Below are 57,671 nucleotides of genomic sequence, written 5' to 3' on the forward strand. Positions count from 1 at the left end.
GCGAAAATGGGAGCGCAGCGACCAGCGCAAGACGTGCATAAAGTAAGCCGTCCCTTTGCTGCGCTTTGTTAAGCACTTGGCGCTGGACAAGAGGGTTCCTTTCCCACTACCGGCGACAGAAACTTAGTCAACTTTCCTGCGCAGATTAAGTAGAAATTTGGGTCTGAGTCAGCATTTTTCGATTGGACGGCAGAGTGAATGACTTTGCCTTTAGAATACAAAGTTGATTCAAAATTCTTCGTGTTTTGGGGATTTACTATAACAGAGAGACGAAGCTCATCCGAAAGAACAAGCTCTTGAGATCCATATGAGCCGGTCTCTACAACAAATTCTTGGATAGGGTTCTGATCCACTACAACTTGTAGCTTAAATTGATTGTTCTCGCTAGCTGATGCGACCCCGGAAAATAGTACAAGTAATACTGATGCAACTATAATTTTCATTTTTTATTTCCTTATTGTGACTCTCAGTGCTTAACAGTTATATCGTGGGCGAGGTGCGCAATTTTATCTGCCCACTATCCGCCGCGGTGTTTTACGGCAAGAATGCGCCCCAAGCCCCATGACGTCAAGGTTTCCGGCAATCCCTCAACCATACTCCACACAGCATAATGAGTCACTTTGCCCACTATCACGCCCTGGCTCAACTCATCTAAGCCATTGATTACATTAATATTTCCAAGGTATAGCTCCTTCGCCTGAAGATAGCGGGCACTGTAATCGCTTGTAATGGGATATGCCTAGCAATTAGGCAGAATACTGTATATAAAATCAGTGTTAGTTCCTTGATGATGGTGCCCCCATGGAAGATGTACCTCACCCACTACCGCCCCACCCAGTTAGGTTCATGGATCGCCTGCGCGCCTTTATGCGAGCTAAACGACTGGCATACAGGACGGAGGAAACCTATTGCCGGTGGATTCGTGACTATATCCGCTTCCACAATATGGAGAGACCGGAGAACCTCGGGGCTGAGCAGATTGATAACTGGCTTTGCCACCTCGCCTGCAACCGTTCTGTATCCATCAACACCCAGAAAACGGCCCTCAATGCCGTGGTGTTCCTGTACAGACAATTCTTGCGCCGTGAAATTGGTCAATTGAGTTTTACCCGCGCCAATAAGGGCCGAAAGTTGCCCGTCGTATTTAGTCACGATGAAGCAATGCGTGTACTGTCCCTCCTTACGGGTCAAAGTTGGCTGGCGGCGTCGCTAATGTATGGCGCGGGATTGCGGATTATGGAAGCCGTGCGCCTGCGTGTAGGTGATTTGGACTTTGACGAATCTTCCTTGACTGTCAATGAAGCCAAAGGCAGTAAGGCACGTCGAGTACTATTACCCCGATCACTCGTTAACCCCTTGCAAAACCAGATTGATATGGTCTTGGCTCTAAACCGCCAGGATCGGATAAAGGGTTTCGGTTCTATCTACATGCCGGGTGTAAAGTCTTCTAATTCGACGCACAGTAGCCCGGGATTACTGTATCTATTCCCCGCGGATAGGCCTGCCTTTTGTCCACAGTTGCAAGTGACTCGCCGTCATCATATCCGTGAACAACAGGTACGACGCGCTGTGGCACGCGCAATTATTAAGGCCAATGTAAAAAAGGCTGCCAGCTGCCATACCTTTCGCCATTCATTTGCCACTCAGCTACTCGCAGCAGGTACAGACATTCGAAAGATACAGGAGCTGCTAGGGCACAGTAACGTAAAGACAACGATGATCTATACCCATGTTATCGGTACGCATACAGAGGAAACCCACAGCCCGCTGGATAACGACATCCAGTGACAGGGGTTGTGTGGACAAATTCAGGTCAGAAAGCAAAGAGGGCATTACAAAAGCCTCTGGCCAATTTTATCGAGGCAAAAAAAACGGGCCCACTAGGGCCCGTTTTTTGGGGAAGCAAGTAGCCGATTACCAGCCAGTTACTTCCTTCAGTGCGTTACCGATTTCCGCCAGGGAGCGGACGGTTTTAACACCGGCGTCTTCCAGTGCCGCAAACTTCTCGTCTGCAGTACCTTTACCACCGGAGATGATCGCACCAGCGTGGCCCATGCGCTTTCCGGGAGGAGCGGTTACACCAGCGATGTAGGAAACGACCGGCTTGGTGACGTTTTCCTTGATGTAAGCAGCCGCTTCTTCTTCAGCAGAACCGCCGATCTCGCCGATCATAACGATCGCTTCGGTCTGCGGGTCGTTCTGGAACATTTCCAGAATGTCGATGAAGTTGGAGCCCGGGATGGGGTCGCCGCCGATGCCCACACAGGTGGACTGGCCGAAGCCGTGGTCGGTAGTCTGCTTTACGGCTTCGTAAGTCAGAGTACCAGAGCGGGATACGATGCCCACTTTGCCCGGCTTGTGGATGTGGCCCGGCATGATGCCGATTTTGCACTCACCCGGAGTGATCACACCCGGGCAGTTCGGGCCGATCAGGCGTACGCCCAGCTCGTCGCACTTAACCTTGGCATCCAGCATGTCCATGGTAGGAATGCCTTCGGTGATGCACACGATCAGCTTGATGCCGCCGTTGGCTGCTTCCAGGATGGAATCCTTACAGAAAGGCGCCGGTACGTAGATAACGGATGCTTCTGCACCGGTGGCTTCTACGGCTTCTTTCACGGTGTTGAATACCGGCAGGCCCAGGTGAGTCTGGCCGCCTTTGCCCGGGGTTACACCGCCGACCATTTTTGTACCGTACTCGATAGCCTGTTCGGAGTGGAAAGTACCCTGGGAGCCGGTGAAGCCCTGACAGATTACTTTAGTGTCTTTGTTAATCAGTACTGACATGATTATTTACCCTCCGCAGCTTTAACCACTTGCTCTGCCGCGTCGGTCAGGCTGGTGGCAGCGATGATGTTCAGGCCGCTGTCGCTCAGAACCTTGGCACCCAGGTCTGCGTTGTTACCTTCGAGGCGAACAACAACCGGGATTTTAACGCCGACTTCTTTCACAGCGCCGATTACGCCTTCTGCGATCATGTCGCAGCGTACGATGCCGCCGAAGATGTTGATCAGAACGGCTTTTACGTTCTCGTCGGACAGGATGATCTTGAACGCTTCAACAACGCGCTCTTTGGTCGCGCCGCCACCAACGTCCAGGAAGTTAGCCGGCTTGCCACCGTGCAGGTTGACGATGTCCATGGTACCCATGGCCAGGCCAGCACCGTTTACCATGCAGCCGATGTTGCCATCGAGCGCTACGTAGTTCAGGTCCCACTTGGCTGCGTGTGCTTCGCGCTCGTCTTCCTGAGACGGGTCGTGCATTTCACGCAGGTCCGGGTGACGGTACAGTGCGTTGCTATCGATGACGATTTTCGCATCGAGGCAGTGCAGGTTTTTCTCTGGGGTGATTACCAGCGGGTTGATTTCCAGCAGGGCCAGATCTTTCTCTTCGAACATCTTGGCGAGGCCTAGGAAGATCTTGGTGAACTGCTTGATCTGGTCGCCTTCCAGGCCCAGCTGGAATGCCAGCTCGCGGCCCTGGTAAGGCTGAGCGCCTACCAGCGGGTCGATGGTGGCTTTCAGGATTTTTTCCGGGGTCTCTTCCGCAACTTTCTCGATCTCAACACCGCCTTCGGTGGAGGCCATGAATACGATGCGACGGGTAGCACGGTCCATCACTGCGCCCAGGTAAAGTTCCTGGTCGATGTCGGTGCAGCTTTCCACGAGGATGCGGGAAACCGGCTGGCCGTTTTCGTCTGTCTGATAAGTTACCAGGTTGTTACCCAGCCACTTTTTGGCGAATTCTTCAATTTCCGCTTTGGAGTCTACCAGCTTAACGCCGCCCGCTTTACCGCGGCCGCCGGCGTGTACCTGGGCTTTAACAACCCACTTGTCTCCGCCGATTTCGTCTGCTGCCGCTGCTGCTGCTGCCGGGGTTTCCGCTGCGATGCCTTTGGAAACCGGCAATCCGTATGCTGCAAACAGTTGTTTGCCCTGATACTCATGCAAGTTCATAGTCAATACCAATTCACATTTGAAATGTGTTTACCAATTGCAGATTGCTCTGCACCTTTAGACAAGATTCTGAGCCTGCTTCGTTACAAAACCAGAACCCTGAAATGAATCCGGGGCGAAAACCGTGTTCCGGTTCCGCCCCGACTTTACCCGTCGCTTACTTGCGCTTTTTACGGTTGGCGATGTGGATCGCGTGACCGTTGGCTGCCAGAGCAGCTTCCTTCACTGCTTCAGACAGGGTCGGGTGACCGAAGACGGTCATGCCGATGTCTTCAGCGCTGGAGCCGAATTCCATGGCGATCGCCACTTGCTGAACCAGGTCGGCAGCGGACGGGCCAACAATGTGGGCGCCCAATACACGATCGGTTTCTGCGTGTGCGATGATCTTCACCATGCCGCCAGTTTCGTTGGCAGCTACGGCGCGACCGGAAGCTACGAACGGGAAAACACCTACGTTGTAGGGTTCGCCGTCGGCTTTTACCTGCTCTTCGGTACGACCGACAGCGGCAATTTCCGGGTGAGTGTAGATCACGTTCGGGATCACGTCGTAGTTCATCATCGGCTTCTGGCCGGCGATGCGCTCGGCAACGACCACACCTTCTTCAGAGGCCTTGTGCGCCAGCATCGGGCCGCGAACAACGTCACCTACCGCCCAAACGCCCGGTGCAGAAGTCATGCACAGGTCGTTGACGTAGATAAAGCCGCGCTCGTCCAGCTTAACGCCGGCATCTTCAGACAGCAGGCCTTCGGTGTAAGGACGACGGCCCACACTCACGATCAGCTTGTCGAAGGTTTCCTGGTGCTCTTTGCCATCTTTGTCTTCGTAAGTGACGACAACTTCTTTGCCCTTCACTTCGCTGCCGGTTACACGGCAGGACAGACGGATATCCAGGCCCTGCTTCTTCAGGATTTTCTGGGATTCTTTGGCGATCTGCTGGTCCATGATGGACAGGAAGCTGTCCATGGCTTCGAGTACTACGACGTCGGAGCCCAGGCGGTTCCATACGGAGCCCAGTTCCAGACCGATCACACCAGCACCGATCACGCCCAGGCGCTTCGGTACGGAGGTGAACTCCAGTGCGCCAGTGGAATCAACGATGATCTTGTCATCAATCGGAGCCGGCGGAATGTTTACCGGAACGGAACCGGAAGCCAGGATGACGTTTTCGGCTTCGTAGGTGGTGGTCTTGCCGTCGTGATCGGTGACTTCCACTTTCTTGCCCGCGAGCAGCTTGCCAGTGCCTTCGATGGAGGTCACTTTGTTAGCCATGAACAGGCCGGCGATACCGCCAGACATCTGCTTAACAACGCCGTCTTTGCGCTCGATCATTTTCTTGACGTCGATCTTTACCTTGCCGGTATCAATGCCGTGTACGTCGAGAGAATCTTTGGCTTCGTGGTATTTCCAGGAGCTGTCCAGCAGCGCCTTGGACGGGATACAACCCACGTTCAGACAGGTACCGCCGTTAACGACCTTGCCGTCTTTGTTGGTCCATTTTTCAACACAGGCAGTTTTCAGACCCAGCTGCGCTGCGCGGATTGCGGCTACATAACCACCGGGGCCGGAGCCAATTACGATTACGTCAAATTTTTCTGACATGGTCTGTTCCAAATTTGAGTGGATTCAACGAATGCGGTGTTTCCGCATCGCCGGGGATCTGCCCGGCTTTCCTGAGGCGGTCTTGCTGCCGCTGATGCCTGAAGCTATTCACAGGCTCATATGCTTCGGGCGGTTACCGGGTAAACCGGAAACCGCCCTTTCTCCAAAAATCGAACGACTTAGACTTCGAGCAGGATGCGCGCCGGGTCTTCGATCATTTCCTTGATCGCTACCAGGAAGCCAACCGCTTCCTTGCCGTCGATCAGGCGGTGGTCGTAAGAAAGCGCCAGGTACATCATCGGCAGGATTTCTACCTTGCCGTCTACTGCCATCGGACGCTCCTGGATCTTGTGCATACCGAGAATCGCGGTCTGTGGCGGATTCAGGATCGGAGTGGACAGCAGGGAACCGAACACACCACCGTTGGTGATGGTGAAGGTACCGCCGGTCATCTCTTCGATAGACAGCTTGCCGTCGCGCGCACGCAGGCCCAGGTCACGGATATTGTTTTCCATGTCCGCCAGGCCCATGTTTTCTGCGTTACGCAGAATCGGAACAACCAGACCTTTCGGAGAAGAAACGGCAACACCGATGTCCTGGTAGCCGTGGTAAACAATGTCGTTACCGTCGATGGAAGCGTTCACCGCGGAGTAACGCTTGAGCGCTTCAACCGCTGCTTTTACGAAGAAGCCCATAAAGCCCAGACGAGTGCCGTTGTGGGTCTTCTCGAACAGGTCTTTGTAGTTCTTACGCAGATCCATGATCGGCTTCATGTTCACTTCGTTGAAGGTAGTGAGCATGGCGGTGGACTGGGAAGCATCCAGCAGTCGCTCGGCGATGCGCTTGCGCATACGGGTCATGGGTACGCGCTTCTCAACACGCTCACCCGGCGCAACTTCTACCTGCGCAGCAGCAGCCGGAGCTGCCGCGGCAGCCGGCGCGGAGCCCGCTTTCATCACGTCTTCTTTGAGTACGCGACCGCCTTTGCCGGTGCCTTCTACGCCACCCAGGTCCACGCCTTTTTCAGCCGCCATTTTCTTGGCAGAAGGCATGGCGATTTTCTCGCCGCCAGCGGCCGGGGCCGGAGCTTCTTCAGCCGGAGCCGGAGCTGCTTCGGAGGATGCACCAGCGCTGCCGCCAGCACCCTCTTCAAACTTGGCAATTACTTCGTTGGAGAGAACGGTATCGCCCTCGCCTTTGATAATTTCGCTGAGGGCGCCGTCTGCCGGAGCAACAACTTCCAGCACGACTTTGTCAGTTTCAATATCCACGATCAGTTCATCGCGGGACACGGCTTCACCCGGTTGTTTGTGCCAGGTGGCAACGGTGCCATCCTGAACGGATTCCGGGAAAGTTGGCGCTTTAATCTCGATGGTCATTGTTCCTGTTTCCTGAGATTGCTCTTCGTTGTACTGCTGCCTTATTTGACAGTCAGCGCCTCATTGATGAACGTATTCTGTTCTTCCAGGTGAGTGGACATATAGCCCGCCGCCGGTGCAGCAGAAGCTGCGCGGCCGACATATTCCAGCTCCAACTTGGGATGTGCTTCATTCAGCAGACGACGCAGGTGGTGCTGGCTGGAGTACCAGGCGCCCTGGTTCATCGGCTCTTCCTGACACCAGGCGACGCTCTCGATGTTCTTGAATGCGGAAACCGCAGCCAGGAACTCGTCGTCCGGGAAGGGGTACAGCTGTTCAATACGAACAAATGCCACATCTTCCTGTTCACGCTCCATACGCGCTTCCAGCAGATGGTAGTAAACCTTGCCGGAGCAGAGGATCAAACGCTTCACCTTGGCGGGGTCTACACCCGGATCCTGGATCACGTTGTGGAACGTGCCGTTGGCCAGCTCTTCCAGGCTGGAAGTAGCAAGCTTGTGACGCAGGATCCACTTCGGGCTCATGATTACCAGCGGGCGGCGCATCGGGCGGATGGCCTGACGACGCAGCAGGTGGAAAATCTGTGCCGGGGTAGTGGCGTTACACACCTGGATGTTGTGCTCAGCACACAGCTGCATAAAACGCTCGAGTCGCGCGGAGGAGTGCTCCGGACCCTGGCCTTCGTAGCCGTGCGGCAGCAGCATCACCAGACCGCACATACGGCCCCATTTGTGCTCACCGGAAGTGATGAACTGGTCGATAACTACCTGTGCACCGTTGGCGAAGTCACCGAACTGCGCTTCCCAGACCACCAGGGATTTCGGGGTGGTGGTGGCGTAACCGTATTCGAAGGCCAGTACCGCTTCCTCGGACAGCAGCGAGTCGTACATATCGAAACGCGGCTGGTCTTCGGACATGTGCTGCAGGGGCACATAGCTCTGGCCGTCTTTCTGGCTGTGGATAACTGCGTGACGGTGGGAGAAGGTACCGCGACCCACGTCTTCACCGGTGAAACGGACCATATAGCCCTGCTCCAGCAGCGTACCGTAGGCGAGGGTTTCGGCCATGCCCCAGTTCAGCGGCAGTGCACCACCGGCCATCTTGCGACGGTCTTCGTAAATCTTGGAAACCTGGCGCTGCATCACGATGCCATCGGGCACGGTGGTCATGCGGTTGGCCACGTCTTTCAGCTTGGACAGCTCGTAGCTGGTATCGCCTTCCACAGTCCACTCGTGGTTCAGGTACGGGCGCCAGTCGACAAACATGGACTCGTCCGGCTTGTTCACCAGGCCGGTCGCCACGTCTTCACCGCGATCCAGTTTGTCGCGGTACTCGTTGGCCAGCTTGTCCGCTTCCGCCTTGCTCACCACACCTTCGGCGATCAGCTTGTCCGCGTACAGGGTGCGGGTGGTCTTGTGCTTGCGGATGGTCTGGTACATCAGCGGCTGGGTGCCAGACGGGTCATCGGTCTCGTTGTGACCGCGACGGCGGTAGCACACCAGGTCGATAACGATGTCTTTCTTGAACTCGTAGCGGTAATCCACTGCCAGCAGGCCTGCCAGTACCACGGCTTCGGGGTCGTCGCCGTTCACGTGCAGTACCGGGGCGTCGATCATTTTCGCCACATCGGTACAGTACTCGGTGGAGCGGGCGTCTTCGCGCTTGCTGGTGGTGAAGCCTACCTGGTTGTTCAGCACCAGGTGGATGGAGCCACCGGTGTAGTACCCGCGGGTCTGGGACATCTGCAGGGTTTCCTGCACCACGCCCTGACCGGCAAATGCCGCATCGCCGTGGATGTTGATCGGCATTACTTTCTCGCCAGTGCTGTCGCCGCGGCGATCCTGACGGGCACGTACGGAACCGACCACCACCGGCGCACAGATTTCCAGGTGCGAGGGGTTGAAGGCCAGCGCCAGGTGCACTTCGCCACCGGGGGTCATCACGTTGGAGGAGAAACCCTGGTGGTACTTCACGTCACCGGAGGTATCGAGGGTTTTCTTGCCTTCGAACTCTTCGAACAGGTCCGCTGGGTTTTTACCCAGGATATTGACCAGCGTGTTCAGACGACCGCGGTGGGCCATACCGATCACGATTTCTTTTACCGCGTAGGTACCGGAGCGACGGATCAGGGCGTCCATCAGCGGGATCAGGCTCTCACCACCCTCAACACCGAAACGCTTGGTACCCGGGTACTTGGAGTCCAGGTGGCGCTCCAGGCCCTCGGCGGCAGACAGGCGCTGCAGGATTTCGGTGCGCACGTCGTTGCCGAAGTTCGGCTTGGACTGACTGCGCTCGAGGCGCTGCTGGAACCACTGCTGCTCGTCCAGGTTGGACAGGTGCATGATCTCTGCACCCAGATTGCCACAGTAGGTGTTCTCGAGGCCTTCAACGATTTCGCGCAGGGTCGCTTCACCTTTACCGAAGAACAGGTCGCCGGTCTGGAAAGTGGTGTCAAAATCGCCTTCGGTGAGGCCGTGGTAGTTCAGCTGCAGATCCGGCACCTGTTCACGAGCCATAAGTCCCAGCGGGTCCAGGGTGGCTTTCTTGTGACCGCGGTGACGGTAGGAATTGATCAGTTGCAGAACTTTGATCTGTTTGCGTTCGTGCTCGATATTGACCGAGCCGGCGCCGGGAGCGGCGAGGGGGCGGGTACGGTTTTTCGCCAACAGTTCGAAGTGCTGACGAATGGCGGCATGTGAGACATCACCGCCATTGACGCGCGGCAGACTGTCAAAATAATTGCGCCATTCTTCCGGTACACCACTGGAATCGTGCAGATAGGTCTCGTACAGCTCCTCCACGTATCCGGCGTTGCCGCCAGAAATATGCGAAGTACGCCAGAGTTCCTCCATTGTGCTTTCGTGCATTAATGCCTACCTCAGTTGACGGCGCGCACCCTTGAATTTCACGCCGCTCTTTCCTGTCTTTCACTCACAAAAGGGGAGGCGCTAAAAAGACACCTCCCCTTTTTCGTATAAGCCTGACACCTGCTTTGCTGTCGGCTTAATTGTGATTATTTTTGGTGGGAACCCGTGCTCCCGGTTGGGGACGAATCCCCTAAACAGCGCGGGTTATCAGCATATTACGGATATGGCCGATTGCCCGGGTGGGGTTCAATCCCTTGGGGCATACGTTCACACAGTTCTGGATACCGTGGCAGCGGAATACGCTGAACGGGTCATCCAGGTTGCCGAGGCGCGCATCGGTTGCATCGTCGCGGCTGTCCGCGAGGAAGCGGTACGCCTGCAGCAGACCGGCCGGGCCGATGAACTTGTCCGGATTCCACCAGAAGGACGGGCAAGAGGTTGAACAGCAGGCACAGAGAATACACTCGTACAGGCCGTCCAGCTTCGCGCGGTCTTCCGGGGACTGCAGTCGCTCGATGGCCGGAGCCGGTGTGCTGTTCTGCAGGAAGGGCTCGATCTTCTTGTACTGGGTGTAGAACTGTTCCATATCCACAACCAGGTCACGAATGACCGGCAGGCCAGGCAACGGGCGCAGTACCAGTTTGCCTTTCGGCGCTGCTTCAGAGATCGGCATGATACAGGCAAGACCGTTCTTGCCGGAAATATTCATACCGTCGGAGCCACATACCCCTTCACGGCAGGAGCGGCGAAACGACAGCGTGGGGTCCTGGGCCTTCAGCAGTTCCAGTACGTCCAGCACCATCAGGTCTTTGCCCTGGGTATCCAGCTCGTAATCCTGCATGTAAGGCGCAGAATCCGCTTCCGGGTTGTAACGGTAGATGCTTACTTTCAACATGGTCATTCCGCTCCCGAATTAGTAAGTACGCGCTTTCGGCTCAAAGGTATCGACGGTCTTCGGCGCAAAGTTTACTGCACGCTTGCCGACACGCTTTTCAGCCGGGAAGTACATGGAGTGGCACAGCCAGTTCTCGTCGTCGCGTTCCTGGAAGTCTTCGCGGGCGTGGGCGCCGCGGCTCTCGGTGCGGACCTCTGCAGCGATGGCAGTCGCTTCCGCAACTTCCAGCAGGTTCTGCAGCTCCAGCGCTTCGATACGCGCGGTATTGAACGCTTTGGACTTGTCGTCCAGGCGGACGTTGGCGATGCGCTCGCGCAGGCCTTCCAGCTTCTTGACACCTTCGGCCATGTAATCGCCGCGACGGAATACACCGAAGTGATTCTGCATCACGCCCTGCAGCTCGGTGCGCAGTTCAGCGGCAGACTCGCCGTCGTTGGTGGTTTCGAGGCGATTCAGGCGCGCCATGGCGGCTTCGATATCGGACTCGGAGGCTTCGCGGTTCTCGATACCTTCGCGCAGCGCCTTCTCAATGAACAGGCCGGATGCGCGGCCGAACACCACCAGGTCCAGCAGGGAGTTGCCGCCCAGGCGGTTGGCGCCGTGTACGGATACACAGGCAACTTCACCACAAGCGTAGAAACCGTCGATCACGTGGTCATTGCCGGAGGCATCCTGAGTCAGGGCCTGGCCGTGAACGTTGGTGGGGATACCACCCATCATATAGTGACAGGTCGGTACTACCGGGATCGGCTCTTTTACCGGATCGGTGTGGGCGAAGGTCTTGGCCAGCTCACAGATACCCGGCAGGCGGCTGTGCAGCAGCTCTTCACCCAAGTGATCCAGTTTCAGGAATACGTGGTCGCCGTTCGGGCCAGCACCGCGGCCATCCAGGATCTCAAGGACCATGGAGCGGGCAACAACGTCGCGGGACGCCAGGTCTTTCGCGTTCGGGGCATACCGCTCCATGAAGCGCTCGCCGTCTTTGTTGATCAGGTAACCACCTTCACCACGACAACCCTCGGTTACAAGCACACCAGCACCGGCGATACCGGTCGGGTGGAACTGCCACATCTCGATGTCCTGTACCGGCATACCGGCGCGCAGGGCCATACCCACACCGTCACCGGTGTTGATGTGTGCGTTGGTGGTGGAGGCAAAGATACGACCGGCACCGCCGGTAGCAAATACAGTCGCCTTGGACTTGATGAAGACCACTTCACCGTCTTCGATGCAGATGGCGATTACGCCCACGACAGCACCGTCCTGGTTTTTCACCAGGTCTACCGCAAACCATTCGTTCAGGAATACGGTGTTGTGCTTGACGTTGTTCTGATAAAGGGTGTGCAGCAGGGCGTGACCGGTACGGTCTGCCGCAGCGCAGGTACGCGCAGCCTGGCCACCGCGGCCATAGTCCTTGGACTGGCCACCGAAAGGACGCTGGTAGATGCGGCCTTCTTTAGTACGGGAGAACGGCAGACCCATGTGCTCGAGTTCGAACACGGCTTCCGGGCCTACGGAACACATGTACTCGATCGCGTCCTGGTCACCGATATAGTCGGAGCCCTTGACGGTGTCATACATGTGCCAGCGCCAATCGTCATTGGGGTCGTCGCTGGCAATGGCACAGGTAATGCCGCCCTGGGCGGAAACCGTGTGCGAACGGGTCGGGAATACTTTGGTGATTACCGCAGTCTTGAAACCGGACTGGGCCATCTGCAGGGCCGCGCGCATACCCGCGCCGCCGCCGCCAATTACGATACCGTCAAAGGTTATTGTTCGCATATTCGACATGACTTACATACCCCACAGAATTTCGAAGCCCCACACCGCGTAGAACACGGCGACGGCACCCAACAGGACCTCTACCAGGATGCGCAAAACGGTAGCTTTACCGCCCATCATGCGATTGGTGAGGTAGTCGGTGACAACGGACCAGAGTCCGATCCAGGCGTGAGCGAGTGTGGAGAGCAATGCCACCAGGGTGAAAACGCGCACCCAGCGCTGTTCGAACAGCGCGGACCAGCTGGCGTAGCCAAAATCCTTGGAGAGGAAAATGAAACCCACTATAAAGAGCGTGTAAGCCACCAGCACTACGGCACTGATGCGCTGAATGAACCAGTCGTACAGACCACTGCGGCCGAAACCAGTAACTGCCTTTACCATACCAGAACCCCCGCCAGCAGAATGAGCACTACAGAAAGCACCAGCACGATAATGGCGCCGCGACGACCACCTTCCAGGCTCTCACCCAGACCGACATCCATCAGCAGGTGACGCACACCCGCGATCAGGTGGTAAATCAGGGCCGCCAGGGATGCCCACAGGACCAACTTGGCCGGGACGCTGGTAAAGAAGTCGGCTACTTTTTGGAAACCCTGCTCGGATTCCAGACTGGAGTCCAGCATGCACAGTAAAAGCGCAACCACAGCGAAGAGCACCACACCGGAAACACGGTGCAGGATGGAAACCAACGCTGGTGCAGGGAGCTTGATAGTAGAAATGTCTAAATTGACAGGTCTGTTCTTGTTCACAGGAATAACACCTTGTTGCCCTGAAAGACGGGGCGCCCGTTAATTTTCTATGTTACCGGGCGAGCTTGCTGATCACTTTCCACCCAACCTGGGGAGGTCTTGTACAAAGTGGCCTTACCAAGGCGCAAGCCGCGCGGATTATAGGCATTCAAATTTCAAAACACAACGAACCGAGGGTCGCAGATGACGGCTTTGTACCAGTTGCAAACGGCGCCAAGCACCCGACCATGGTATGAGACGCCCATTTCAACAAACCCGAATTTCCGCGCCAGAATTCCTTCCGGAACAGGCAAAATCCCTGCCACCCACGCTCAACGCGATAGATCCTGCGGCCATAGAACCCGCCGGCCACATCAATTTGGTTTGACAATTTGGAGCGCGGCACTTAAGTTTGGCCGCGCTCAAAAGCCCGCTAGCCCCCAATCCGCGTCGGATGCAGCCAAAGAAGGCCCTCCGAGCCCGCAGAATCCGGCACTTTCCGGGTTTTGTACGTGCACAGAAAGCACCTGAGACAACCCTTCCCATAAAAAGGTGATCACAGGTGAGCGCGGAACGCGCCCCTATCCGGGCCGTCTCATTACTGAAGCGATTCAGTGATTTGTGTGGAAATAAAAAAGCTGGCAAACGAATAGTTTTTAGGAGTCCACAATGTCCGACAAGAAAGCTCAACTCACGGTCGACGGTATCGACGCCCCTTACGACCTGCCGGTTTACTCTGGCACCGCCGGCCCCGACGTTGTCGACGTCAGCAGCCTGGCGAGCAAAGGCCTGTTTACCTACGACCCGGGCTTCATGTCCACTGCCTCCTGTGAATCCCAGATCACTTATATCGATGGCGCCAAGGGCGTACTGCTGCACCGCGGCTACCCAATCGAGCAGCTGGCGCAGAAATCCGACTATCTGGAAACCTGCTACCTGCTGATGAACGGCGAGCTGCCGTCTGTTGAACAGAAGAAGGAATACGTCAACAGCATCATGAACCACACCATGGTGCACGAATCCCTGGTCAACTTCTTCAAGGGCTTCCGCTACGACGCCCACCCGATGGCCATGATGTGTGGCGTAGTAGGCGCCCTCGCCTCTTTCTACCACGACTCCCTCGACATCACCGATCCCGAACACCGCAAGATCTCCGCTGACCGCCTGATTGCCAAGATGCCTACCCTGGCCGCGATGTGCTACAAGCACAGCAAAGGCCAGCCGTTCATGTATCCGGATAACAGCCTCAGCTACTCCGAGAACTTCCTGCACATGATGTTCGGCAACCCCTGTGAGCCGAGCAAAATCGACCCGGTTGTGGCCAAGGCCATGGACGTGATCTTCCTGCTGCACGCAGACCACGAGCAGAACGCCTCCACCTCTACCGTGCGTCTGGCAGGCTCCTCCGGCGCCAACCCCTTCGCCTGCATCTCTTCCGGTATCGCGACCCTGTGGGGCCCGGCACACGGCGGCGCCAACGAAGCGGTACTGAACATGCTGCAGGAGATCGGCGACGAGAGCCGTATCGACGAGTACGTTGCCAAAGCCAAGGACAAGAACGATCCGTTCCGCCTGATGGGCTTCGGCCACCGCGTCTACAAGAACTTCGACCCGCGCTCCCGTGTAATGCAGGGCATCTGCGACGAAGTTCTGGGTGCCATGGGTGCGGAGAACGATCCGCTGCTGCGAATCGCCAAGAAGCTGGAAAAGATCGCTCTGGAAGACGAGTACTTCGTCGAGAAGAAACTTTACCCGAACGTGGACTTCTACTCCGGCATCATCATGAAGGCGATCGGTATTCCTACCGATATGTTCACCGTGATCTTCGCCACCGGCCGTACTGCAGGCTGGATCGCACACTGGAACGAGATGATCTCCAACCCGTACAAGATCGGTCGTCCGCGTCAGCTGTACACCGGCTACACCGCGCGCGACTACGTGGCTGCAGAAGACCGCTAATTCGGATCTTCCCCCACAAAAAAACCCGGCTTCATGCCGGGTTTTTTTATGCCGCGACAAAAGCCACCTATTGCCCTCCACTTACCCGCACCGACTCCTTACCCTCGCCGCCCATATCTCGACCATTCCCCACACAAGCGTCTGATTATCCATAAAGTGAGTTTCAATAACCTTCCATAAAAACGCCCATGCTTCCTTTATTAGGAATCATTGTGGACAAGACACCCTGGAAGATTTGGCACGATAGTCCCAAACCACTCAGCAACGAAGCGTCCCGAATACTTTGAACGCCACAGCAATTTCAACTATTCAAATTACTTACTCCATTAGGCCGAAAAATAAATTACAAAAAGATACGGAGAGAATCAGCAGCAAACTTTTTTCCAAATCTTCCCCAAAAAAACAAGTACAGACGTACCAATAAATACTGTCTTTTTATATTTGGTCAAAAAGTCTCTGAAATTAAATTTTCATTCAATTTATTAACGCACCAATTCTTCGGCAAATTTTCACTGGCGCTATTCTCCCCCGTATAAATATGTGACAGAATTCTCACACTGACCACTCAACCGGAACAAAATTCCAAATAAAAGGTTTCAATCACGCCCGGGCGCGGCAAAATTCCTACTTCTCTTTATCTGCGATAAAGCCAAAAAATACCCAGATAAGTCCGATAAAAGGCTCAGACTATGTTCCGCATTTTTTCCGGGAAGTCCCGCAACAATACGTCCTCAGGGGATCGAGATTCCCACAGCCCCGGACAGGGCCGCTCGATCAGCTTTGACCCGAACCTGATCCACAATTTAAAAAGTGATCACAAAGAGCTGATCCAGATCTATCAACGTATCTGGTCGGAAGGCTACGAAATGCAGGACTTCCGAAAAATTTCTGAGCTGCTGAAGGTCTTCAAATCTACCTTCCAGGCGCACCTGATAAAAGAGAATGTCAGCTTCTATGTATATCTGGAACAATCCCTGAGCAACGATTCCCATACGCTGCAGATCGTCAAAGACTTCCGCACAGATATGAATGACATTGCCAATGCGGTAGTGCAGTTCTGCAAGCGCTACTCCCGGGAAGTCTTTACCGGAAAGATGCTGATGGATTTCAAACAGGACTATGAAAAAATCGGTGAGGCGCTGACCAGAAGGGTTTCTCTGGAGGAGCGAGAGCTATACACACTGTATCGTTTCTCGTAACAGGAGTTACGACTGTAGACCAATAGCCCGCAAACGCTGATCCACCACTGCAACACAGAAAAACTCTGCGTGCAGAAAATAAGAAAATATTTCTTAAAACTAAAACAATAACAAAAGCAGGCTTGATGATGGCTCGAGGGAATACCCGTTTTTCGGGTACAGGGAAGTACTTCGGGGGGAACTTGTGACTGAAGTTTCCGCAGAAAAGCGGTTTCCATTACCGCAATCAGACACCAACCAACCGACTTCGGACTACCCCATCTATGTAGTGGTCGGTGCCGGTCCGGTCGGTGTTCGGTGTGCAGAGCGGTTACTGGAGAACTGCGAAGACGCACAGGTTGTACTGATCGGCGCCGAGGACGAAGCACCGTATAACAGGGTCAGACTCTCCCAGTTTCTATCCCAGGAACTATCGCTGCACGAACTGGAAAATCCGGTCAGGATAAAATCCGCCGGTCGCTTAGCCGAGTTTCACAATCGCCGTATTTCCCGTATCGATCGACACGCCCGTATTGTCTATGACGAGGACGGTTCTCCCCAGCCCTATACCAAACTGATCCTCGCCACTGGATCCCGCCCTCGGGTACCCGATATTCCCGGCGCACACCTCGAAAACATCATCCCTTTCCGCGATCTGCGCGACGCCCGGGAGCTCACCCGCCTGCGCGACGAAAGTAATACCATTCTGGTAGCAGGTGCCGGTGCGCTGGGGTTGGAAGCTGCAGCCGCGCTTAAAACACAGAAAAACAGAGTGGTACTGCTGGCCCGCGCGGGTCTGCTCGGCGGAAAGCTGAGCACGTCTTCGGAGAATTACCTCAAGGCAGCCCTCACCGCACTCCAGGTAGAGTTGATGTCCGGAGTGCAAATCGAAGCATTCAATGGAAGCAACGCCGTTTCCACTGTAAAGCTTTCAAGTGGGGAAAACCTGCAGGTCGACACCGTAGTCCTGTGCACCGGTATCACCCCAGAAACCACACTGGGAGTGGATTCCGGTCTCGATTGCGCACGCGGTATTCAGGTTTCTTCCTATATGGAAACCAGTGATCCAGATATCTACGCGATCGGCGAATGTGCCGAGTATGACCAGCAAGTGTACCAGTTGGTGCGGCCGGGGTTCGAGCAGGCGGATATTTGCGCGCAACATATCTGCGCAGGGAATGAGAAAGGTATCCCAGCGCCCTATTCCGGCAGTCGCACAGACATCGAACTCAAGATTTCTCATATCCCCTGCGCCCTGCTCGGTAACGCTGGGGGCGCTGCCGGGGGAGATACGGCGGTATACCGCTATGAAAACCGCTTTAAGGGACAGTGCCGGGAAATCTACTTGAACGAGGGAAGGCTGGTGGGTGCCAGCCTGATCGGCGCCTGGAGCGAACGCTCCCGGGTTAGCGTGGCCATCAACAGCAGTGAAAGGATTTCGACAGAGGCACTGCACCGTTTTGAACAGGATGGCTACCTGTGGACGAAGCAAGAAAAGCAGGGAATCAAGCAACAACCGGACGGCTATCTGGTCTGCCAGTGTAACGGCGTCAGCAAGGGAGAGCTCTGCAAAGCCATCGCCAATGGCAAGCGCTCACTGCACGATCTGGAAATGGAGACGCAGGCCGGCTCGGTGTGCGGCAGCTGTCGGCCGATCATGGCAGAGCTGCTCGATACCCCCGTCCCCAATCTCGTCATGCGACACGCGACGAGTATCCTGGTGATATCCGTGCTCTCCCTGTTGTTGATCGCGCTCGCAATTTTTTTACCAGCGCCTGACGTCAGCAACAGTGTGCAGGTCAACTGGTACTTGAAAAACCTCTGGTACGACAATTTCTGGAAACAGGTCAGCGGCTACACCCTCCTTGGCCTGTGCCTGCTGACCGCCAGCCTGAGCCTGCGCAAGCGCCTGAAAAAGCGCAATCTGGGGCACCTGGATCACTGGCGCTACTTTCACAGTATCGTCGGTTGCGCCGCGCTGCTGGTACTCATTGTCCACACTGGCTTCCGCCTTGGGGAAAACCTCAACCTTGCACTGATGCTGGTATTCCTCGCGGCTACATCCACGGGCTCCCTGGTGGGGGTATTTATGGCCCGCAATCACCACTGGACCGACCTGAAACTGCGCGAACACCGCAAGTGGTGGTCCCGGGTTCACTACGCGCTACTGTGGGCACTGCCGGTATTAATTTTTTTCCATATCCTCGCCGTGTATTACTTCTAAATGAATAACTATAAATTCAAGTTCTGGCACTACGGCCTGGTACTGACCGTGGGTGTTGCCGCACTGATTACCTACAACCTGGAAGCCTCGGATAAATCCTATTTTCTGAGTGGCGAGGCCACACACGGTCACCACCAGGTGGAACTCTCCTGTTCCACCTGCCACGGTGACGGCTTTACGGGCCAGGAAGTGATCCAGCAGGCGTGCACCGGTTGTCACAGCGAAGAACTGGCGCTGGCAAACGACAGTCATCCACGCAAGAAATTTCTCGACCCTAGAAATGCCAACCTGTTGAACCAGTTGGACGCACGTCAGTGTGTGTCCTGCCATACGGAGCATAAACCGGAGATCACCCACGAAATGGGGGTCACTCTCGCGGGAGATTTCTGTGTGCACTGCCACAGTGATATCGCGGAGAATCGCCCCAATCACGCCAACTTTGAATTTGATACCTGCGCCAGTGCCGGCTGTCACAACTATCACGACAACCGCTACCTGTACGAGGGGTTCCTGACTGCAAACATAGACGCTCCGGATTTACTGGAAGACGGACAGCTTCCCCTGCGTACCCTGGTGGCGAGCTGGAAAGAAACCCACCCCCACAGTGAGTCCGACCAATTGGCATCGCCGGATATGACACCGCCGTCAAACTCCGGTAACCAGACTACGGACATCGTTGGCCACTGGCGATCCAGTACCCATGCGCAGACCGACACGAATTGCAGCAGCTGCCACAGCGATGGTCAGTGGCAATTCAGTAGCGCAGAAATCGTCGATACCTGCGGCGACTGTCACAGCCAGCAACGGGATGAGTTTACCCGAGGTAAACATGGCTTGCGTCTATCACAGGATGTGCCCGAGGCGTTTCGAAAAGTATCTGGTGCAATGACGCCAGTAGAAGCCTTAATCCCCATGAAAAGCAGTGCACAGAGTGAACTCAGCTGTATCAGCTGCCACGGTGCCCACGAGACAGACACGCGCAACGCGGCCGTAGACGCCTGCCTCAGTTGTCACAACGATGAACACAGCCTGGCCTACCGCGCATCTGCACACTTCAAACATTGGCAGGCAGATTCTTCCAGTGGCGTCAGCTGCGCCAACTGCCATATGCCCCGCGAGGTGCGCGGTGATCAGGTCGCGGTCAATCACAACCAGAACCACAACCTGCGCCCCAATGAAAAAATGCTGCCGGTATGCCTCAGCTGCCACGGGGTGGAGTTTTCCGTGGCCGCGCTGGCAGATAAGCAGCTACTGAAGAGTAACTTCAATGGACCGGTAGAAAACCAACACGAGACGTTCCAGCTGATACGTGAACGGATCGCCAAGATTCAATCCAGCAAGTAGTCCCATCAGGAGGGGAAACCATGCGAACTAGAGCGTTCATCTTGGCTGCAGCGGCAGCGCTTTCAGGTTGTGGGGAAAAAACCGGGATCGAGCCCCAGAGAATGGCCGATGCAATTTTCGCGGTCATTGAGGCGGACCGCGCAAGCTATACCACCAATGTGGTCAACCGGCTGCAGAACGAAGAAAAGGTCATCAAGGCGGATGAGCACTGGCAAGACAACCAGGCACTGCCGCTGCCCGCACAGATGATGCGCATGGGCGCAGAGCGCGTGGCGGAACAGGAATCCGGTTTCAACTATGCGTTGCTGTCCCAGTGGGCCATCAACAAGCAGAACAAGCCGCGCACGGACCTGGAGCGCCAGGGCCTCGCGTATATCGTCGAGAATCCGGGGCAGAACTTCTACGGAACCGAGAAGCTCGGCGACACTGAATATTTCACCGCGGTTTATCCGGACGTGGCCGTGTCTCCCGCCTGTGTAAGTTGCCACAACGAGCATGTGGACAGCCCGCGCAAGGACTTCGAGCTGGGACAGACCATGGGTGGTGTGGTGATCCGCTTCCCCCTGTGAGTTGTGGATAAGTTTTCATGCGCGGTTTCCGCCAATAAAAAAACCCGGCCTTTGCGCCGGTTTTTTTATTGGCGGATTTACCGGCGCGAGGCAGGGAAAGCCTGAAAAGCGCTCCTGGCCACCCGCCTTTGCGTCAGGCCGGTCGTTCCTATAGAAAAGCGAACTTCAGCACAAAGATACCGCCCACCAGATATACCACCGGCGGACACGTCTTAAACTGGCCATTGAGCAGCTTGATACCAGCGTAGGAAATAAACCCGAGACCAATACCATCGGCAATGGAGTATCCCAGCGGCATCGCCAGTGCGGTAATCACCGCTGGTGCACTCTCACTGTGGTCACTCCAATCCACATCCGCCAGGCTGCGCGCCATCAGGCAGGCCACAAACAGCAGCGCCGCGGCAGTGGCATAGGCCGGTACACTTTGCGCCAGCGGCGCAAACAGAAGGCACAGCAAAAACGCCAGCCCGCAGACGATTGCCGTGACCCCGGTGCGGCCACCGGCCTCAACGCCAGCCGCACTCTCGATATAGCTGGTCGTCGACGAAGTCCCCAGTAACGCACCTCCCAGGGTGGCGCCGGAGTCGGCCAGCAACGCCTTGCCAAGGCGAGGCAGCGAGCCATCCGGGCGCACGAGTCCAGCGCGATTGGCCACCCCAACCATAGTACCCGCGGTATCAAACACATCCACCAGCAACATGGTGAGGATTACCGTGACCATCGAAATATCAAATGCACCGGTAATATCCAGCTGCATCAGTACCGGCGCCGGAGACGGGGGCATGGATACCACACCTTTGAACTCCACCGCCCCAAGTAGCCAGCCAGCCGCACTGACCGCGATGATGCCAATGACCACCGCACCGGCGACACCGCGCTGGGAAAGCGCTGTGATCAACACAAAGCCAACCAGACACATGAGCGGCTCGAACGCCGTGAGATCCCCAAGAGATACCAGAGTGGCCGGACTGTCGACCACAACCCCGGCATTGCTGAGTGCCACGATCCCCAGGAACAATCCAATCCCGGCGGAAATACCCAGTTTAAGGTTGCGCGGGATGGCGTTGATCAGCCATTCCCGAAACGGCAACAGGCTCAGCGCCACAAACAGTATCCCGGACAGGAACACCGCCCCCAGCGCCGTCTGCCAGGGATGCCCCATGCCCAACACCACCGCATAGGTAAAAAACGCATTCTGCCCCATGCCCGGCGCGAGCCCCACCGGATAATTACCCAGCAGCCCCATAAGGATGGAACCAAACGCCGCCGCCAGGCAGGTCGCCACGAACACTCCACCAAAATCCATACCGGTCTCGGAGAGCATCGCCGGATTGACCACGGTGATATAGGCCATGGCCAGGAAGGTTGTCAGCCCCGCCAGCACCTCGCGGCGCCAGAAGTTTGTCGATACCTCCCCCGGCAGCGACGTCGCCGGCCCGAAATTGAAGTACTCCACCACTCTCTGCATATCAGTTCACCGATGTTCTCTTACCAATTAAGTGGATTACCCCAAACAGGTTTAACCCAGATGTTTTTAACGACTGCAATTTTCAAACCAAGTGGTCAACTTTTTGGCGCGACACTTGCTTACCCGTAGAGAGCACAGACTGCTCCACCGGTTTAACCGTGGGGGACTCCCAATATGGAAGGCTGGCTGTTGCGGCAAAGGACACAGTAAAACACTACAACGATTGGTTTGACCCCGACGATGAAAAAACGAACTCTTCTCAGTATTTTCTGCAGCTGCCTGCTGATCACCTTCCTGTCGAGCGCCCACGCGGCCAGTCCGCGACCGGTGATCTTCGATACCGATATGGCCATTGATGACTGGTCCGCGCTGCTGGTGCTGGCCATGCATGAGGAACTTGAGCTGGTGGCCGTTACCAGTAATGGCGCCGGCGAAACCCGCTGTGGTCCCGCGCTGGACAATATCGGGGCGCTGCTCGACCTGACTGCTTCCGGAGACGTGGCGATCGCCTGCGGAGACGATTACCCCATGGACGGCTACTTCGCATTTCCGGAGCCCTGGCGGCAGCAGGCTGACACGCTCTCGGGTATTGCACTGCCCGACAGCACCCGCACTGCCACAGAAAAGCACGCTGTGGATGTCATCCACACCACCCTGGCCGACAGCGATCAACAGGTCGTGGTGGTAGCCACCGGAAGCCTGACCAACATCGCCCAGTGGCTGGAAAAATACCCTGCCGATACCGACAAGGTGGAGCGACTGGTGATCATGGGCGGTGCCTTTGAGGCCCCGGGTAATATCATCGTGCCCGGGTTTACCGACAACCATCCAAACACAAAAGCGGAATGGAATATTTTTGTCGACCCCGAGGCCGCAGCCCGGGTTTTCGCCTCCGGACTACCCATTGAAGTAGTCGGTCTGGATGTCACCAATCAGGTCAAGGTAACCAAGGCATTTGCCCGCGACTTCAAAACGGTGGCGGAAACCCCGGCTGCGCAGTTCTGGGATGCGGTGCTGGATGACAACGACTGGTTTATCGAATCCGGGGAATACTATTTCTGGGACGTACTGGCGGCACTGGTGGCACTGGACCCGGCCTTCTGCCAAGGAGACATGGCACCGGTTACCGTCAGCCTGGAAACCGGATCTCCCTGGCAACCATCATCCCTGCGCTCAATCCCCAATATCACCTACAGCGGCGCCGAGCGGCGACATCTGGATGCGGAGAAGAGCGGTATAACCCGCACTGGCGGTGACAACCCCGCGGTGAAAATCTGTCGCAAAACCGACGCCGAGCGGGCCTTTAGCCTGTTTACCCGGACCCTCAACCAGGGCTGATCAGCGGGGTGCTTCCAGGCCTACTCCGGCGAGGATGGAGCGGCTGAGAAAGTCTGCAATGCGGTCGATCATCGACCGCTCGTATTCAGCGCGGTTAAGAATCGTCAGCACCTGCGCCTCGAAATCCGCGTAGTGCTGGGTGGAAGACCAGATCAGAAAAATCAGGTGGTAGGGGTCTACCGGTGCCATTTTCCCGGCTGCGACCCAGGCCTCAATCACCGCCGCTTTTTTTCTCATCCAGGGACGCAAATCATTGCGTAAATAGTCCCGCAAGTGCGGAGCCCCCTGAATGATTTCCATCGCAAACAACTTGGAAGACTGCGGGTGGGTATAAGAGAGCTCCACCTTGCGACGAATAAAACGGTCGAGCACCTCGGCCGGATTATCTTCCGCACGTAGCTCATCGAAGTGGTCGTTCCAGAGAATAATAATTTCCTCCAGCACCGCCACATAAAGATTCGACTTGGTTTTGAAGTAATAGTGCACATTCGCCTTGGGCAAACCTGCGCGGTCCGCAATAGCCTGAATACTGGCCCCGGCGAACCCCTTGAGCACAAACTCCTCTCGCGCCGCCCCGAGTATCCGCTCCAGGTTCTGGTCACGGATCTTTCCGCGACGATAGGTTCTTTTTGTTTCTGCCGAGCTGTCAGCCATTGTTATCAACCATTACCGTAAAGTCCCCGAAAGAATCCCCGAAGTTGTCCATTGCGACAAGATTACCTAGCGCTGCCCCATTAACGCAACTTGCGTGCCAGAGGCCTCCAGGAAGAAAGAATAAGGTCACCCCGTAAAAACCTGTCCAGTTGGCCAGTTTTTTGCTTGAGCAGTACTTATCGGATGCAAGCCTTCCGGATTCGGTAAAAACACTGCTGGAGTCTCTGTTGAAATTTGTCCTGAATCACGATCTTGTCGAGGAAATCGCACCCGCTGCGGATACCACGTTACTGCGCTATTTGCGCGAGACGAAACGGCTGTGCGGCACCAAAGAGGGCTGTGCTTCCGGCGACTGTGGTGCCTGCACGGTATTGTTGGGGGAACTGGAGAACGGGCGTATCCACTACCGCACCGTCAACGCCTGTATCACCCCTATCGCTGCCGCCAACCGCCGCCACCTCGTCACTATCGAGGCCCTCGCCAGTAGCGGGAAGCTACACCCGGCGCAACAGGAAATGCTGGATAACCACGGCTCCCAATGTGGTTTCTGCACACCGGGCTTTGTCATGTCCCTGGCGGGCCTGCACCAGCAACTGCTTGCGGACGAAGAGGCACAGGCAGACCGCGCGCAGGTTTGTGAAGCCATCTCCGGTAACCTGTGCCGCTGTACCGGCTATCGCCCCATCGTCGACGCGGGCCTGAAAATGGTGCAGGCACCTAACGAAGCGCACCGTCTCGACGCACAGGCGCAAATCGAGCAGCTGGCCAGTATCACCGACACAGACGCGCCAGCGGATTACCTGCAGCCACAGAGCCGCAAAGAACTACAACAGGGATTGGCCCTGCATCCAGATGCACGCCTGATCGCCGGAGGCACTGACCTGTTACTGGAGGTCACCCAGCAGTGCCAGCCCATCCCCAAAATAATCGACCTGTCCGGTGTAAAGGAGCTGCACCGCATCGAAGAGTGCGACGGTGTGATTCACCTGGGCGCGGCGTTGACTTATCGCGAGCTGGAAACATTCTTTGCCGGACGCTCCAGCAGTATCAGCGCCCTGCTGGAACGCATTGGATCACGGCAGATCCGCAACCGCGGCACCCTGGGCGGCAATATCGCCAATGCCTCACCCATCGCCGACCTGCCACCACTGCTACTAGCCCTGGATGCCAGTATTACCCTGGCGGACAACCGCGGTGCCGAGCGGCAACTGCCCCTGGCGGAGTTCTATCGAGGCTATAAGGACACAGCACTGGAAATCGGGGAATACCTGGCCGAGATCAGCTTCCCCGCCAGGGCTGTGAATGATTTCCACCGGGCTTACAAAGTCAGCAAGCGGCGCGAGGACGATATCTCCGCAGTAATGGCGGCCATCCGTTTGCGCACCAGGGCCAGCGAATACGGTGACGTGTTTACCGAGGTGCGTATTGCCTTCGGAGGAATGGCAGCCACCCCGGTGCGGGTCACCACTGCCGAGTCGAAACTTCTCGGGTGTACCAGACAGGATGAAAGCGCACTCCACGCTGCACTGGCCGCTGTCGCAGAAACTCTAAAGCCCATTGGCGATGTCCGCGCCAGTGCCGACTACCGGTTACAGATCGCGCAGAACCTGCTGCGCAGTGCCTGGCACGCGTTGAATAGCGAACGCTCCAAGAACCACGCATCGGAGGCGCTCCATGCGTAAGCTGCCAAAAGCCCTGCTGCGCGTGCAAACGGAAAGTGCACACAAGCCCACGTCTATCGCCCACGAGTCGGCCTACAAACACGTTACCGGCCGCGCACAGTACCTGGACGATATCCCCGAGTGGCCGAATATGCTGCACCTGGCAACCGTGGGTGCCGAGCACGCCAGCGCGATGATCGAGAGCATTGAACTCGATGCCGCGCGCCGCGCACCCGGTGTAGTGGATGTCATCACGCAGGGAGATATTCCCGGCAGTGCCGATGTGTCGCCAGTATTCAGCGGCGACTTGCTGCTCGCCGGTGAACGCGTCGACTATGTGGGGCAAACGGTAGTCGCGGTGGCCGCCACCAGCCTGGAGGCCGCGCGACGCGCGTGCAAACTGGTGAACATTCACTACCGCTCAGAATCTGCGCGACTGTCTGTGCAGGAAGCGCTGGAGCGGGAGGAGTTCGTGCTGCCAAGCCATACGATCAGCTCCGGGGATGCCGGTGCCGCCATTGCCAGAGCCGAGCACCAGCTGCAAGGCGAGCTCTACCTGCGTGGCCAGGAGCATTTCTATCTAGAGGGGCAGATCAGTATCGCCCTGCCCAACGAAGATGGCGGTGTGCGTGTCTACAGCTCCTCCCAGCACCCGGCCGAAGTACAGAAGCTGGTGGCTCAGGTGCTCGGCGTACCGCTACACCTGGTGCAGGCGGAAGTGCGGCGTATGGGCGGCGCCTTCGGTGGCAAGGAATCCCAGGCCGCCGCACTGGCTTGCATGGCCGCGGTTTTCGCAGTGCGCAACCAGCGACCGGTGAAATATCGCATGCCGCGTCGCGACGACATGACACAAACCGGCAAACGCCACGACTTCTGGAATCAGTACCGCGCAGGCTTCGACAGTGACGGGGTGATTCGCGGTGTAGAAATGGATCTGGCTGGCCTCTGCGGCCACAGTCCCGACCTGTCCGACGGTGTTGTCGACCGCGCCATGTTCCATGCGGATAACGCCTATTTTTACTCGACGGCCCGTATCAGCGGCCACCGCTGCCGCACCAATACCGTATCCAACACCGCATTCCGGGGCTTCGGCGGCCCCCAGGGCATGGTCGCCGCCGAGGCCATGCTGGACGATATCGCCCGCGCTGTCGGTGCGGACCCACTGGATATACGCAAGCGCAACCTGTACAGCGCCGACAGAAATACCACACCCTACGGCCAGGCACTGGAGGAGGAGGTACTGCCCCAGTTGATCGAGCAGCTGGAACAGACCGCCGACTACCGCGCCCGCCGCGAACAGATCCGTGCATTCAATGTGTCCAGCACGCAGATCAAAAAAGGGCTGGCGCTGACGCCGGTAAAATTCGGGATTTCCTTTACCTCCAAACACCTGAACCAGGCCGGTGCACTACTGCATATTTATGCCGATGGCAGTATTCACGTCAGCCACGGCGGCACCGAAATGGGTCAGGGATTGCACACCAAGATCGCGCAAATCGTCGCACGGGGATTTGGCGTAGACCTGGAGCGAGTGCGGGTGGCCGCCACCGCCACCGACCAGGTCCCCAACGCCTCCCCCACCGCCGCGTCCGCCGGTACCGACCTGAATGGCATGGCGGCACTGAACGCGGTCAATACCCTGAAGCAGCGCCTGCTGGAATATGCGGCGGAGACCTACGGTGCCGATATCGAGCGCATCAGTATCCGCGACGACCAGTGCTGGATTGCGCAACGCGCGATCCCCTTCGCCGAACTGGTAAAAGGCGCATATATAGACCGGGTGTCCCTGTCTGCGACCGGCTTCTACCGCACCCCGAAAATCGGCTACAACCGCACCGCCGCGCGCGGCCGCCCGTTCCTTTACTTCGCCAATGGCGCAGCGGCCTCGGAAGTGGAAGTGGATTTGAACACCGGCGAATACCGGGTAACGCGGGTGGATATCCTCCAGGATGTCGGCGACTCTCTGAATCCGGCGATCGATCTCGGCCAAGTCGAAGGCGGCTTTGTGCAGGGAATGGGTTGGGTAACCAGTGAGGAACTGCTGTGGAACGATCAGGGGCGGATCATTTCTGACAGCCCAGCCAACTACAAGATTCCCACCGCCGGCGATGTGCCGGAAATCTTTAACGTGGATTTTTTCCAAAGACCGAATGCGGAAGAGACGGTATACCGCTCCAAAGCGGTGGGCGAACCGCCTTTGATGCTGGCCATCTCCGTCTGGTGCGCACTGCGCGATGCCTGCGCAAGTCTTGCCGAATATCGCTACAACCCTCCCCTTGGCGTACCCGCCACGCCAGAGCAGGTGTACTTCTGCGCGCGCGCAGCGAAAGAGTATGCGGAGGCAACATCGTGATCAACAAAACACCCTGGTTCGAGGCGGCCGCCGACCGTCGCCGTCGCGGCCAGCCCTGGGTGCTGGCCACCGTATTGAGTACCCGGGGATCCGCACCCCGTAACAGCGGAACCAAGATGGTCATCGACGCCCGTCACAGCTTTGACACACTGGGTGGGGGACAACTGGAATTCCAGGTGATCACCCGCGCCCGCGAGCTGATCCAAGACGGCCGCGAGCGACAGCTGCTGGAACACTTTCCCCTGTCCTCTCGCGCCGGTCAGTGCTGTGGCGGCAGTGTCTCGGTACTACTCGAATGCTTTGCGGGCGCAGAGTTGCAGCTGCACGTTTTCGGTGCCGGCCATGTAGCCCGCGCCCTGCTGCCGGTACTGGCGCCGCTGGAGTGGCAACTGCACTGCATCGACAACCGCGCCGAACTGCTGGATGAAATAGCGCTCGAGGACAATCTAAACGGCTGGGTGCACAACCATTTCCTCACAGACCCGGTGGAGCATATCTCCCGAATGAACACCGGTGCCTTTGCCCTGGTCCTGACCCAGGATCACGCCCTGGACTACCGGCTGTTGCACGCTCTGCTGGATCGCGGCGACTGCGCCTATATGGGCATGATCGGCTCACGCACCAAAGCGCTGCGTTTTCGCCGTCGGCTGGCTAGCGATGGCTTTACAGCGGAACAGATAGACAACTTTTACTCTCCCGTCGGCCTGGCAGAGGTACCCGGTAAAAAACCCGCAGAAGTGGCCATTTCCATCGCCGCCCAGTTACTCGCGGAGAAACACCGGCTCGCCGCCAGCGAGGAAAAAAAATCCACCGGAATCAACTGGAAGACCCTGCGCGAGAGCCTGACGAACGATCTCGCAACAAGTGGCAAAAACACAAAAGACCCTGAGAGAGAAACATCGTGACACCACACACGCTCAAGCAATTCAACCAGCTTGCACCGGAGCAACAACGCCATCTGTTAATGGATTGCTGTCATTGCAGCCGCTGGGCAGAAAGACTGCTGGAACTGGGCCCGGTCATCAGCATTGGGCAAATCCAGAACCGTGCATTCAAAGCCTGGAGCAAACTCGACGAATCCGACTACCTCGAAGCATTTGCCGCACATCCGCGGATAGGCGACCTGCAGCGAATGAAAGAAAAATTTACCAGCGCGGAGCAAGGGCAGGTCGCGCACGCAGATGAAGACACACTCGAGGAATTACAGCGACTTAACGACAACTATTACGAAAAGTTTGGTTTTATTTTCATTATCTGCGCCAGTGGAAAATCGGCCCGGGAGATGCTTGCCGCGATAGCGTCCCGTATCGAGAACAGCCGCGAACAGGAAATAAAAAACGCTGCCGGCGAGCAGGCAAAAATCACTCGGCTGCGGCTGACTAACCTGCTGACGGCGTAAAGCGAGCCGTGCCGCAGGAATAAGGGAAAGTATTATGCATAAAGCCCCGATTACCACCCATATCCTTGACCTGCACCGGGGTCAACCCGCTGCCGGGGTCAGCGTAGAGCTTTACTGTGCCGCCGACTTAATCGCCACCGCGAACACCGATAGCGATGGCCGTATCGTTAACTGGGATAAAAGCTTTGAACTGGCGCCCGCGCACTGGGCACTGGTGTTCCAGCTACATCCGTGGTTCCAGCAGCAGGGAGGCGAAAGCTTTTTCCCCAGGGCAACGCTGGAGTTCAGTATTTCCGACTGCGCACGCCACTACCATATCCCGCTGCTGCTCAATCAGTACGGCTACACCACCTACCGCGGAAGCTGAGAAACATCGAGACGATATTGAGCCTGAAGCACCAGAGTATCGAGAGGATATTGAATTGAAACAAACACTGCTGCGCAGCCGTATAGTCCACTTTCGTGACGATGCCGTAGGCTCGCCGGATAGTGCACTCGAGTACTTCGAAGATGGCGTTATCGGCTTCGCCGACGGGCGTATCACCCTGCTTGAAGATGCGCGCCGCGCCGAGAAGCAGGGCCTGGACCTGAGCGCCGCTGAACACAGGCCCGAGGCGCTGGTCACCAGCGGCTTTATTGATGCCCACGTGCATGCACCACAGCTTGCAGTCATGGGGAGTTACGGCGAGAAACTACTGGACTGGCTACACAAATACACTTTTCCAGCGGAACTGCAATTTGCCGACGAGGAAGTTTCCCGGCAAAACGCCGAGTTTTTTATCGACGCCCTGCTCGCCTGCGGCACCACCAGCGCCATGGTGTTCACCACCAGTTTTGCCCACAGTACCGAGCACCTGTTCCAGGCCGCCGAGCGCACCGGCATGCGACTGATCGCCGGCAAGGTGTTGATGGACCGCAACGCCCCTGATGCACTGCTGGACACACCGGAACGCGCCCTGCGCGAATCCTCCACGCTGATCGAGAAGTGGCATGGCCGCGGACGGCTCGGCTACGCCGTCACCCCCCGCTTTGCAGGCACTTCCAGCCGTGCACAGCTGTCGGTAGCGGGTCAGTTACTGCGGGATTATCCCGACCTGTGGCTACAGACGCACCTGAGTGAAAATCTCGATGAAATCGCCTGGACCGCCTCTCTTTTCCCCGAAGCCAGCGACTACCTCAACACCTACGAACTGTATGGGCTCCATGGCGAGCGCAGTATCTACGCCCACTGCATCCACCTCAGCGAATCAGAACAAAGCCGTATCGCCTACGCCGGCGCCACTGTGGCGTTCTGCCCTTCGTCCAACCTTTTTCTCGGCAGTGGCCTGCTGAAATTACAACAATTGCGCGAGCACAATATACCGGTGGCGCTCGCCACCGACGTAGGCGCCGGCACCAGTCTGTGTCAACTGCGGAGCATGGGCGAAGCCTACAAGGTCTGCCAGCTCGGAGACTATCCCCTGGGCGCCGCCGAGGCCTTCTACATGGCCACGCTCGGCGCCGCCCGCGCCCTGCATCAGGAAAAACATATAGGCAACCTGGCACCGGGCAAGGAAGCAGATATTTTGCTACTAAATGGCAACAGGGAGCCGCTGATGCGCGAACGGTTACGTCACTGCCGGGATATTCGCGAAGAACTTTTTGCCTATATGTCCATGGGCGACGAACGCATTATCGAGCGCACCTATGTAGCAGGAAAGGTGGCGGGAAATGTAGCGGGAATAAAAGCAAAAAGTGCCACATGCTCGCCCCGCTATGCACCGCAAAATCACGAGCGCGCACTTACACCATAAGAAAAATTTAGCCATTCCGACCCCCACCGGCATGGCAAACCGGAATAGAAGAGATCCCAGATGGAAACCCTGCTCTACGATTGGTTCAACCTGCTGCTGCGTATGCTGCACGCCATTGCCGCCATTGCCTGGATAGGTGCCTCATTTTATTTCGTGTGGCTCGACAATAATCTGGAAGTGCCAGACAGCGAGGGAAAAGTCCGGGGACTCGCCGGTGGCTTGTGGGCATTTCACGGCGGTGGCATCTACCAGGTAAGCAAGTACAAGCTGGCACCAGCGGTTATGCCGGAACGTCTGCACTGGTTCAAATGGGAGGCCTATACCACCTGGATTAGCGGCGCGTTACTGCTGACACTGGTTTATTATGGGCGCGCTGACTTGTACCTGTGGCAACAGGGCAAGTGGCTGACCACGCCGACCGTGGCCATCTTTGTGAGTATTCTATTTCTCGCTGCCGGCCTGCTCTGTTACGAGCTGCTATTCCGTTTACTGCGCCCGCACAGTCGCCGGCTGTTCAACGCCCTGCTCGTAATGCTCATCGTCCTCACCTGCTGGCTCTCCAGCCAGCTGTTCAGTGATCGCGCTGCCTTCCTGCAAGTGGGTGCACTGCTTGCCACCATTATGGCCGGCAATGTATTTTTCGGTATTATCCCTGCCCAGAAGGGTTTTATCCGCGCGCTGGATAATGGCGAGGAGCCCGCCGCAGCCCCGATGCTGGCAGCCAAGCATCGCTCAATACACAACAATTACTTCACACTGCCGGTAGTGTTCTGCATGCTTAGCAATCACTACCCTTTTCTTTACGGTCACCCGTTCAACTGGCTCGCTTTGCTCGCTATCGTCGCCCTCGGCGCCTATGTCCGACATTTCTTCAATCTCCGCCACCGTGGGCAGTTGAAGCTGCATATTCCCGCGGTCGCCGCCATCGGTTGTGTACTGCTGGCACTGGGCCTGGCGCAGACACAAAGAAATAGCACGAGCCAGAACGACGCTAGCGAACAGATATTAACTGATGTATCCGCCGGTGCTCCCATGCATCTGGTAGAAGCACACTGTCAGGGCTGCCACTCCTCAGCCCCCACGCAGTCAGGTTTCAGCGCTCCCCCCCTGGGACTGGCACTGGATACAGTGCAACAGGTTCAGGCTGCACGCGATAGAATCCTGCCGACACTACAAAGTCGCTATATGCCACTGGGCAACATCACCGGCATGAGCGACAGCGAGCGTGCAACATTGATCGCCGCATTGGAAACTGACAACGGAACAACCCTCACCGAAGACTGAATTCTCCAGTCAACTCTCCTGAAAAACGCACCAATTACTGTCACATATGCACGCTAATGTGGCAGTAATTGCCTGCGTTTCCCGCTTGAAAATTTCACCTTGACGCGGGCAGAACGCATTTTTAAAGTTGACCAACTGATCAGGATAAATACTTGCTCAGTGTCTTTGACGCAGCCCCAAAAAGCTTCGTACTTGCCTGCGGATGAATCGGTACCCGGGCAGAAGTGGTCCGTGCGCACTCCCATATTACGGGTGCCCACCGACCAGCTGTAGTGGTAACCAGGCGGGAGCCCTCGTGGTCCACACAGTCAATTCTGTAACCACGCGCTGGTGCCCCCGATAATTCACCTTCAGGAAAATCGTAATGAAAAAACATCTAGGTACTTTTGTATTGCTTGCGGTATTAAGCCCATGGGTAAATGCCGATGTAGACAATGGGGACTTTGAAGACTGGACGAGTGGCAGCCCGGACGGCTGGACCACGATCGATTCAGGTATCGACGTAAACCGGACAACTTCCTCCGTATACAGCGGCAGCTCGGCGGCGTCGGTGAGAGTGACAACCGGCACGCAATCCTCCACGGATCTGCGCCAGACCGTCAGCGTCAGTGCCGGCCAGACCTATAATTTTTCCGTTTGGATCCGTCATACCGAGGGCAGTGTCGCCGCGCGACTCTATGTCAACGGTTACCGGGATTACACCAACTACTCGCAGACGGGTCAGTGGCAACAGCTGAGTTACAGTTTTACCGCCAGCGGCAGCGGCACCATCGAAGTGGGATTGCGCTTTTACGACCGCTGGGGATTCGACGGCTCAGAGGTAGTTTATGTAGACGCATTTGAACCTACCAACACCAGTGGTGGCGGTTCCAGCGGAGGCTCCGGCGGCGGCAGTTCCAGCGGCGGCGGCAGCTATTACGATTCCGCGAATGGCCTGAGTGGATACACACTGAAAACTGCGCTCTACAATATTATCCAGGGGCACAGTACCCGCAGCTATGGAGACTTGTGGGATTTCTACGCCGCCAGCGACCGGGATTACTACTACGAATATGATGGCTCCATCGTGGATATCTATTCCGAGAACCCCTTTGGCAGTGATCCGTATAATTACACAGCGGTCAGCGATCAGTGCGGAAACTACAGTGGCGAGGGCGACTGCTATAACCGCGAGCACAGTTTCCCGCGTGCCTGGTTTGGCGGTGCCGTAGCGCCAATGAACACCGACGTGCACCATATTTTTGCGTCCGACGGCTATGTCAATTCCATGCGCAGCAGTTACCCCTTTGGCGAAGTGGCGACGACCAGTGCCATATCCAGCAACGGCAGCAAGCTCGGCAGCGGCCAGTCCAGCCAAGGCTATACCGGCACCGTGTTCGAGCCCATCGATGAATTCAAGGGAGACCTGGCAAGAGCCTATTTCTATATGGCTACCCGCTATCAGAATGTGATCGCGGGCTGGGAGAACAACAGCAGTTACGGCAACGCCATGCTCAATGGCTCCAGCAACCAGGTGTTCGAGAACTGGGCACTCCAGCTGCTGATCGACTGGCACAATGCGGATCCGGTAAGTCAATGGGAAATTGATCGCAACAATGCCGCCTACAACTTCCAGGGCAACCGGAATCCCTTTATTGATCACCCGGAATACGTGGAATCCATCTGGGGACAGTAGTTATTTCCGCGGAAGGCGGGGCGAGTAATTTGCACGACATGTGACAAACCCCTCCCTGTGGGCTTGTCGGCGAGAACCTTTCGCCGGCAAGCTTTCACAAGTTTATCTTCATCCGCCAGTTACAGGGCATTATCCGTCAGGGACTTTTTATCATCCCGTTCTAGTTCCCGCAGGGAATCAGGATATTCTTCACCGCACGGGCTTCGCGCAGAAAGTGCTTGCCTTCCCCCTCCACAAGGGAAAGCCAGTCCGGGAATTTGCCGCGGTTTACCCAGGTGCGCTTGGTGGTCTGGGCCGCCGCTTGCTCGATCCGGCGACTGCCTTCGGCGCTGCCGAAGTACCAGACATGATCTACCTGCCCGTGGGCGGCAAGCTGCTGTATTAAATCGTCGCGGATACCAGTGACAATATTGACCACACCGACCGGTATGCCGGCGCTTTCCAGCAGCTGCGTCAGCAAACCATAAAAGCCAGGCCCGACCTGTGTATTGTTTTCCGAGGGCACCAGCACCACGCGATTACCCACAGCGATAACCGGCGCCAGCAAAGAAATCAGTGCCAGCAGCGGCAGCTGGTCCGGAAAGGCGATACCAACCACACCGACCGCTTCATTCAATGACATTGCAATCCCGGAGGGGGATTGCCGGCGCACTGCGCCCTCGTATTGGTCGGCCCAGGCGGCGTATGTGAAGAGACGTTCCACGCTGGCCTCCACTTCGCGTTTCACCGCCGGCTCAGACTCGCCACCCGATTGCCCCAGATGCCAGCAAAACTCCTCCGCCCGTGCACTCAGATCCTCGGCCAGAGCGTATAGCGTCCCGGCGCGCTGGTAGCCGCTAGTGCGGGACCAGCTCTCCATTTTGAGTGCGGCCTCCACGGCAGCTGCAATAGAACCGGATTTGCTCGTGTTGGTAGTGACCGTCTTGCCCGGATGCGTGACAGAGTTTGAAAATTCGAAGCACGGACGCAGATACACTTCCAGCCCCTCAGCGCCGCTTTCACAACCAGCTTGTCCATCGAAGCCACAATCGATATCAAAGGGATTGCAGGAATTGATACAGATTGTGCCGGCATTTAGCGATGGCCCGACCTCCAGGGTGCGGTTCATATTTTCCGACCACACGCTGGCGAGCGCGCTGCGACCAAAGCCGTTGGCGAGCAGCACAGCCTCGGACTGGAGACGGAAACTCATCACGCTAAGCACCGGCCCGAACGCACCTTCCCTAGCAACGGTGTTTGAGGGTTCGACACCACTCAGCAGCGTCGGCGGATAAAATTGCCCCTCTTGTGATGACGGGACAGGTGATTGCCAGAGCTCGCCTCCGTCATCCACACCCTGCGTCACCAGTTCAGCAATGCGTGCATACCGTGCTGGATCCACAATAGCGCCCAGGTCGGCGTTGCTATCCAGCGGATCACCCACTCGCAGCGTTTCCATACGCGCGCGGATTTTTGCAATGGCCGCGGCTTCAATGCCCTCCTGGACCAGCAATTGCGCGCTGGTCCACGCTCCGTGTCCCTGGTTACACCAGACGGCATCGACCAAGCCTTCCACGGCACTATCCAGGTCCGCATCTTCAAAGAAGATAAACGGGCGCTTGCCCGCCAGTTCCAGTTTCAGCGCTTTGTCGCTGCCGGCAGTGCGGCTACGGATCGCTCGGCCAACTGCCGCAGATCCGGTAAAGTCGAGCAGGTCGACATCGGCATGATCCACGAGGTATGCACCGGTGGCAGGACCACCGGTAACAATATTGACCACGCCCGGCGGCAAGCCGGCTTCCTCGCACAGCTCGGCAAACATCAGCGCGGTAAGGCTGGTATGTTCAGAGGGTTTCAGTACGATGCAGTTACCCGCGGCGAGTGCGGGAGCGATTTTTTGCGCGGCCACCAGCAAAGGAAAGCTTGCCGGAATAAATAGTCCCGCTGCGCCCCGGGCCTGCCGACCGGAAAATTCCGTATCAAATAATTGCGCCCGACCCGCATAATGCTGAAAACAGGCACTAGCGCGGGGAAGATCGATATTGCTGGTTTCGCGAATGGGTTTGCCACTATCCAGGGATTCCAGCACCGCGAATTTCCAAACCTGCTTCCGCAGCAGCTGCGCCAACTTGTAGAGATAGCGGGCGCGGCCTCGGCCACCGAGCTTCTCCCAGGTGGGTTGCGCTACATGTGCGGCCTCTACCGCGGCATCTACCGCATCACTACCGGCAGCGGAAATCGTTGCCAGCCGCCGGCCAGAGGCAGGGTTAACACTATCGAGGGTTTCAGTTGAAGAAACCCACTCCCCATTGATAAAAAGCCCGAATCCTTCCGCATGAGTATCCAACCAGCTATCGACTTCCGCAGTATCGACCTGGGCGGGGCCGTAGTTCATGGTTTTAAAAATGTCCGCGACCTGCATAAGGTAGTATCCACTGTTTCAACACACTGATGTATTTCAGGGCCTTTCCCTGTCAGCATCCGCTCACGCACACTGTGCCAGTTGCCGCTCGATATCATCCAGAAGACTCGACGCACCAAACCGAAACAGTTCCGGTGTCAGCCACGCGTCTCCCAGCTCCTCCTTCACCAGCACCAGATAGTTGAGCGCATCTTTCGCTGTTGAGATGCCACCGGCGGGTTTAAATCCAACACGGTGGCCACTCAGGGTTTCGAAGTCCCGGATTGCGCGCAACATCACCAGGCTTACCGGCAACGTCGCGTTGGTGGACTCCATGCCGGTAGACGTCTTGATAAAATCGCTACCAGCCATCATGGCCACCATAGACGCACGGGCAACATTGGTCAGGTTGTCGAGCTCACCGGTGGAAAGGATGGTTTTCATATGCGCATTACCGCAGGCGGCGCGAAAGGCTTGCACCTCCCGATAGAGGGCTCCCCAATCCCCGTTCAGCACATGGGCGCGGGTAATAACGATATCGATTTCCTGTGCGCCGGCGGCAACCGAGGCTTTGATTTCCGCAATGCGGGTTTCCAGCGGCGACAGACCGGCGGGAAAGCCGGTGGACACAGCGGCCACGGGGATACCGCTACCGGCCAGTGCGCCCACGGCCGTTTCCACCATCTGGTGGTAGACGCATACGGCACCGGTGGTAAGCGCTAGCGATTCAATATCGAGCGCGTTTTGCAGTGCAGGGCTCAGCGGCGCGCGCGCTCTCGCACAGAGACGGCGCACTTTACCCGGCGTATCCTGGCCGGACAGCGTGGTCAGGTCGATGCAACTGATCGCTTTCAGCAGCCATGCCGCCTGCCAGTTTTTTTGCAGCGAACGGCGCGCAGCCAGAGCAGCAATGCGACGCTCAACGGCACTGCGATTTACCCGGATGTCCACCAGCCAGTCTGCATTGAAAGCGACACCCGGGTTGGCGGGTTGGCCGGAGGCAGACAGTGGCTCCATCTTCTGATTCATCGGTATCCGCTTCTCTACGAGTTCAACTGAGGAAAAAAAGAGCGTCCCCTGCCCAATGGCGCCAGCCGGAAAAATTCCGCCAGAGTCTGGCCGATATCCGCAAAGCTGTGCCGCAACCCCAAACTAGCGGGGGCAACGCCGGGACCGGAAAAGAGTGCAGGAATATGCTCGCGGGTGTGGTCACTACCGGGCCAGGTTGGGTCGCATCCGTGATCGGCGGCGATGACCAGCATATCGTCGGCACGCAACAGCGCCTCCAGTTCCGGTAAGCGACCGTCCATGGCCTCCAAAGCGGCGGCGTAGCCGGGCAGATCCCGGCGGTGGCCGTAGAGCGTGTCGAAATCGACAAAATTGGTAAACACCAGGGTCGGCCTATCCGGCTGCTCGCTTGCAGCGGCGAGCGTGGCATCGAACAGCGCCATATTGCCTTCAGCCTTGATGCTGCGGCCAATGCCGCGACCGGCGAAAATATCGCGGATTTTGCCGATCGCCACGACTTCACCACCGCAGCCCTGCAAGCTATCCAGCAGTGTAGGCCCGTGCGGCGGTGTGGTGTAGTCACGGCGGTTTGCCGTACGTGTGAATGTATCGGCACACTCACCGATAAAAGGCCGTGCAATCACCCGCCCGACATTCAGCGGATCAACCAGCGAGCGCGCGGTTTCGCACAACGCCAGCAGACGCTCCAGACCAAAGTGGGTCTCATGGGCGGCAATCTGCAATACCGAGTCCGCGGAGGTATACACAATCGGCTTGCCGCTGCGGATATGCGCTTCACCCAACTCGCGCAAAATCGTGGTCCCGGAAGCATGACAGTCACCGAGAATCCCGGGCAGGCGACCGCGGAGTATCAGCTCATCAGTCAGCGTTTTGGGGAATGCCGGCACGGCATCGGGAAAACAGGTCCAGTCAAACTCTACCGGCAGGCCGGCAATTTCCCAGTGGCCACTGGGCGTGTCCTTGCCGGCGCTGACCTCGGCACAATAGCCGTAAGCGCCAGTAATCGATGGCGGCGTTTGGATACCTTCAACCACACCACCACTGCACGCTTCCAGCGCGCGCCCCAATCCCAGGCGCAGCAGGTTGGGAATAGCCAAAGGCCCACTCCGCAAACCCTCCCGATCGCCCAGCCCGCGGCTGCAACCCGCGGCAATACTGGCAAGGGTATTGGCCCCCGTATCACCAAATTGGTGGGCGTCGGCGGTGGCGCCGATGCCAAGGGAGTCCATTACCAGAATAAAGGCTCGCGGTTGTGCTCTGCACTCCGCCGGCTCACTCTCTGACATATCAGCCTTCCCCGCGCCCGCCGAATCGTTGCAGGATCACGGGCCCAGTCTTCACGTCGGTGCTTTCGTCTCGAGTACCCAGCCGAAATGCCTGCAGCAGTCGTGCGCGGGCCCTTTCTGCATCCGCCTCGCTGGCGGCGTGAATCATCGCCAGCGGTGTATCTGTGCCAACAGTATCCCCCGGCGCGCGGATATCACTCAGCCCCACGCGGTGATCTACCGGATCACAGGCGCGACGGCGACCGCCCCCCAGTTCTACCACGGTATTGCCAACGGCACGCACGTCGATTTCAGTCACAATGCCGGGGGCTTCCGGAATGGCGGGCACGACGATGGGCGCGCTAACCAAATGCTTTTCCGGCCGATCCAGCAAATCCGCCGGCCCTCCCAGCTCGACCACCATGTTGGAGAAATATTCACAGGCGGCGCCACTCTCCAGGCTCCGCTCCATCATTTCTCTTCCCCGGCCAAGTTCAGTGACACGACCACTCAATTGCAAAAGCTCTGTCCCCAGAGCAATCACAACCTCATGCAGACGCGGGTCACGGAAATCGCCACGGAGGTATTCGATCACCTCGCGAACTTCCAGTGCATTGCCTGCGGTTGGGCCAAGTACCTGGGACATATCGGTGATGAGCGCGGAAATAGGTAACCCCAGCCCCTCACCCACTTCAACAATACTGGTGGCCAGTTCAACCGCCATGGGGAAGTTGTCCGCAAAGGCCCCGCTGCCGGTCTTGATATCCATCACCAGACTATCGAGACCGGCGGAGAGCTTTTTCGAGAGGATAGAAGCAGTAATCAATGGAACCGATTCCACCGTGGCGGTGACATCGCGGATACCGTAGAGGCGTTTATCTGCGGGCGCCAGTTCCGCGGTCTGGCCAACAATAGCGCAGCCAGCACGCTTGACCACCTGCTGAAAGGCAGGAATATCCGGGCTGGTGTTGTAGCCGGGAATACTGTCCATTTTGTCCAGAGTGCCGCCGGTATGACCGAGGCCGCGGCCGGATATCATCGGCACGAAGGTGCCGCAGGCGGCGAGCATGGGCGCCAGCATCAAGCTGACCTTATCCCCCACACCACCGGAGGAGTGCTTGTCGACTACCGGACCCGGCAGGTCCAATGCCGACCAGTCAAGTGTGGTACCGGAACCCTGTAACGCCCGGGTCAACGCCACTGATTCAGGACGCTCCAGCCCCTGAAAGAAAACGGCCATCGCCAGCGCTGCCACCTGGCCCTCGGTAATGCTGCCATCCATCATGCCCCGGACAAAAAATTCGATTTGTCGAGCAGACAGAGCGCAGCCCTCGCGTTTTGCGTGAATGATTTCCTGGGCCAGCATTATTAGTTAATCCCTGATTATTGCAGCCGTATTACAGCTTTTTTATCGATCGGAACATCATAGTTCAATCTTAACCAGTTGGTCCACTTTTTGCAGATTTACCTGTATGATCCCGCAATGATTTTCGCCGGGGACCTAGTGTTTCAAATTGACCGGATAATCAGCCTTTGATAATTTCCAGACGTCGCGTCACAGTAAAAAAATTAATAACGCGAGCTAACAACTCTCCCATACCGGTAGCGGAATACGGCGGGAAGGCGCAGCTCCAGCAGGCACTTACATGAGTTTGGTTGGCATACTTGCCCTGGTAGTCATCGCTATCCTGTTTTCAGAAAATCGCAGGGCCATCAAACCACGTACTGTCTGCGCAGCCTTCGCGATACAGGCCGGCTTCGCCGCCTTGGTGCTGTATGTACCCGCGGGGCAAGCCGCACTGGCGTCTCTGTCAGAAGGGGTACAGCATATTATCGACTATGCAGATGCCGGGATTAATTTTCTGTTCGGTGATATCGGCAAGAAAAAACTGGGGTTTATCTTCGCCTTCCACGTACTCCCTGTTCTGATTTTTTTCTCATCGCTGGTGGCGGTGCTCTATTACCTGGGCATCATGCAGAAAATTGTCGGCGTTATCGGTACTTTCTTTCACCGTGTACTGGGCACCGGCCATACGGAATCCCTCTCCGCCACTGCCAATATTTTCGTCAGCCAGACCGAGGCACCTCTGATCATCCGGCCCTATATTGCCGGAATGACACGCTCGGAACTGTTTGCGGTGATGGTGGGCGGGATGGCTTCCATCGCCGGCTCACTGCTGGTGGGCTACGCCAATATGGGCGTGGACCTGAAGTACCTGATTGCGGCAAGCTTTATGGCGGCACCCGGCGGCCTGCTGATGGCGAAGCTCATGGTTCCCGAACAGGAAAGCCTGCGAGACACGGCTCAGGAAATTGTTTTTGATGAAGGCGAGCGCCCAGCCAATGTCATTGATGCCGCCGCCAGCGGCGCTCTGAGTGGTATGCAACTGGCAGTCAACATCGGCGCCATGCTGATCGCCTTTATCGCGCTGATTGCAATGGTCAACGGCGCAATCGGTGGTATTTTCAGCTGGTTCGGACTACAGGGGGTAACGCTACAAAGTATTCTCGGTGCGGTCTTCTCGCCCATCGCCTATGTGCTGGGGATTCCCTGGACAGAAAGTATCACTTCCGGCAGCCTGATCGGACAGAAGCTGGTGCTCAATGAATTTGTCGCCTATGCGGATTTTATCGATCGCAAGGAGGCGCTTTCTCCTCACGCTCAGGTCGTAGTGACTTTTGCCCTGTGCGGTTTCGCCAACTTTTCCTCCATTGCCATATTACTGGGCGGCCTAGGCAGTCTTGCGCCGTCGCGTCGTCCGGAAATCGCCCGCATGGGTCTGAAGGCAGTCCTGGCCGGGACCCTCGCCAACCTGATGAGCGCGGCGTTGGCCGGATTCTTTACCTCCCTGTAACGCCCGCAACAATATGCAATACGATTCCACAATGCTCGAAGCAGCGCTAACAAGCTTCCCCAAAACGCTGCGCACCGAACTGGAACAGGTTGCGGTCCGCGGCGGCAAAGTGCACCCAGATTTGGTGCAACACCTCTGCAGAGTGCTGAATATTGATGTCGATGCCCTGATGCTGCGGCTGGTGCCGCTGGCAGCCGCCTATGGAGTGGCACCGGTATCCCATTTCTCTGTCGGCGCCGTTGCGCGCGGCCAACGGCTGGATAGCAACGGGTATGCAGCGCTCTATCTGGGGGCCAATATGGAATTCCCCGGGCGCGCCCTCTGCTTCAGTCTTCACGCGGAGCAAGCGGCGGTGGCCAACGCATGGAATAACCGGGAATCCGGGATTACCAGCCTGGCGGTGTCCGCTGTCCCCTGCGGCCATTGCCGACAGTTTCTGTATGAGCTTTCCGAATCCAGCCCGTTGCGGATCGTGTTTCCCGACGGCACACGGCACGGTTATCGGCAAACAGATATTGCCGAACTGCTGCCCGGCGCCTTCGGCCCCGCAGACCTCGGTCACGAGGGCAATATGATGGCGGTAAATATTGCCGCCGATCCCCCGCCGCTTGAGATTGAGCAAAACGCGAGTGTCGACGCGCTGGTACGAGAAGCGCTCAAAGCCGCGCGTTTTTCCTATGCACCCTATACTCGAAACCATGCCGGTTGCGCAGTGCAGCTGCAAAACGGCCGGATATTTTCCGGCAGCTATGCGGAAAATGCAGCGCACAACCCGGGGCTGTCACCACTACACGCTGCGCTATCGAATATGCGTATGGCACTGGGGCCCGCTAGCGGACCTGAAGATCTGCAGAAAGTTGCCCGCTGCGTGCTGGTGGAGAAAGCAGCCGATATTAGCCAGCGGGAACTGGTTACCACCCTGATCTCCTCCTTTGCACCACAAATTGCATTGGAGTATTACGTAGCCGAGTAACCCATCATCAAGCGCCCGGCGACCAATCTGTTAGCCGACTCCACGTAAAACGAAAAATATAGGGCACAGTGAAATGAACGAAAATTTTGTTTTGATCGACCACCCGCTGATTCAGCACAAATTGACAATCATGCGCGATCGCGCCACCACCGCCGGAAAATTCCGTCTGCTGCTGAAGGAGATCAGCCTGCTGATGGGCTATGAGGCAACGCGGGACCTGCCAATCACCAGTAAAAATATTGAAACTCCGCTGGAGGAGATGGACGCTCCGACGCTGTCGGGTAAAAAACTCTGCCTGTTCTCCATTTTGCGTGCTGGCGATGGACTACTATCCGGGCTGCTGGAACTAGTACCCTCTGCCCGGGTCGGCCATATCGGCCTGTACCGCGACAGCAAGACACTGGAAGCAGTGGAGTATTTCTTCAAGGCGCCCAAGCAGTTGTCCAACCGTTTATGCCTGGTAGTTGACCCGATGCTGGCTACGGGTCACTCCGCCTGTGCCGCCCTGGACAAGATCAAAGAGCATGGCGCCAAGAATATCCGCTTTATTTGCCTGCTGGCGTCCCCCGAAGGACTGTCCACACTGGCCGAGAAACATCCGGATGTAACCGTGTATGCGGCCGCTCTGGACAGGGAACTCAACAGCAAAGGGTATATCCTTCCGGGTATTGGCGACGCAGGGGATCGCCTGTTCGGTACCGGCAAATAGCCGCCCCGCATCGCTTGTGAGAGAATCACCTGCAACCAATTTCAGTACGACCAAATACTCTATGCCCGATAATAAAAAGCCTGGCACCGCAAGGAAGTCAGGCATTCGCGAAGCCAATACCCGTCAGATCATTGCCGCGGCAGAAGCCCTGTTCTCGGAAAAAGGCTTTAACGGCACCTCCACCCAGGAAATTGCCGACAGGGCCGGCCTGCCCAAAGCCAACGTCCACTACTACTTCAAGACCAAGCAGGATCTCTACACCGTAGTGTTGCAGGACGTCCTGCAGGGCTGGCAGAAAGATGCAGAAATCTTCCAGCGCTCCTCAGACCCGGGGGAAGTACTGCGGTCTTATATCCGCGCAAAAATGGAACACTCGTTTACCCGCCCCAAGGGCTCCAAGATGTGGGCAATGGAGGTTATCCAGGGCGGTCCGGTGATGGGCAAAGAGATCCGCAAGGCCCTCGTTTCCTGGGATGACACCGTGCTGCAGCGGATCCAGTCCTGGATCGACGAGGGCAAAATCCAGGCGGTCAGCCCCCAGAGCATGCTCAATATGATCTGGGCCACGACGCAATACTATGCCGACTACGACTATCAGATCCGGGTTTTGAATGGCAACAAACGCCTGACCAAGTCGCAGCGGGAAGAGGCCATTGAGGATGTAAGCCGGATGATCCTGCACGGGGTTTTGAAATAACCAGCGACACCACAGTTTCAGCCGCGGACTTGTGTTTCCTCCACTGCGGCTTCAAACACATCCAGCGCCAGCGCCACATCCGCAGCAGCGACAGATTCATCCGGGTGGTGGCTGACGCCCCCCGCACAGCGTAAAAACAGCATCCCCACATCGGTCGCCGGTGCCATGACCATGGCATCGTGGCCTGCGCCGCTTGGCAGCGAAAAATCCTGCTGCTCACAGCGCACCAGCGCACGACTGCCGGCGTCGCGCAATCGCGGAGCGCAGGCCACGGCCGGTGCGCTGTGAATTTCCCGGTATCCCATTGTCACCTGCGAGCGATCACACAGGGACTCAATACCTTCGATGATTTCTGCCAGCGCGCGGTCGCGCAGCGGGTCTTCGCCACTGCGAATGTCCAGAGTAAATTCACAGCGACCGGGAATCACATTGACCGACCCCGGTTGCGCTTCGAGTTTTCCAACCGTTGCCACAACACCGCAGCGGCGCGCGACAGTATCCACAAGCTGCACCGCACCCGCCGCTGCCAGCAGCGCGTCCTGGCGCATGGTCATCGGCACAGTGCCCGCATGGCCGGCGCGCCCCTGCAGGATAAACTGCAGGCGCCGCGCACCGGCGATGGCCGTCACCACCCCCAGCGCCAGGTCGCGCTCTTCCAGCACCGGCCCCTGCTCGATATGCAGTTCCCAGTAGCCCAGTAGTGACTCCCCGGCGCGGGAGGCGCTGGCAACCATGGTCGGGTCCAGACCAAAGGCGGTAAAAGCCTCGGCCATGGAAACCCCGTTGGCATCGCGCAATTCCAGCAACCCCGGATCCCACTGGCCGGCAACGGCGCGGCTACCCAGCAGCGTGGCGCCAAAGCGGCTGCCTTCCTCATCCGCAAAACCAACCACATCAATGCTAAACGGAAAGCGTTTGCCGCGGTGGTGAAAGCGCGACACTACTTCGATTGCCGCCAGCACACCGAGAATACCGTCGTAACGACCGGCACCCGGCACCGTATCCAGGTGAGAACCCAGCACCAGGGTTTGTCCATCCGCATCGCTGCCGGCGTAGTGTCCCCAGCAGTTGCCCGCGGCATCGGTGCGGACCTCCATTCCAGCCTCATGCATCCACTGCATTACCTGCTGATTGCAGCGGCGGTGCTCATCCGTCAGATAAGTACGACAGATAGAACCCTCGGTGGCACTGATGGCCGCGAGCAGATCGCAGCGCTGCAACAGGCGCTCGGCGCTCACGAGGCCTCCGCAAAATCGTCGAGCCGCTGTAACAGCGCCGTCTTTTCCGCCTCGGGCAGAAAGCTGGCCTCAAAACCGTTGCGCAGTAACTTCAGGGCCTGGCTGCGATTGAGATTCAGCGCACGGTGCATAGCGATAAAGTTATCGTTCATGTAGCCGCCGAAATAGGTGGGATCATCGGAATTGACCGTCACCATCAACCCACGCTCCAGCAGCTGCAAAATATTGTGCTGCGCCATTTCCGGAAACACGCACAGACGTACATTCGATAGGGGGCAGACCGTAAGCGGAACGCCGCGCTCGCGCAGCAATTTCACCAGCGCGTCGTCTTCCACACAGCGAATACCATGGTCGATGCGTTCTACCTGTAAATCCTGCAGCGCGGAATAAATAAATGCAGGCGGCCCCTCTTCGCCTGCGTGTGCGGTAAGACGGTAACCGTGCTCGCGGGCGCGACGATAGAGCTCGATAAATTTTTGCGGTGGGTTACCCTGCTCACTGCTGGCGAGACCGATGGCAACGAAATCGTCCCGATATGCTTCCGCCTGATCCAGCACGGCCAGCGCCTCGGATTCCGGCAGGTGACGCAGAAAACTCAAAATCAGCTGTACAGACTGGCCCCAGCTGCTGCGAGCCTCGGCGATGGCGCGCTTGAAACCGGCCATAAATACCGGAAAGTCGATACCGTTTGGCAGGTAGGTCTGCGGTTCGATCATGATTTCGGTGTGGACAATATTGTTCTGCCGGCAACGCTGCAGATAGTCCATCATCAAATGGTAGAAGTCCTCTTCATCCCGCAGCACCGAGGCACCCAGGTAGTAGAGGTCGAGAAAGCTTTGCAGGTTTTCAAAGCAATAAGCGGCCTCTACCTCTGCCAGTGATGTATAGGGCAACTGCACGCGGTTTTTCTCCGCCAGTTGCAACAGGCGGCCCGCTTCCAAGGTGCCATCCAGATGCAGGTGTAGTTCCGCTTTGGGCGCAGCTCTGAGCCAGTCTTCAAAATGGATTTTTTCGCTCACGATCATTTCTCTCACTGTGTCCGGGCCCGGGTAATCAGGCACCCAGAATATCCATGGCGGCCGCCACCGCGTCGCCGGTATTGACGGCTACCCGGTTCAGAATCAGTACCTGCTCCAGGCAGGCCAGGGTCTGCAGTACGGCATCTTTGCGCGCATTGTAGCCCATGGTGCCAATACGCCAGATACACCCGTGCAGCGGGCCAAATGAGGTACCGATCTCGATAGCGAAATCCTGCAGCAACTGCGCACGGATTTTTTCGCCATTCACGCCCTCCGGAATATATACACCGACCACATTGTTCATACGATGGCGCGAATCCCCGAACAATTTGAGGCCCATGGCTTCGAGGCCAGCGGCCATCGCGGCGCCGGCACGTCGATGACGGGTGATCACGTTTTCCCCGCCCTCCTCCAGCCACAGGCGCGCGCACTCCCGCGCTGCGTAAAGCATGCTGGTGGCTTCGGTATGGTGATTGAGCCGCTCCTCGCCCCAGTAATCCATGATCATTGCGAGGTCGAAATAATTGGAGCCGATACGCTCGCCGGCGGCGTCGCGATGGTGACTCGCTCGTATCCCCGCCTCCACGTGGCGGCGGCTGTTGATCCGCGCCACCGCATCGTCGTTAAGCGTAATTGGCGCGATACCGGACGGCCCTCCCAGGCATTTCTGCAGACCGGCGGAGACGACGGAAATACCCCAGTTGTCGGTCAGAAAAGGATTGCCGCCGATGGACGCCGTGGCATCACAATAGGTGAGCACCCCTTTTTCCCGGCACAACTGGCCGATGTCTGCCAGTGGCTGACACATGGTAGTGGAAGTATCCCCCTGCACCAGCGCCACCAGATCCGGTTTGATCCGGTCGATGGCCGCAGCGACCTGCTCCGGTTCCGCCACTCGCCCCCACTCAAAATCGAGACAGTGCACCTCGGCACCGGCACGCTCGGCAATTTCCCGCAGCAGCAGGCCGAAGCGCCCGAACACCGGTACCAGTACCCGTTCACCGGGCTTTAACAGTGATACCAGTGCCGCTTCGATACCTCCTCGGGCGGTGCTGTCTACCATGAACGTCCAGCGGTTTTCGGTCTGGAAGACACCGCGGTAGAGGTCCATGGTCTCGTTCATGCAACGGGTCATGGATGGGTCAAACTGCCCCACCAACTGCTGCGACATGGCCCGCAGTACCCTTGGATCGCAGCTGATGGGCCCCGGTCCCATCAATAGCCGGGGCGGGGGTACGAAAGGTTTCATAATCTCTTTTTCTGATTCCTGTATCACCGTGTACTCACCCCATTGCCGCTTGGTAGATCATCCGTGTACCACTCAAAAAAAGGAAAATCGCAAAAATCCGCTTCAGCGCTGCGCCGTTCAGACGCGAGCCCAGCCAAACCCCGACCGGGGCCACCGCCACCGACAGCGGTACGATCAATGCAAAGCCGGGCAGATTAATAAAGCCGTAGGTCGCTTCCGGTGCATCCACCGGAGTTTCCCCCAGCAGCAACATCAACAGCGCACCGGGTAGCGCGATCACAAAACCCAGTGCCGCGGCGGTACCCACCGCGCGGTGCGCGGGGGTATTGAACGCGGTCAACAACGGCACCCCCAGGGTACCGGCACCAATACCCATCACTGATGACAGTAAGCCGATCACGGCGGCCATCCCCCCTTGCACCGGACGCCCGGGCAGGTGCTCGGCCAGCGCTGCGGCATTGGCCCGCAACAACATATTCAGCGCCACCAGCAGCGCCACCGCACCAAAAATCCCCGAGGCCAATACACCTCCGCCATGGGTCGCCAGCAGCACACCTCCGATAACCCCCATGGCGACAAACGGTGCCCAGCGCTTCAGGATTTCTTCGTCCACATTGCCGCGCTGGTGATGCGCGCGCACCGAGGACAGGCTGGTGGCGACGATAACCAACAGCGAAGTGCCGGTGGCCACAGACATGGCCGTGGCCGCACCGACACCCAGCCACTGAAAGACAAAAAACAGTACTGGCACAATCACAATACCGCCGCCAACGCCGATCAGCCCGGCCAGCAGTCCCGCGACAACGCCGGTGAATACCAGTGCGACAATCACCGGCAGCCACTGAATAAGAGTTTCCGCAAACATCGAACTATCCGCTTTTAATCCAGGGTTTCACACAGAGCCAGGCCGTCGCTGCGCGGATCTGTCGCGCATTCGACGCGGCCGTTGGCATCGATATAAATACCCCCGGCGTGGCCCATCATTTCAATATGCTGTGGTACCGGTCGTATCTCGTGACCGAGCGCGGCGAGCTGGGGACCGATACGCTCATAGAGCGCCTGCTCCATTTTCAGGTCCATGGACGTCTCGCCCCAGGTACGCCCCAACAGCCATCGACCTTCGGCAATGGCATCTGCCAGTGGCAGCCCCTGGTAGAAGCGGCGCGCGAACACTGCCGCCTGGGTTTGCGGCTGCCCTTCCCCGCCCATGGTGCCGTAGGCGACACGACCGCCATCCACAAAATTGGCCATCGCCGGGTTCAGTGTGTGGAAAGGTTTTTTTCCCGGTGCCACAAAGTTGCGCGAAGCGGGATCGCGGGAAAAACCCAGGCCGCGGTTATTCCACACCAGGCCCAGTTCCGGCAACACCACGCCGGATCCGAATTCCCAGTAAACACTCTGGATAAAACTCACCAGCGTGCCGTCCCTGTCCAAAGCGCCCATCCATACGGTATCGCCGGGTTCCGCTACTTTGCCCCACGGGCGCGCGCAGTCCGGGTGGATATTCGCAGCCAGTTGACGGATATGTTCCGGCTGTAACAAGTGCTCCCACTGGTCGCTCAGACTCGCCGGGTCTGCCACTTCGCGATCGCGCACCAGGAAAGCCTGCTTGGTGGATTCGATCAGGTGATGCACCCGCTGCAATTCGTCCCAATCCTCCTGATACAACTCGTCGTAAATGGCAAGAATCAGCAGCGAAGCGACGCCCTGAGTAGGCGCCCCCAGATTGAACAGCTGGGCGAGAGACGTCTTCACCGAAAGTGGCGGTTGCAGATCGGCATGGCAATCCTGGAAATCCGCTGCGCGCAGGGGGCTTCCTGCGGATTCCAGAGCCGTAGCCATTTCCTCTGCCAGGGCACCGCGGTAAAAACTGTCCAGCCCCTCCGCCGCCAGCCGCTCGAAAAGCGCTCCCAAGCGAGGGTTGCGCAGCCGTGCTCCACTGGACGGCAGTTTGCCGTCGGGGTAGTAAAGCTGCTGAATATCCTCGCACCCTTCCGCCTCACACTTTCGCAGCGCGGCGACCAGGCTTTCGGTTACCTCTATCCCCTCCTCACAGCCGCGCCGCGCCTCGGCAAAAAGCGTTTGCAATGGCTGCAACTCGGTAAACTGCCCAATATAGTCACGTGCGGCCTGCCAACCGGCCACGGTACCGGCAGAGGTAAACGCGGCGCTGGCACCGCGGCTGGGCGGCGCTAGCTGTGGATCGATGGCTGCGGCCGCACGCCCGGCGGCATCAATGGCCACGGGCGCTTCACCCGCGCGCTGAATCAGCCAGAAACCATCGCCACCGAGGCTGTTCATATGGGGGTAGTGCACGGCAATGGCAGCCGCGGCGGCTACCATTGCGTCCACGGCGGAACCGCCGTTGCGCAGAATTTCCATTCCCGCCTCGGTCGCTTTGAAATGCGGTGCGGTAAAGGCAATGTTTGTCATGAATATTTTCCGACTGTTTTTCTTGTTTCGCGGGGACGCCGAGAAAGCGGTACCAGTTTGCGCCCTGCAGCAGGCTGCAACATTTGCGCCAAATTCCTGTCCAATCGGTTAATTTTTTAAAACGATCAGCACTGGCGCCATCGTGGCGACCACTGAGTGCCACGGATAGACCAATTTCCAGCCAACCAGGTGCACCAGCAAAAAGCATCGAAGCAACGGCGTGCACAGCCATGTTGCACTGTACACAGATCCCTATCCCAAAGGCGCGACTCAGCATTACTTTTAACTGCCCGCCACCACCAGAATAAAACTTATCTAGATGGTCAGTTTTTTGCATTATTCTCGTAAACGGCATAAATGTGCAAATGGAGCGCCCATGAATACCCCCTACCCGCGTGACCTGATTGGCTACGGTGCCGAGCCACCACAAGTGCGCTGGCCGGGCAATGCCCGTGTCGCGGTACAGTTTGTTATCAATTATGAGGAAGGCGCAGAGAACTGCGTGCTGCACGGCGATGCGCGTTCGGAAACCTTTCTTTCAGAGATCATTGGTGCCCAAGCCTACCCCATGCGCCATATGAGCATGGAATCTCTGTACGAATACGGCAGCCGCGCCGGCTTCTGGCGATTGTGGCGGCTGTTTCAGGCGTTTGATTTTCCGGTCACCGTGTACGGTGTCGCCATGGCACTGGAGCGCAACCCGCAGGTGGTAGAAGCGATGCTGAGAGCGGAGTGGGAAATCGCCAGCCATGGCTATCGCTGGATCGACCACCAGTTTATGCCCGAGGAAGAAGAGCGTGAACAAATTACGCGGGCGATAGAGGTACACCAACGGGTAACCGGTAGCCGCCCGCTGGGCTGGTACACCGGACGCGACAGCCCCAACACCCGCCGACTTATCCAGGAATTGGGCGGCTTCCTGTACGACTCCGATTCCTACGCGGACGATCTGCCTTACTGGACGGAGGGACGCCAGGGACCCCACCTGGTGGTTCCCTATACCCTGGACAGCAACGATATGCGTTTTGCCACCGCACAGGGATTTCATACCGGCGAGCAGTTTTTCACTTATCTGAAGGATTCTTTCGACACACTCTACGAGGAAGGCATCAGTCATCCCAAGATGCTGAGTGTGGGGCTGCACTGTCGCATCATCGGTCGCCCGGGCCGCCTGCAGGGACTGAAACGTTTCCTGCAGTATCTCCGTGAAAAGTCCGGAGTCTGGGTTTGCCGGCGCGAGGAAATCGCCCGGCACTGGCACAAGCATCATCCTCCAGGAAATAGCGCAAAGTAATCAGGCAAAACCATCCAAGCGAAACCATCCAGGCAAATAATTCAGCCAGAAAACAGTCGATAAAAGGAAAGTACCGTGAGTGCATTCGTTATTGTGGATATCAAAGTCAGAAATCCAGCGGAGTACAGCCGTTATATCGAGCTGATCACCCCGTCAGTCGCCCATTACAATGGCCGCTATCTGGTGCGCGGCGGCAAACCACAGACCCTCGACGGCGACTGGGTGTCCGAACGCATAGTAATCATGGAGTACCCGAGCCGTGAACAGGCCCAGGCCTGGCTCACAGATCCGGCGCTTGTCGATATTCACAACATGCGACGGGACAACAGCTACCAGTGCGACATGTTGCTGTGTGACGGGGTGAATTGACATCTAGACTTCCGAGTTGGTTGCCGCACCGGCCGCGGCGGGCAATAGATGACGAGTTGCCTCTATCAATAGCGCGATCACCGCGCCGGTAGAAATGGGAAATTGAAGCAACGATGCCAATCGCTCCGGTAGAAACGGCAGATACCGGGCCAGCAGCGATACGATAACGCCGCCGGCCACTGCGGTGAGTACCAGCGGCCAGCTCTTCACACTGTTATCGCCGGCATTCACGATATCGATACCCGCCAGCATGACCAGGAAGAACATGAGCAGAGTAGCGCCATACACCAGCGCCGGTGGTATGGCGATAAACAGCCCCGCCACTAACGGCGAGGCGCCGAGCAGACAAAGAAATATCGCCACAAAGCGACCGATATAAGGGCTGCAGACACCGGTGAGGCGAATCACACCATTATTCTGACTGAAGGAAGTATTGGGAAAACTCCCGAACAGCGCAGCAAGAAAGGAATTAAAGGCATCGCCACTCAGGCCACCGCGCACCCGCTGCCAATAGTTGTCTGAACCCACTTTGATTGAAGACAGACGGCTGGTAGCAGTGAGATCGCCCAGGGTTTCTACCGAGGAGATAAAAAATACCGGCAGTAGCACCGCCACTACACCGATATCTACCGCCAGGGGAAAGTGATTGAACTCGGGTACAAAAACCGGCTCCAGATCTTTCAGACCGGAAAAATCTACCAGTCCGAAAAACAGGGCAATCGCAAAAGCCACCAGCAGACCAAAGGTAATACTGGCGATACGCAGATAGCGATTACGCTGGCGGGATAAAAACAGGGTGACACCGAACACCGCAGTCGCCAGCAGCGGCACAAGCCAGGGAGCATCACCGGCCTGCTTGAAAGCCGTAAACTCGCGCCACAGATTTTGCAGCGTGGTGTACACCAAAGTGGCGCCAATCAGGATCACCGCTGTACCGGTGACATTGGTGGAGATCAATAAACGCAAACGTTGCACGAAGCGCGCGCAGATACCGACAACCAGTGCGCACACCGCGCAACTGCCCAACACGATACCAAGGGCCTGCTGCGGAACGTGGCTTTCGAGCAAAAGAAAATACACAGCCAGTATCGGGCCGATAAAAGTAAAGCTAGTGCCCTGGATACTGAGCAAGCCGGAACCCAGTGGTCCCAGGCGATGAATCTGAATAAACGTGGCAATACCGGAGATAAACAGAGACGCCGAAACCAGGTAAGCAGTATCTGCGTCCGCCAGCTGCATTCCGTGAGCGAGAATCAGTGGTGGCGTGATCACCGCGCCAAACACCGCCAGCAGGTGCTGTAATGCAATCAATAGCGAGGCGGGTAGCGGCGGGCGCTCATCAAAATGGATGGCGATGTGTTTCATGATTTATCTCTTTTATCAGGCCTTATCCCTTAACGAGAGCAAGAGCCATGCCACGCAGCATTTACCCATGAACAGTATTTACCCATGAACAGTATTTATCGATGAACAGCATTTCTGCAGATAAGGATCACAGCATGAGCAATAAAACTAACCTCGACCCGGAGGCTTACCTGGAACTGATGCAGTCGACAATGGGTATTCCCGTACGCGAGGAATGGAAAGCCGGTGTATGTCAGCACCTGGCCAACGCTGCGCGGATGGCCGATATCGTGGACGCTGCTGATTTGGACTCGGATAGCCTGGAGCTGGCGGGTGTCTTCGAGCCGGACAAAGGCCGCGGGAACGCATCCACGGAGGATGCACTGTGAAAGATTTTCTTTTCTCCAGCGCCAGTGAAATCGCCGCGGGTGTCAGTACTGGCCGCTTTACCGCCGGCAAAGTGGTGGATTCCTTTCTCACGCACATCGCACAGAGAAACCCACCCCTGAATGCCTTTACCGCAGTGCTGTCAGAGCGGGCTATCGCCAGAGCGGCAGATATCGACGTTCAACTGGCACAGGGTAAAAAACCGGGCCCACTCGCAGGAGTACCCTTCGCGGTAAAAAACCTGTTCGATATCCGCGACCTCCCCACCCTCGCCGGCTCGGCGATCAATACCGCCAATACACCGGCACGGGCGGACGCGCTATTGATCCGTCGCCTCGAAGAGCAAGGCGCAATACTGGTGGGCGCGCTGGGCATGGGGGAATACGCCTACGACTTTACCGGAGAGAACGCGCACTATGGAAACTGCGCAAATCCCTGGAATACCACCCATATGAGTGGAGGCTCCTCCTCCGGTTCCGGAAGTGCGGTCGGCGGCGGTCTGGTGCCGCTGACCCTGGGATCCGACACCAACGGTTCGATCCGCGTGCCGTCCTCTTTCTGCGGCATTTTTGGCCTCAAACCCACTTATGGTCGCCTCCCCCGCAGTGGTACCTACCCTTTTAGCGACAGCCTTGATCACCTCGGTCCCATGGCACGCAACAGTCACGACCTAGCGCTCGCATTCGATGCCATGCAGGGCTACAGCAACAGTGACCATGCCTGTTCTGACCGGCCAGAAATAAACTCAGTCGAAGCTTTAAACAAAGGATTGGAGGGGCTGCGGTTCGCCCGCGCCGCTGGCTATTTTTCCCTTGAGGAGTACCCCCAGGCCGCCCGCGCAGTGGACAAGGTATGCCGGGCTCTGGACTGCACTGCAGAGATAGAGTTACCGGGTACCCTGGAGGGCCGCTCTGCGGCTTACCTGATTACCAATGTCGAGGGTAGCCGTCTGCATTTACCGCGGCTGCGCACAAGACCGCAGAACTTCGACCCGGATACTCGCGACCGGTTTATCGCCGGTGCCATGCTGCCGGCGAGCTGGTACGCACGGGCGCAGCAGGTGCGTCACTGGTATGCCAAAAAAGCGGGCGAGGTATTTAGCAATGTGGATATCATCATTGCCGCGGCAACCCCGTGCGTGGCACCGCCCATGGGCGAGAAAACCCTGACCATCCGCGGTGAGGCACAGCCCTTGCGCCCCAATCTGGGTTATTTTACCCAGCCGATCTCCGCCGCTGGCCTGCCGAGCTGCGTGGTACCAACGCTGGATGAGGAGAGCGGCTTGCCCATCGGCGTGCAGATCATAGCAGCGCCCTGGCGGGAGGACCTGTGCCTGCGGGTAGCCCATGCGCTGGAGCAACGTGGCTTCGCGGCACTCGAACCGGGCGCCATACCAGAAAACTCCATCACTGTCTGACAAAACGAAGAGACCCCGCTCATTGGCGGGGTCTCTTTTCAGCATCATCCCATTTTCTGGTTCAAAACTCTGCCGGCGATATGCTCTCACGTCCGGCCAACAGTTCCTGTACTGCCGTGAAATCTACGACCCCGCTATTTACATAGGTAGGCTTATCCAGCAGGGGCGGATAACCATCGCCTCCCGCCGCAAGAAAACTGTTGGTGGCAAGTCGGTAAAGCTTTTCGGGGTTCAGGGGCTGGTTTTCCTCGCCAACAACAATATCCCCATCGCCGTTAAAAGACATGCCGGAAAACTGTATACCGCGGCGGTTTCCGCCGGACAAGCCAATGGCCTCGAAATATTGCTGCAACTCTGTACCGTTCAGATCCACATAACCAATCGTGTTCGCAAACGGCATTACCTGCATCAGCGATTTGACGGTAACGTCCCCTTCATACAGATTGTCCCGAATACCTCCACTATTGGTGATGGCAATATCCGCGCGCGAATACTGTATGAAGGCCCGCGTGATCAGACTCCCCAGCGGACTCACATTGTAAGGTTCACGTCTTTCGCGGCGATCAAAGGTTTTTTCCGCGCGAGTGATGACTTCGCTCAAGGCCTCGCCGCCTTTGTCCTGGTAGCCCTGTAAAAATGACTGTAATTCCGCATCCGGAGTTATACTGGCCAGAACAGTGTCCTGCCCATCGCCCTTCCCTGCCTTCAGATTGACGGGTATTAACTGGTAGTTCACCAGCTGTACGGAGTCCTTGTCGATAACAAGATCTGCACGCCCGACATATTTACCCCACTCATGCGCCTGCATGATCCAGGTGTCGTTTTCGAAGTCGGGTTTGCAGGGAGCGCCGGGCTGATAATCCCTGATCACATCTCCCACTTTATCCGTGCACACCGGCTGCTGGGAGTGTCCGCCCACAATCAGGTCAATGCCATCTACGGCTTTGGCGAGGGCAACATCGGTGCCGATGTCATTGATATCATGCCCCATATGGGTAAGCGCGATGACCACATCGGCTTTGTCCTGAAGCTCCGGCAATAACGCGGCCATTTCCTTTTCCGGCAGAACAAAGTCGAGTCCCTCTACGTGTTCCGGGTTGCCGATATATTCGGTGGACTGGGTAATCAGGCCGACGACCGCGATGCGCTTCCCGCCCTTGTCGAAAACCTTGTAGGGCTCGAACAGGCGCTTGCCATTGGCGTCGTAGGTGTTCGCTGACAGAAAATCGAAGCTGGACCACGCCTGCTGCTTTCTGATCACTTCAAGCGGATTGTCAAATTCGTGGTTGCCCACAGCCATGGCGTCGTAGCCCATACGGCTCATGCCTTTGAAGTCCGGCTCCGCGTCCTGCATATCCGACTCCGGTACGCCGGTATTGACATCGCCGCCTGACAACAAGAGCGTATAGCCACCGTCCGCATTGACTTCCGCACGGACCTGATCGACCAGGGCCTTGCGCGCGGCCATACCGTATTCGCCGTCGCTGTTGTGCCAGAAGCGACCGTGGTTGTCGTTGGTGTGTAACAGGGTCAGACGGATAGACTCGTCCGTCCGGGCTGCGGGCGTTTCCGGCTGACACCCGGAAATCAATAGCAGCGCTACCAGCAGAGTTGTGTAAAAACGTATGCCTTGCGGATTTGTTTTCTGTTTGGACATGGTAGCTCCGGCATGGTTTGTATGTATTTTCTTACCCGGTATTTTTACGCAGTTGAAGCACCGCGTACCGGGGATATTCACGCAAAAAAGCCGGCGCTGATGCGCCGGCTTAAATGACTACTGATACCGGGATCAGAAATTATATTTCAGTCCCAGCTTCACCCGCCACGCGGATTGCTCGGTGCGGAAACGGCTGTAATTGTCGGTATTCAGGCCGCCGTAGGGCTCGCCGTATACGTATTGCCCCTGGTCATTGACGTCGTAATCAAACAGCCTTTGCTGCGGAAATTCGAGGTCGTAAACCTTGCCCCAGTCGTCGTTCAACAGGTTGGCAAAATTGTCGACGGTGAGATAGACCAGACCGCGGTGCTCCGGCATAAAGCCCGGTACTTCCTGGGTGATCGCCAGATCCATGGTGGTGACCCAGGGCATATTCTTGGAATACTTGTCGGTAAAGCCACCGGCGGAACCGGCTACACCAGCCTGCTCGGCAATCGCCATGATTTCGTCATAGCTGAGACCGTTTTCGAAGTCCACATTAGGATCGTCGGCGCCGGACGGAATGTAAGCCAGATAGACATCGGAGTCATCAAAGCTTGGCTGATCACCGAAATCCCCATCCCGGTAGGCATCCAGGGTATAGGAGAAGGGACGACCGGAACGACGCTCGACAAATAGATTGAAATTGGTGGCGTAGCCCTGAACAAACTCGGTGCGATAGCCCAGGTTCAGTACAAAGCGGTGCTCAATTTCATAGTACGCAGTGCCTTCCAGCGGCTCGCCACGGTTTTCCACTACTTCGTACTGGTAGTTGGATTCCGCGGTGGAGCTGGTGCCCGGGTTAACTTCGGTGATGTCCTGGTGGGTATAGGACAGGTTGAAAGACAACCCGTTGTCGAAGGCCTTGTCCAGGGCGGTAGTCCAGATAATGCTGCGGCCACCGTTGTCCACATTGGTCAGCTCCAGGTCGTAGTTGCCCTCGAACTCGGTACCTTCATAGATGCTGTCCCAGATAATGCGGTCGCCGACACGCTTGCCGTTGTCTACACGAGACAGGTCGCGCCAGTAGACAGAGTCTTCACGATCTACATAGGTAAGCTCGTTGGTCCAGGCGAAATCGGTGCCGAGCCCCGGAATATCGAAGATATAATCCACTCCCAGCTGGTAACGCCAGTCGGACGGCAGCTCAAAGTTGGGATCAATACTGTTGGTACTACCGGCACCCGGTGCCAGGTCATCCCTGGCCACCT

At 57.2% G+C, this 57,671-nt stretch carries 47 protein-coding genes (1 of these 47 running past the window's edge); 23 read left to right on the forward strand and 24 right to left on the reverse strand.

Going from position 1 to position 57,671, the window contains the following annotated elements; genetic code table 11:
• Window positions 1-68: 68 nt before the first annotated feature.
• Window positions 69-443: a hypothetical protein gene (locus B4U49_RS18935; protein ID WP_143735739.1), complete on the reverse strand. Its 375-nt coding sequence runs from the start codon at window positions 441-443 to the stop codon at window positions 69-71.
• A 403-nt stretch (window positions 444-846) separates the two neighbouring features.
• Between B4U49_RS18935 and B4U49_RS18170 the strand changes: the two genes are divergently transcribed.
• Window positions 847-1,788 carry an integron integrase gene (locus B4U49_RS18170; RefSeq protein ID WP_204903082.1) on the forward strand — a complete coding sequence of 314 codons (942 nt, stop codon included), beginning with the start codon at window positions 847-849 and terminating at the stop codon, window positions 1,786-1,788.
• Between the two features lie 126 nt (window positions 1,789-1,914).
• On the opposite strand, the gene sucD is transcribed toward B4U49_RS18170, so the two are convergent.
• The 9 genes from sucD to sdhC all read right to left on the reverse strand — a co-directional run bounded on the left by sucD (window position 1,915) and on the right by sdhC (window position 13,228).
• Window positions 1,915-2,787 (reverse strand): succinate--CoA ligase subunit alpha, encoded by an 873-nt coding sequence (gene sucD / locus B4U49_RS18175; RefSeq protein WP_078086032.1) that lies wholly within the window; start codon window positions 2,785-2,787, stop codon window positions 1,915-1,917.
• Between the two features lie 2 nt (window positions 2,788-2,789).
• Window positions 2,790-3,956, reverse strand: a complete 1,167-nt coding sequence (gene sucC / locus B4U49_RS18180; RefSeq protein ID WP_078086033.1) for an ADP-forming succinate--CoA ligase subunit beta — start codon at window positions 3,954-3,956, stop codon at window positions 2,790-2,792.
• A gap of 157 nt (window positions 3,957-4,113) precedes the next feature.
• Complete coding sequence (gene lpdA, locus B4U49_RS18185) at window positions 4,114-5,556, reverse strand: dihydrolipoyl dehydrogenase (RefSeq protein ID WP_078086034.1); 1,443 nt, start codon at window positions 5,554-5,556, stop codon at window positions 4,114-4,116.
• Between the two features lie 179 nt (window positions 5,557-5,735).
• Window positions 5,736-6,935, reverse strand: a complete 1,200-nt coding sequence (gene odhB, locus B4U49_RS18190; RefSeq protein ID WP_078086035.1) for a 2-oxoglutarate dehydrogenase complex dihydrolipoyllysine-residue succinyltransferase — start codon at window positions 6,933-6,935, stop codon at window positions 5,736-5,738.
• Between the two features lie 41 nt (window positions 6,936-6,976).
• Window positions 6,977-9,802 carry a 2-oxoglutarate dehydrogenase E1 component gene (locus tag B4U49_RS18195; RefSeq protein WP_078086036.1) on the reverse strand — a complete coding sequence of 942 codons (2,826 nt, stop codon included), beginning with the start codon at window positions 9,800-9,802 and terminating at the stop codon, window positions 6,977-6,979.
• A gap of 190 nt (window positions 9,803-9,992) precedes the next feature.
• Window positions 9,993-10,697 (reverse strand): succinate dehydrogenase iron-sulfur subunit, encoded by a 705-nt coding sequence (locus B4U49_RS18200; RefSeq protein WP_078086137.1) that lies wholly within the window; start codon window positions 10,695-10,697, stop codon window positions 9,993-9,995.
• Between the two features lie 18 nt (window positions 10,698-10,715).
• Window positions 10,716-12,488, reverse strand: coding sequence for a succinate dehydrogenase flavoprotein subunit (gene sdhA, locus B4U49_RS18205; RefSeq protein ID WP_078086037.1), 1,773 nt, complete (start codon window positions 12,486-12,488; stop codon window positions 10,716-10,718).
• 3 nt (window positions 12,489-12,491) lie between these two features.
• Entirely contained in the window at window positions 12,492-12,860 is a 369-nt protein-coding gene (gene sdhD / locus B4U49_RS18210) for a succinate dehydrogenase, hydrophobic membrane anchor protein (protein ID WP_078086038.1), read from the reverse strand.
• Entirely contained in the window at window positions 12,854-13,228 is a 375-nt protein-coding gene (gene sdhC / locus B4U49_RS18215; protein ID WP_078086039.1) for a succinate dehydrogenase, cytochrome b556 subunit, read from the reverse strand. The genes sdhD and sdhC overlap by 7 nt, the downstream gene beginning before the upstream one ends.
• Window positions 13,229-13,876: 648 nt before the next feature.
• On the opposite strand from sdhC, the gene gltA reads away from it, so the two are divergent.
• From gltA to B4U49_RS18240, 5 genes are all read left to right on the forward strand, one after another.
• Window positions 13,877-15,166: a citrate synthase gene (gene gltA / locus B4U49_RS18220; protein ID WP_078086040.1), complete on the forward strand. Its 1,290-nt coding sequence runs from the start codon at window positions 13,877-13,879 to the stop codon at window positions 15,164-15,166.
• A gap of 689 nt (window positions 15,167-15,855) precedes the next feature.
• A complete protein-coding gene (locus B4U49_RS18225; protein WP_078086042.1) occupies window positions 15,856-16,365 on the forward strand; it encodes a hemerythrin domain-containing protein in 510 nt (169 codons plus the stop codon).
• A 184-nt stretch (window positions 16,366-16,549) separates the two neighbouring features.
• A complete protein-coding gene (locus B4U49_RS18230; RefSeq protein ID WP_078086043.1) occupies window positions 16,550-18,568 on the forward strand; it encodes an FAD-dependent oxidoreductase in 2,019 nt (672 codons plus the stop codon).
• Window positions 18,569-19,912: a cytochrome c3 family protein gene (locus B4U49_RS18235; protein WP_078086044.1), complete on the forward strand. Its 1,344-nt coding sequence runs from the start codon at window positions 18,569-18,571 to the stop codon at window positions 19,910-19,912.
• 20 nt (window positions 19,913-19,932) lie between these two features.
• Window positions 19,933-20,481: a Tll0287-like domain-containing protein gene (locus B4U49_RS18240; protein ID WP_078086045.1), complete on the forward strand. Its 549-nt coding sequence runs from the start codon at window positions 19,933-19,935 to the stop codon at window positions 20,479-20,481.
• Window positions 20,482-20,629: 148 nt separating this feature from the next.
• Here the strand turns inward: B4U49_RS18240 and B4U49_RS18245 are convergent, their stop codons facing one another.
• Window positions 20,630-21,949: an NCS2 family permease gene (locus B4U49_RS18245; protein ID WP_078086046.1), complete on the reverse strand. Its 1,320-nt coding sequence runs from the start codon at window positions 21,947-21,949 to the stop codon at window positions 20,630-20,632.
• A gap of 240 nt (window positions 21,950-22,189) precedes the next feature.
• Here B4U49_RS18245 and B4U49_RS18250 point away from each other — a divergent pair, with 240 nt between their 5' ends.
• Window positions 22,190-23,287: a nucleoside hydrolase gene (locus B4U49_RS18250; RefSeq protein ID WP_078086047.1), complete on the forward strand. Its 1,098-nt coding sequence runs from the start codon at window positions 22,190-22,192 to the stop codon at window positions 23,285-23,287.
• On the opposite strand, the gene B4U49_RS18255 is transcribed toward B4U49_RS18250, so the two are convergent.
• Window positions 23,288-23,941: a TetR/AcrR family transcriptional regulator gene (locus tag B4U49_RS18255; RefSeq protein WP_078086048.1), complete on the reverse strand. Its 654-nt coding sequence runs from the start codon at window positions 23,939-23,941 to the stop codon at window positions 23,288-23,290.
• Window positions 23,942-24,168: 227 nt separating this feature from the next.
• Here B4U49_RS18255 and xdhA point away from each other — a divergent pair, with 227 nt between their 5' ends.
• The 8 genes from xdhA to B4U49_RS18295 all read left to right on the forward strand — a co-directional run bounded on the left by xdhA (window position 24,169) and on the right by B4U49_RS18295 (window position 34,106).
• A complete protein-coding gene (gene xdhA, locus B4U49_RS18260; protein ID WP_078086138.1) occupies window positions 24,169-25,623 on the forward strand; it encodes a xanthine dehydrogenase small subunit in 1,455 nt (484 codons plus the stop codon).
• A complete protein-coding gene (gene xdhB / locus B4U49_RS18265) occupies window positions 25,616-27,955 on the forward strand; it encodes a xanthine dehydrogenase molybdopterin binding subunit (protein WP_078086049.1) in 2,340 nt (779 codons plus the stop codon). The genes xdhA and xdhB overlap by 8 nt, the downstream gene beginning before the upstream one ends.
• Complete coding sequence (xdhC, locus tag B4U49_RS18270) at window positions 27,952-28,860, forward strand: xanthine dehydrogenase accessory protein XdhC (protein WP_078086050.1); 909 nt, start codon at window positions 27,952-27,954, stop codon at window positions 28,858-28,860. The genes xdhB and xdhC overlap by 4 nt, the downstream gene beginning before the upstream one ends.
• The gene (uraD, locus tag B4U49_RS18275) at window positions 28,857-29,354 is read left to right on the forward strand and encodes a 2-oxo-4-hydroxy-4-carboxy-5-ureidoimidazoline decarboxylase (RefSeq protein ID WP_078086051.1); all 498 of its coding nucleotides are present in this window, start codon (window positions 28,857-28,859) and stop codon (window positions 29,352-29,354) included. Before xdhC ends, uraD begins: the two co-directional genes overlap by 4 nt.
• A gap of 34 nt (window positions 29,355-29,388) precedes the next feature.
• On the forward strand, window positions 29,389-29,721 hold the full coding sequence (uraH, locus tag B4U49_RS18280) for a hydroxyisourate hydrolase (RefSeq protein ID WP_078086052.1): 333 nt from the start codon (window positions 29,389-29,391) through the stop codon (window positions 29,719-29,721).
• A 55-nt stretch (window positions 29,722-29,776) separates the two neighbouring features.
• Entirely contained in the window at window positions 29,777-31,147 is a 1,371-nt protein-coding gene (gene guaD, locus B4U49_RS18285; RefSeq protein WP_078086053.1) for a guanine deaminase, read from the forward strand.
• Window positions 31,148-31,207: 60 nt separating this feature from the next.
• Window positions 31,208-32,431 carry a urate hydroxylase PuuD gene (locus B4U49_RS18290; protein WP_078086054.1) on the forward strand — a complete coding sequence of 408 codons (1,224 nt, stop codon included), beginning with the start codon at window positions 31,208-31,210 and terminating at the stop codon, window positions 32,429-32,431.
• A 364-nt stretch (window positions 32,432-32,795) separates the two neighbouring features.
• A complete protein-coding gene (locus B4U49_RS18295; RefSeq protein ID WP_078086055.1) occupies window positions 32,796-34,106 on the forward strand; it encodes an endonuclease in 1,311 nt (436 codons plus the stop codon).
• 160 nt (window positions 34,107-34,266) lie between these two features.
• Here the strand turns inward: B4U49_RS18295 and B4U49_RS18300 are convergent, their stop codons facing one another.
• The 4 genes from B4U49_RS18300 to deoA all read right to left on the reverse strand — a co-directional run bounded on the left by B4U49_RS18300 (window position 34,267) and on the right by deoA (window position 40,146).
• Window positions 34,267-36,507 carry an aldehyde dehydrogenase family protein gene (locus B4U49_RS18300; protein WP_078086056.1) on the reverse strand — a complete coding sequence of 747 codons (2,241 nt, stop codon included), beginning with the start codon at window positions 36,505-36,507 and terminating at the stop codon, window positions 34,267-34,269.
• A 63-nt stretch (window positions 36,508-36,570) separates the two neighbouring features.
• Window positions 36,571-37,515 carry a deoxyribose-phosphate aldolase gene (gene deoC / locus B4U49_RS18305; RefSeq protein ID WP_078086057.1) on the reverse strand — a complete coding sequence of 315 codons (945 nt, stop codon included), beginning with the start codon at window positions 37,513-37,515 and terminating at the stop codon, window positions 36,571-36,573.
• A gap of 14 nt (window positions 37,516-37,529) precedes the next feature.
• Window positions 37,530-38,801 (reverse strand): phosphopentomutase, encoded by a 1,272-nt coding sequence (locus B4U49_RS18310; protein WP_078086058.1) that lies wholly within the window; start codon window positions 38,799-38,801, stop codon window positions 37,530-37,532.
• Between the two features lies 1 nt (window position 38,802).
• A complete protein-coding gene (deoA, locus tag B4U49_RS18315; protein WP_193432866.1) occupies window positions 38,803-40,146 on the reverse strand; it encodes a thymidine phosphorylase in 1,344 nt (447 codons plus the stop codon).
• A 280-nt stretch (window positions 40,147-40,426) separates the two neighbouring features.
• Here deoA and B4U49_RS18320 point away from each other — a divergent pair, with 280 nt between their 5' ends.
• The 4 genes from B4U49_RS18320 (at window position 40,427) to B4U49_RS18335 (ending at window position 44,014) form a co-directional block, all read left to right on the forward strand.
• Complete coding sequence (locus B4U49_RS18320) at window positions 40,427-41,635, forward strand: NupC/NupG family nucleoside CNT transporter (RefSeq protein ID WP_078086060.1); 1,209 nt, start codon at window positions 40,427-40,429, stop codon at window positions 41,633-41,635.
• 31 nt (window positions 41,636-41,666) lie between these two features.
• Window positions 41,667-42,608: a cytidine deaminase gene (cdd, locus tag B4U49_RS18325; protein ID WP_158078655.1), complete on the forward strand. Its 942-nt coding sequence runs from the start codon at window positions 41,667-41,669 to the stop codon at window positions 42,606-42,608.
• Window positions 42,609-42,681: 73 nt separating this feature from the next.
• Complete coding sequence (upp, locus tag B4U49_RS18330) at window positions 42,682-43,317, forward strand: uracil phosphoribosyltransferase (protein WP_078086062.1); 636 nt, start codon at window positions 42,682-42,684, stop codon at window positions 43,315-43,317.
• Window positions 43,318-43,378: 61 nt separating this feature from the next.
• On the forward strand, window positions 43,379-44,014 hold the full coding sequence (locus B4U49_RS18335) for a TetR/AcrR family transcriptional regulator (RefSeq protein ID WP_078086063.1): 636 nt from the start codon (window positions 43,379-43,381) through the stop codon (window positions 44,012-44,014).
• 17 nt (window positions 44,015-44,031) lie between these two features.
• On the opposite strand, the gene B4U49_RS18340 is transcribed toward B4U49_RS18335, so the two are convergent.
• The 5 genes from B4U49_RS18340 to B4U49_RS18360 all read right to left on the reverse strand — a co-directional run bounded on the left by B4U49_RS18340 (window position 44,032) and on the right by B4U49_RS18360 (window position 49,953).
• Window positions 44,032-45,252 carry an allantoate amidohydrolase gene (locus tag B4U49_RS18340; RefSeq protein WP_078086064.1) on the reverse strand — a complete coding sequence of 407 codons (1,221 nt, stop codon included), beginning with the start codon at window positions 45,250-45,252 and terminating at the stop codon, window positions 44,032-44,034.
• Window positions 45,249-46,271: an adenosine deaminase gene (locus B4U49_RS18345; RefSeq protein WP_239692707.1), complete on the reverse strand. Its 1,023-nt coding sequence runs from the start codon at window positions 46,269-46,271 to the stop codon at window positions 45,249-45,251. Before B4U49_RS18345 ends, B4U49_RS18340 begins: the two co-directional genes overlap by 4 nt.
• A gap of 34 nt (window positions 46,272-46,305) precedes the next feature.
• Window positions 46,306-47,442, reverse strand: a complete 1,137-nt coding sequence (locus B4U49_RS18350; protein WP_275078295.1) for a pyridoxal-phosphate-dependent aminotransferase family protein — start codon at window positions 47,440-47,442, stop codon at window positions 46,306-46,308.
• Window positions 47,443-47,554: 112 nt separating this feature from the next.
• Window positions 47,555-48,385 carry a sulfite exporter TauE/SafE family protein gene (locus tag B4U49_RS18355; protein WP_078086067.1) on the reverse strand — a complete coding sequence of 277 codons (831 nt, stop codon included), beginning with the start codon at window positions 48,383-48,385 and terminating at the stop codon, window positions 47,555-47,557.
• 14 nt (window positions 48,386-48,399) lie between these two features.
• The gene (locus B4U49_RS18360; protein ID WP_078086068.1) at window positions 48,400-49,953 is read right to left on the reverse strand and encodes a gamma-glutamyltransferase family protein; all 1,554 of its coding nucleotides are present in this window, start codon (window positions 49,951-49,953) and stop codon (window positions 48,400-48,402) included.
• Between the two features lie 376 nt (window positions 49,954-50,329).
• On the opposite strand from B4U49_RS18360, the gene puuE reads away from it, so the two are divergent.
• Window positions 50,330-51,247 (forward strand): allantoinase PuuE, encoded by a 918-nt coding sequence (gene puuE / locus B4U49_RS18365; protein ID WP_078086069.1) that lies wholly within the window; start codon window positions 50,330-50,332, stop codon window positions 51,245-51,247.
• 75 nt (window positions 51,248-51,322) lie between these two features.
• Window positions 51,323-51,616, forward strand: coding sequence for a DUF1330 domain-containing protein (locus B4U49_RS18370; protein ID WP_078086070.1), 294 nt, complete (start codon window positions 51,323-51,325; stop codon window positions 51,614-51,616).
• Window positions 51,617-51,619: 3 nt separating this feature from the next.
• Here the strand turns inward: B4U49_RS18370 and B4U49_RS18375 are convergent, their stop codons facing one another.
• Complete coding sequence (locus B4U49_RS18375) at window positions 51,620-52,981, reverse strand: uracil-xanthine permease family protein (RefSeq protein ID WP_078086071.1); 1,362 nt, start codon at window positions 52,979-52,981, stop codon at window positions 51,620-51,622.
• A gap of 134 nt (window positions 52,982-53,115) precedes the next feature.
• Between B4U49_RS18375 and B4U49_RS18380 the strand changes: the two genes are divergently transcribed.
• Together B4U49_RS18380 and B4U49_RS18385 are read left to right on the forward strand one after the other, a co-directional pair.
• Window positions 53,116-53,349, forward strand: a complete 234-nt coding sequence (locus B4U49_RS18380) for a DUF4089 domain-containing protein (protein WP_078086072.1) — start codon at window positions 53,116-53,118, stop codon at window positions 53,347-53,349.
• On the forward strand, window positions 53,346-54,764 hold the full coding sequence (locus B4U49_RS18385) for an AtzE family amidohydrolase (protein ID WP_078086073.1): 1,419 nt from the start codon (window positions 53,346-53,348) through the stop codon (window positions 54,762-54,764). The genes B4U49_RS18380 and B4U49_RS18385 overlap by 4 nt, the downstream gene beginning before the upstream one ends.
• Before the next feature lie 61 nt (window positions 54,765-54,825).
• Here B4U49_RS18385 and ushA read toward each other — a convergent pair whose 3' ends face one another.
• Both ushA and B4U49_RS18395 read right to left on the reverse strand, forming a co-directional pair.
• Complete coding sequence (gene ushA, locus B4U49_RS18390) at window positions 54,826-56,421, reverse strand: bifunctional UDP-sugar hydrolase/5'-nucleotidase UshA (RefSeq protein ID WP_078086074.1); 1,596 nt, start codon at window positions 56,419-56,421, stop codon at window positions 54,826-54,828.
• Window positions 56,422-56,553: 132 nt separating this feature from the next.
• Window positions 56,554-57,671, reverse strand: the end of a protein-coding gene (locus tag B4U49_RS18395; protein WP_078086075.1) for a TonB-dependent receptor. 2,020 nt of this gene lie beyond the right edge of the window; only the last 1,118 of its 3,138 coding nucleotides appear in the window; its start codon lies off the right edge, out of view; its stop codon occupies window positions 56,554-56,556.

This window comes from Microbulbifer mangrovi, from assembly GCF_002009015.1.
Taxonomy (GTDB): Bacteria; Pseudomonadota; Gammaproteobacteria; order Pseudomonadales; family Cellvibrionaceae; genus Microbulbifer; species Microbulbifer mangrovi.

Coding starts and splice junctions, on each gene's coding strand:
- B4U49_RS18935 (WP_143735739.1), bottom strand. CDS start 443: ATGAAAATTATAGTTGCATCAGTATTACTTGTACTATTTTCCGGGGTC.
- B4U49_RS18170 (WP_204903082.1), top strand. CDS start 847: ATGGATCGCCTGCGCGCCTTTATGCGAGCTAAACGACTGGCATACAGG.
- sucD (WP_078086032.1), bottom strand. CDS start 2,787: ATGTCAGTACTGATTAACAAAGACACTAAAGTAATCTGTCAGGGCTTC.
- sucC (WP_078086033.1), bottom strand. CDS start 3,956: ATGAACTTGCATGAGTATCAGGGCAAACAACTGTTTGCAGCATACGGA.
- lpdA (WP_078086034.1), bottom strand. CDS start 5,556: ATGTCAGAAAAATTTGACGTAATCGTAATTGGCTCCGGCCCCGGTGGT.
- odhB (WP_078086035.1), bottom strand. CDS start 6,935: ATGACCATCGAGATTAAAGCGCCAACTTTCCCGGAATCCGTTCAGGAT.
- B4U49_RS18195 (WP_078086036.1), bottom strand. CDS start 9,802: ATGCACGAAAGCACAATGGAGGAACTCTGGCGTACTTCGCATATTTCT.
- B4U49_RS18200 (WP_078086137.1), bottom strand. CDS start 10,697: ATGTTGAAAGTAAGCATCTACCGTTACAACCCGGAAGCGGATTCTGCG.
- sdhA (WP_078086037.1), bottom strand. CDS start 12,488: ATGTCGAATATGCGAACAATAACCTTTGACGGTATCGTAATTGGCGGC.
- sdhD (WP_078086038.1), bottom strand. CDS start 12,860: ATGGTAAAGGCAGTTACTGGTTTCGGCCGCAGTGGTCTGTACGACTGG.
- gltA (WP_078086040.1), top strand. CDS start 13,877: ATGTCCGACAAGAAAGCTCAACTCACGGTCGACGGTATCGACGCCCCT.
- B4U49_RS18225 (WP_078086042.1), top strand. CDS start 15,856: ATGTTCCGCATTTTTTCCGGGAAGTCCCGCAACAATACGTCCTCAGGG.
- B4U49_RS18235 (WP_078086044.1), top strand. CDS start 18,569: ATGAATAACTATAAATTCAAGTTCTGGCACTACGGCCTGGTACTGACC.
- B4U49_RS18240 (WP_078086045.1), top strand. CDS start 19,933: ATGCGAACTAGAGCGTTCATCTTGGCTGCAGCGGCAGCGCTTTCAGGT.
- B4U49_RS18245 (WP_078086046.1), bottom strand. CDS start 21,949: ATGCAGAGAGTGGTGGAGTACTTCAATTTCGGGCCGGCGACGTCGCTG.
- B4U49_RS18250 (WP_078086047.1), top strand. CDS start 22,190: ATGAAAAAACGAACTCTTCTCAGTATTTTCTGCAGCTGCCTGCTGATC.
- B4U49_RS18255 (WP_078086048.1), bottom strand. CDS start 23,941: ATGGCTGACAGCTCGGCAGAAACAAAAAGAACCTATCGTCGCGGAAAG.
- xdhB (WP_078086049.1), top strand. CDS start 25,616: ATGCGTAAGCTGCCAAAAGCCCTGCTGCGCGTGCAAACGGAAAGTGCA.
- uraH (WP_078086052.1), top strand. CDS start 29,389: ATGCATAAAGCCCCGATTACCACCCATATCCTTGACCTGCACCGGGGT.
- B4U49_RS18290 (WP_078086054.1), top strand. CDS start 31,208: ATGGAAACCCTGCTCTACGATTGGTTCAACCTGCTGCTGCGTATGCTG.
- B4U49_RS18295 (WP_078086055.1), top strand. CDS start 32,796: ATGAAAAAACATCTAGGTACTTTTGTATTGCTTGCGGTATTAAGCCCA.
- B4U49_RS18300 (WP_078086056.1), bottom strand. CDS start 36,507: ATGCAGGTCGCGGACATTTTTAAAACCATGAACTACGGCCCCGCCCAG.
- deoC (WP_078086057.1), bottom strand. CDS start 37,515: ATGAATCAGAAGATGGAGCCACTGTCTGCCTCCGGCCAACCCGCCAAC.
- B4U49_RS18310 (WP_078086058.1), bottom strand. CDS start 38,801: ATGTCAGAGAGTGAGCCGGCGGAGTGCAGAGCACAACCGCGAGCCTTT.
- deoA (WP_193432866.1), bottom strand. CDS start 40,146: ATGCTGGCCCAGGAAATCATTCACGCAAAACGCGAGGGCTGCGCTCTG.
- B4U49_RS18320 (WP_078086060.1), top strand. CDS start 40,427: ATGAGTTTGGTTGGCATACTTGCCCTGGTAGTCATCGCTATCCTGTTT.
- cdd (WP_158078655.1), top strand. CDS start 41,667: ATGCTCGAAGCAGCGCTAACAAGCTTCCCCAAAACGCTGCGCACCGAA.
- upp (WP_078086062.1), top strand. CDS start 42,682: ATGAACGAAAATTTTGTTTTGATCGACCACCCGCTGATTCAGCACAAA.
- B4U49_RS18335 (WP_078086063.1), top strand. CDS start 43,379: ATGCCCGATAATAAAAAGCCTGGCACCGCAAGGAAGTCAGGCATTCGC.
- B4U49_RS18350 (WP_275078295.1), bottom strand. CDS start 47,442: ATGTCGCAGCAGTTGGTGGGGCAGTTTGACCCATCCATGACCCGTTGC.
- B4U49_RS18355 (WP_078086067.1), bottom strand. CDS start 48,385: ATGTTTGCGGAAACTCTTATTCAGTGGCTGCCGGTGATTGTCGCACTG.
- B4U49_RS18360 (WP_078086068.1), bottom strand. CDS start 49,953: ATGACAAACATTGCCTTTACCGCACCGCATTTCAAAGCGACCGAGGCG.
- puuE (WP_078086069.1), top strand. CDS start 50,330: ATGAATACCCCCTACCCGCGTGACCTGATTGGCTACGGTGCCGAGCCA.
- B4U49_RS18375 (WP_078086071.1), bottom strand. CDS start 52,981: ATGAAACACATCGCCATCCATTTTGATGAGCGCCCGCCGCTACCCGCC.
- B4U49_RS18380 (WP_078086072.1), top strand. CDS start 53,116: ATGAGCAATAAAACTAACCTCGACCCGGAGGCTTACCTGGAACTGATG.
- ushA (WP_078086074.1), bottom strand. CDS start 56,421: ATGTCCAAACAGAAAACAAATCCGCAAGGCATACGTTTTTACACAACT.